Here is a 57,671-nt window from a genome sequence, read left to right as displayed (position 1 = left end):
TTTGCGTTGTTAAGCGTGGCATTTTATCCTGTTCATTATTCTTCGGATTTACCACATGGCTTTGGGCAAACTGTAGCATTGCAGCAAAGTCACCATTTAAATCATTGCGCAATAAGCGATTTCCACCCTGTGCATTAAAATCATAAAAGCCTAATACACTGCTTGAAATTTTATTTTTAACTGGTTCTGGATATTTTTCTACTATAGGTGGTGTTGTCCCTGTATTACCATTTGAACCACCCGAACCATTTTCAGGAGGCTGAGTCGTGCCACCGTTTGAACCGCCCGAACCATTCTCTGGAGGCAAAGTCGTACCGCTATTTGACCCCCCTGAACCGTTGTCTGGGGTTTCTGGTGTACCATCTCCAGGTAACTCATTTGTACCATCGCCAGGGTTTTGCGGTATATTCGATGGCTGATCATTTGTTGCATGGCTATCACTACCACCCCCACATGCGATAAGCATTGCTGAAAGCGTACAAATTGTTAAATATTTAAACCGTAATTGCATCACATATCTTCCCCATATTTATAACGACTTATCTCTATCCTTGGTTTTTGAGATTAAATTAAAATAATTATATATTTCAATAGTTTAAATATATCACACAGATTATAATCATGTGTTTTTTTATCTAAAAAATATAAAAAGGACAGATTGCCCTAAATTTTACTTTTATGGATTTATTGAGTCTTAGGTTGTTATTTATCGGCACCGTGGCGCTATCGCGTGGCGATTGGGGGTATCGCCCATTGTGTGTGGGTATGCGGGGATACAGATTGAGTAGTGCAAGATGAGGCATCACCTACACAAAGAGAGAAGGAACTTTCAAGATCAATATGATTCACTCAACATAATTATTTTTGGATTTAAAAACAACTATTGCTGAAAATCTCGTATCGACAATTCACCATGTTCGCCTCGCCAAATCCATTTTAAACGACTATCTGCAAAACGTTCACCTTCAAACCAAACAAATAGCCCTTCCATCATCTCAGGCCAATCACTTTGACTGATATAGGTACGTTTTGAAATCACCGCAATAATCGCAGCAAGAATCGTATCGTGGCTCACAGCCAAACTAATACCGTTGTTTAGCGTAGGATGTGTTTCATAGATTAATTCAAGCACATCCACCACACCCGTAATCGGATGCTTCATACCAGGTAAGGCATTATTGACAAAACTGTTGATAAAACCTAAAGCACCTTGTGCTCTAAAATAGGGAGCAGCCTGTTTAATATCCAGCACAAAGCTTCCCGGCTCAACCAATAAGCCCTTTTCTACAATTTCGATATGATGGGTATTCGGATAAGGAGAAATTCCGTCAGCGCCTTGAATCATCAAAGCCGCGGTATCGACACAACGCTGAATGGGGCTTGAAATACAATGTTGGATCACTCGATCCGTATTTTCAATCAAATAACAGCCCCAAGCTTGGGCTAGATCACGACCTTGGGAAGTTAATTGCAGATCATAACCTGCCAGCCCCTGCCCATTCACAACCTCACGAATTGAATGACGCGTGAATAAGGTTACAGGTGTTTTCGCATCGGGCAATAAATCTATTGCTTTTAGCATACTGTTCGGCAATAAATCTAAGGCCATATCAACTTAAAACTCATTTTTATACAAGCTTACTATAACATATGCAGCCAAACGCTCAATCTAATCTCAAAGTGTTAAATTATCTATAAAATGCATATGTATATCAGATTAAAAGCTCACATTGCTTAATGCTTCTAAAGCAATTTCTTTATTTTCGATGTTCCGAAATGCGATAAATCCATCATTTAAAACGGTATCACGTTGATTATAGGTAAATGGTACCGCAGCTAAACTCAGTAATCCGCCACCAATACTTTCCAATAATCCTTGTCCTGCACTGGTATCCCACTCAGAGGTAGGATGGAATCTTGGATAAATATCGATTTCACCTTCAAGCATCATACAAAACTTATAGGCACTGCCAGCCTCGCGTCTAATTACAGGTGACTCTTGCTCAATATAATCAATATATTGCTGATACTTTGGGTTTTTACTGCTATGGCTGAGCCCAATTTGAATTGCATCTTCCTCTACCGCTTTAAATTTGCAATAACGTTCCCAAGTATTATGAATAAAGCAATATTTATAAGGCAATTCTGTTAAATAACCTAAATACATCACTTGTTCAGTAGGTACAGCAATGATTGAGAATATGGTTTGGTGATTGTGAATTAGACTTAAATTAATGGTGAATTCATCACGTTCATGAATAAATTCTTTTGTTCCATCCAAAGGATCCAGCATCCAGCAAATATTCCATGTATGTCGTTGAGAATAATCACTCTCTTCTGATAGAACTGGAATTTCAGGGGTAATTTTAGCTAATTGTTCAATTAAATAGGCATTTACTTTTAAGTCAGCTTGGGTAACTGGTGACTGATCATCCTTTTTATCAATATTAAACGCATTTCCAGCACAATAATTTTGATATTCCTCGAGCAAGATCTGACTTGCAGATGCCAAAACTGGAACTAATTTTAAAATTTGTTCATCTTGTGGTGCTTGAGTGGTAATAAACATTGATCCGACCTGTAGGATGTCTGATTTTTGTCCACAAGCCTACCATTTTTTTATGTTGAGTGCATGAAAACAATAACTTTTAAGTAATAAATATCTTGAGCTTAGATGTGCTTTTCGAACACTATATAGACTTCTAAATTTTCATTTGATTTAGATTACTCCAAGTCTATTCAACCTATTTAAAATTTTATCCAATGAAATCCATTTTAATATGGATAAATTAACCAATAACATATTGTTTTTATTAATTGTATTTATATAATTCCTCACAACTTTAAAATTCAGGCTTCAGATGCGTTGAATTTTAATCGTTGTTTTGTTCATGAATATTTTTTAAATCGGATCTATGTTCATATATATTTTTTTGCAGTTCAAAAATATGACTAAGCACTTTGCCGATAAGCAAAATATTTTCCCTATTTTCCAATTCTGGTGCTTCTTGGATTTTTCCTGAAATATTATCTAATAGCATCGCTGCTTAATGTAATTCAGAATTTATAATATCTAATATGTTCATTTAATTCTCATTTATATCGTTTGGATCTAAGTGTTATAGCATTTAGATCTAATGCTTTAGATTGTAATATATGTAGTTGGCTCAAATTTTGAAACCATCGCTAGCGATTAGTGACCAATAAAGAAATTCGAAAATAGTAAGCTATCCAGTTCATCATCCCACATTTATTTTATTAAAATTTACACACTCATCATGTCTTTGCTAAACTTTAAAAAACTTAGGAGTTTCTTGAATGCAAAAACCGATCATCTTTTTTGATATGGACGGCACACTCCTTGATTTAGCTTTCGATGATCTGATCTGGAATACCAAACTCCCCGAACGTCATGCAGAAACCCATCAATGTAGTTTAGAGCACAGTCAAAATATTCTAAATGCATTTTATCAACAACATAATCATACCCTCTGCTGGTATTCTTCAAAATATTGGTCTGAAAAAGTTGGGGTTGATGTCCTCCAGTTACAATATGATTTTAAAGATAAAATCACCCCAAGAACGGGCTGTTTTGACTTATTAAAACAATTAAAAATACAAGGTTATCGTTGTTGGTTACTGACCAATGCAGATTGTGCTGGCTTAAAACTTAAACTTGAAAATGTTGATCTCAGCCCTTATTTTGAAGTAATGATCAGTAGTGAAGAAATTGGCTATTCCAAAGAGTTTATTGAGTTTTGGCAAATCCTACAGCAAAAGCATCCATTTGACCCACAAAATGCATGTTTTGTGGATGACACTATCCCAGTATTAAAAGGTGCTGAAAAGTTTGGTATAGCACACTTAATCACGATTACCCAACCTTCCAGTGGTCGTACTGCGCGTCATCAATTAGAATTGGAATATCCTGCAATCAATCATTTAACTGAGCTTTTACTTTTACTGAAAAACGTAGTGTTAGCAAATTTACAGTCAACAGATTTAGAACATAAGGATGTCGATGTCAAAACAGCCTGAGAAACAACAACTTGAAACAATGCGTGTAGACAAATGGCTTTGGGCTGCACGTTTTTTTAAAACACGCTCTATTGCCAAAGATGCAATCGAGGGTGGTAAAGTTCATCATAATAATGAACGTGTTAAAGTCTCAAAAGAGATTCGTGTTGGAATGGAGCTCACCATACAACAAGGTTTTGATCGTAAAACGGTAGTGATTAAAGCACTCTCCTTTGTTCGTGGCGGCGCACCGATCGCCCAACAACTTTATGAAGAAACTGAGGTGAGTGTGGCACGTAGAGAGTTGATTTCATCCCAAAGAAAATTGCATAATCTAGCACGCCCTGATCATCGACCAAGTAAAAAAGATCGACGACAAATTAGCAAATTTAAACAAGAAAATGATCAACAATTTGACCAATCTTGGTCCTATGATGATGACTGAATTCGTTTAGGTTGGGTACGACATCTTATGTCGTACTAATGTTTTTTAATATAGAACCATTTTTTATTTTCTGTCACTATTACTGCCGTGGACGAAAGATCAAATTTAATGACATCCACTTAAGATATTAGTGATATTACATCGTTTGAGGTTTACGAGATGGATGATAACAAAAGCAAGGCACTGAATGCGGCACTGAGCCAAATTGAGAAACAATTTGGTAAAAACACAGTGATGCGCTTAGGTGATAACACTGTTCAAGCGGTTGAAGCAGTTTCTACAGGCTCTTTAACACTTGATATTGCATTGGGTATTGGGGGCTTACCAAAAGGTCGTATCGTTGAAATTTACGGTCCTGAATCTTCTGGTAAAACGACAATGACGCTACAAGCCATTGCGCAATGCCAAAAAGCAGGTGGAACATGTGCCTTTATTGATGCGGAACATGCTTTAGATCCACAATATGCACGTAAACTTGGGGTAGATATAGACAACCTTTTAGTTTCACAACCAGATAATGGTGAACAAGCACTTGAAATCGCAGATATGTTGGTTCGTTCGGGTGCAGTCGATATGATCGTTGTCGATTCTGTAGCAGCGTTAACCCCTAAAGCCGAAATTGAAGGCGAAATGGGTGACTCTCACATGGGTCTACAAGCACGTTTGATGAGCCAAGCTTTACGTAAAATCACAGGTAATGCCAAACGTTCAAACTGTATGGTTATCTTCATTAACCAAATTCGTATGAAAATTGGGGTTATGTTTGGTAGCCCTGAAACCACAACTGGTGGTAACGCATTGAAGTTCTATGCTTCTGTTCGCTTGGATATTCGTCGTATTGGGCAAGTTAAAGAAGGCGATGAAATTGTAGGTTCTGAAACCAAAGTCAAAGTTGTAAAAAACAAAATGGCGCCTCCTTTCCGTGAAGCACTTTTCCAGATCATGTATGGTAAAGGTGTGAACCATTTAGGTGAATTGGTTGATCTGGCTGTTGCACAAGAACTCGTACAAAAAGCGGGTGCTTGGTATTCATATCAAGGTGACAAAATCGGTCAAGGTAAAAACAATGTCATTCGACATTTAGAGGAAAATCCTCAATTGGCTCAAGATCTTGATCGTATGATTCGTGAAAAACTTTTAACCACAGCCAATGCTGCACCTGCAGAAGATAAAGAAGAAGAACCTGATCTTTTAGATGTTTAAATTAAAACTTTATTTTAAGTTTATCAAGCGCCTTTCGAGGCGCTTTTTTATGCTAAAAACCAAATTAAACAACAGTCATTTTGATTTAAGATAAATTTCAGTTATAACTAAACGAAAGCCCTATAAATCAGACTTAATCATTATCATGTATAAAAAAATCAGAACAATCACTGAGTTTTTATTTTTTCGAGCCCCACAAATTCAAGAAAATATACTGGATCAACATTTCTGCAATAAAACGATTTTAATTACAGGTGCAAGTTTTGGGATTGGTGAAGCATGTGCAAGGCTGTTATCCAATACACAATGCACGCTTGTGCTGATTGCACGTAGTACAGATAAGCTTGTACAACTCAAAAGTGAATTAGAATCTAATCAATGCCATATTGAAATCATCTGTGCAGATTTATATCAATCCGATGCCGCAGAACATATTTTTCAAAGCCTAACAGCGCGCAATATTCAGATTGATGTATTGATCCATAATGCAGGAAAATCAATTCAGCGCTCTATTTGGGATAGCTTAGATCGCCCACAGGATATCGATCGAACCATTGCAATTAATTACATCAACCCTGCCCAACTTACCCGTTTATTGTTAACTGATTTAAAACTCAAGCAAGGGCAAATTATTGTGGTTTCAACCATCAACACCAAACTATTTGCCCCGCCATTTTGGTCAACCTATCAAGCCTCGAAAACAGCAATGCAACAGTGGATTCTTGCCATTCAACCAGAATTGGCGGTTTATGAAGTACACGCAGGCTTAGTCTACTTACCCTTAGTCCGTACACGAATGATTTTACCCACTAAACAATATCAGCAAATGCCAGCGATGCAAGCAAAAGACGCCGCTCAAGCAATTCTTGCGTGCCTAATTTATCGTAAACGACAATGGCAACCATGGTGGCTAGGAGTTGCACAGATTGCTTCAATATTGTTGATCACACCGATTTATTATTTCTATAAAAATTTACTCAAGCGAAAGTTATAAGATGAAATGGTTCTTTTGGTTAAGATGGTGCATAAGTTTATGCTATAGCACTATTCAACATGGTATTCATTTATATAGTATTTTAGATTCACAGACACGTATTCAAAAAGATAAAACAGCATTTATTATTGATGATCGTCAAATTAGCTTTTTAGAATTAAAATGTAGAACTGACCAACTTATTTGTGAATGGCAAAAAACACATAAGCAAAAGCAACTTCCGCAACAGATTGGTTTAATGATGCAACAAGACCTAGATAGCTTGGCGGCCTTGTTTGCACTGAGCCGTTTAGGTAAAGATATCATTATCGTTAACCCCAGCCTCGTACAGCATAAACTTCAAGCTTTAATTGACCAGAAACAACTGCATCTTATTGGCGGTTTAGATACATTCACTCAACTCAATATCCAAAATTTTACGCTTATTCCTCCACCAAGTACTCAGCAGAAATTTCGTATAAAACCGACTTATTTTAATAAAATAAGTGTCTGTTCTTCTGGTTCAACAGGAATTCCTAAAGTTGCGACAAGGCAATCTAAACCACTACAAAGTTTACCTTTGTTAGACCTCATGCTCAGGAAACTAAAATTTTTTAAAATTAAGCAAATTTTTGTGATGACACCGCTCTGCCATGCGGCAGGTTTAACTGCCAGTTTGATGGCACTGAGCTTTCATAAAACTGTGATTTTGCAAAAACGTTTTGATCCACAATCTGCCAAGCAACTGATTAAACACCATCAAATTGATTGTTTAAACTTAGTGCCCACTATTTTATACCGTTTAATTGAACTGAATGCTCCTCTGTGCTCAGTACAATACATCATTACAGGTAGCGCGCCTTTAAGCGCGAAATTGGTCAAACACGCGCTACTACACTATCCTCAGCTACAACTGTTCAATCTCTATGGCAGCTCTGAAAGTGGTATTAACCTCTTGGCAACAACAACTGATTTAAAACGAAATCCAGAAAGTATAGGAAAAGCTATTCAAGGTGTACAAATTAAAATTGCCGACTCTACGGGTCAGCCTTTAGAAAATGGCAATATCGGTATCTTATGGAGCAAATGTGCTTGGTCAATTACACCGAATCAATGGTTACAGTGCGGAGATTTAGCCGTACAAGATGCTGAAGGTTATTATTATTTAAAAGGTCGCTCTGATGATATGTTAATTTGCGGTGGAGTCAATGTTTACCCGATTGACTTGGAAAATATTTTATATACCCATAGCGCAATTAGCTATGCACGCGCTTATGCTATAGATGATACTGATCTTGGACAATGCTTGGCAGTAGACATTATTCTCTATCAGGTACTGAATATTGAAGAATTACAATTATGGATTAGTGGCCAAACGCCTCGCTACCTTCGCCCTAAATCAATTCGAATCATTGACCGAATAGAAACGGATAGTATGGGTAAGCCAGTTTAGGCGTTATTAAGCTTCGACATGAAGCGTTTTAAATAAAAATTTAAATCCTCATATCTGTTTATCTTCCCCCTCTAATACTTGCTTAGACTCTTTGATATTTAGGAGGAGTAAAATTCATCTGTATAGCATTTGCACTGTTAAAAAAATGAATTAAAGCTAAACTAGCATTTATCTCTGAAATAAATAGATTGTTATCAATAGCTATGAGCCGAGCAAAATTTCCCAAATTGTTAGATTACCAAAAACTCAAACAGCAATTTGGTGAACAGGAAGCAACAGAGTATCAGCATTCTACATCTCGACCTGCAGAACCTGAATCTAATATTGCAAATGATGAACACGCTTTTAATGCCGCACAGGATCTTGCACCCAAACCACAGGGCTTGACCGGTACTCGTTTGCGTTCTTATGCTTTTGCTGTGTTGACTCGAAAAGAATATTCTAAAGCTGATCTGATTGAAAAGCTGATGACCTATGCACAAAGCCGTGAAGAGGTTTTAACTTTGGTTGATGAGTTGTCAGCAAATAACTACCAAAGTGACCAACGCGTAGCGGAAATGACTGTACGTAGCCAAGTCCGTAGAGGTAAAGGCCCGAATCGAATCAAACTGGCTTTACGTGCCAAACAACTGGATAAAGCCTTGGTTCAAGAGGATATTGCAGAAATTGATTGGTATGAACAAGCCTATCAATTGAAAGTTAAGAAATATGGTACGGAGGTCAGCAAGGATCCAAAAATTAAAGCCAAACAAATTCGCTTTTTACAATATCGTGGGTTTGAAATGGATGCGATTATGAAAGCAATTTCAAAAAAACCAAGTGATGATTGATGATGGTCAGTCGATACAATTCCAAATAAACTTTTCATTTAAAGGTAGGTTGAAAATCTTAGGCTGAAAATCTATTGATAGAATTCCCTTCTCACTTTTGTTTTCTTATAAATTCTAAGCAGATGCAATATCTTTTAGCCCTGCACAAGCTAGCATTTCATTCATCCATAAAACTATATGCGTATTTTCAATACAAGCTCAATAAGGATGATAGATCTTTAATCACGACTAAAAAATGATGGTTGAATTAAATAAGAGGGTCTAAAGATTGAAAATATAAATTTTCAGGAATTAAATAACAGAGATAATTTTAAAATGTAGCATATAAATTGAATGGATATATTGAGTTATTATTATTGGTAAATTTAGAAATCTGGTGGCAGCCCTACTAGCAAAATCTCGGCACATCGTATTTCTGATACCGTTGCTACCTTCCGGTCCTGGCGGGGTTTTCAGAGTACAATTGCGAAACCACCAGCAGGGCTACCATTGCAAGAACAGAGTATAGAGATTTTTAATTTTCTTTCAAGCCTAACATTGTGATTTTCTCAAGTTATTCATTCGTTTGCTTATTTCATCATCAATATGGTTAATTTTTAACAGTAATTCTAACTTTCTTTTCAATAGCCCATTAAACTTATCAAGCATCCGTTAATATTTTACTGATTTTTTTCTCAGCACTACTTCATAAATTACAAGCGTTAAAATACAAAAAAGCTTCATATTGCATTAGAATTAGCTGAAGATTGTAAAAGCATCTTGCAATTCCGCCCCTAGCCGTTTTTAATGATAACAATTATTGATTTTCAAATAGCCCATATCAACCTATTTGAAAAATTTTGACTTTGATGGATTTTAAATTATGCTAAAAAAGCATGCTCTGTTTTCTATTGCTTTACTCAGTTCAGCATCTTTATATGCAATTCCTATAGAATCTCGTGGATTAAGTGATACTGCATCATCGCGAAATGATGTAGCAAATTCACCAGCACCCATTGCTGGAAATATGAATTGGGATTTAATACAAAAGAATCAACAATTAGAAAATCAAATTCGTGAATTACGTGGCAAGATTGAAGAACAAGATCATGCCATCGATCAATTAAACAAAGAACTCACCAACCGCTATACCGATTTAGACCAGCGTCTTGAACTTCTCAATCAAAAGCTTGAACCTGAGAGCAATCAACCAGAACAAGCCCCCGCTGAAAATGCGCCTGTCGATAGTTCAAACACAACTGATCAAACAACTTCGACAAACAAAGCTACGATAAATAGCCCAGTACCGACAACGGCACAAAATTCAGCAACACCAACCACCGATAGTGGCAATAATACCAGCGATCCTGTTGCACTCGAAAAAGCTGCCTATACTATCGCTTTAGATGCGTATAAAAAAGGCGGTGCAAAACAAGCCATTGCTCCTATGCAAAACTTTATTAAAAACTATCCAAACAGTATTTATACTGGAAATGCTTATTTCTGGTTAGCTGAGTTTCAATTGGCAATTGATCCGCCAAACTATAATGACGCCAAGAAAAACTATGAAATTGTGGCAGCTAAATTTCCAAACTCATCTAAAGCACCACGTGCCTTATACCAACTTTATAGTATTGCCAAAGATGTCAACAAGAATACCCAAACTGCGAATGTCTATAAAAATAAACTGTTAAGCACTTACCCTAAATCAGAAGAAGCTGGTTTTTTCAAAAAAGGCTAACAATCTTATTTATAGCTTAAACAAAAAAAATGCCTCAACTATGAGGCATTTTTTGGAATCATTAACAATTAACGCACGATACCGCGCTTAGATTCTAATACTGAATCAATCAATAACTGGACTTCTTCAACTTCTGGAAGGATCTCTTGACGAATTTTTTCAATGGCTTGCTCAGTGGTTAAACTCTCTTTATAGATCAATTTAAACGACTCTCTTAAGCCTTGAATCACATTCTTAGACCAGCCTTTACGGCGCATCCCTTCTACGTTCATACCATAGGCATGCGCAGGATTGCCTGAAACCATGACATAAGCGGGAACATCTTTAAGAATCAATGATGCGCCACCAATCATACTATAAGAATCAATCTTACAGAATTGATGGATACCTGAGTTCCCGCCCACAATGACGAAATCGCCAATGTGCACATGACCAGCGATGCCTACATTATTTGCAAAAATATTGTTATTTCCAATCAAACAATCATGTGCAATGTGTGTATTCACCATCAATAGGTTATTGTTCCCTATTTTGGTTAGACCTCGATCTTGAACAGTGCCACGATGTAAGCTGCAATGTTCACGGATTTTGTTATTGTCGCCAATTTCTAACCAAGTTTCTTCACCCTGGTATTTTAAATCTTGACAAATTTCACCTACACTTGCGAATTGGAAAATATCGTTATTTTCACCAATACGTGTATAACCTCCAATCACAACATGTGAGTGAAGTTTGGTACCAGCACCAATCGTCACTTGCGGACCAATAATACAATATGGTCCAATTTGGACATCTGGTGCTATCACTGCAGAAGAGTCAATAATAGCGGTTGGGTGGATTAAGTCGTTACTGCTCATGCCTGCTCTAATTTCTGATGAGAAATGATAATTTCAGCTGTTGCTGCTACCACGCCGTCAACACTGGCAGTACATAAATACTTGTAAATGCCACGTTTTTGCATGAGTAATTCAGATTTTAGCACGAGTTGGTCACCTGGTACGACTTGTTTTTTAAATCGTATTTTTTCAGCACCAGCGAATAAGAACAAAGAACCTGGTCTTGGCTTTTCATTATTCATGATAAAACCGAGCACACCAGAAACTTGTGCCATCGCCTCAACGATCAAAACACCCGGCATAATTGGATAGCCTGGGAAATGACCCTGCATAAATTCTTCATTAATTGAAACGTTTTTGTATCCTACAATCCCATTCTCTGTAACTTCAGTTACACGATCGACAAGCAAAAATGGATAACGATGTGGCAAATATTCGCGAATCGTTTGGGTTTGCATTGGTAATTCAGGAACCGTAAAAGGTAGAGATTTAGACTCAGTCATAATTATTTACGCGACTTTAAAGTTGATTCAATGGACTCAATTTGAGCCTGCATATGATCTATTTGTTTCACCAGTTTGGTCAATGGCACATCTGCTAATTGTCTTAAGCGAACAACCGTTCTTTTCCAATGATTTGTTTCAAACTGTCCAGTACCTGAAGAATAAGAACCCGCTTCAGAAATACTTTTTGTGACTATTGACATTCCAGTAATCGTAACATTATCCGTGATTTTTATATGCCCTACGATACCAACAGCACCCGCAAGAACACAGTTTTTGCCAATAATGGTACTTCCCGCAATACCACACTTAGCTGCGATGGCAGTATTCTCGCCAATCTGCACGTTATGGGCGATTTGCACAAGGTTATCAATAATGACACCATCATGAATGATTGTATCGTCCAAAGCACCACGATCAATACTACAATTTGAACCTATACGGACATCATTTCCAATACGTACAGAACCCAATTGAGCAATACGATTCCACTTTCCTTGATAGGGAGCAAAACCGAAGCCCTCTCCACCAATAGCGGTATTAGAATGAATTCGAACACGATCTGCGATTTTTGTTTGACCTGTGATCAGCACATGAGAGTCAATGAAACTGTCTTTGCCAATTTCAACACCATCGTCAATTTTGCTTTGCGATTGGATAATTGTATTTGCACCCACCACACAATCATTACCAATCACAACATAATGACCAATATACGCATCATCTGCAATAATTGCTGAAGGAGAGATTTGTGCAGTACTTTCGATCCCCCGTTTACTTATTTTAACTTCAAATTGATGGGTTAAAATTGCAAAAGCGAGATAGGGATTGGCAACAACAATAAAATTCTGGCAATTTGTAAGCTGTTCTTTTAACTCGGCCGTGACAATCAAAGCACCGGCTTTAGAGTTTTGAGCTTCATTCAAATATTTGTCGTTATTTACAAAAGAAATATGATTGGATTGCGCATGTTCTAAACTTGCAAGCCCATCTAAAACAAAATTGGCTTGACCAATTAGCTCACCTTGTACAAGCTGAGCTAATTCATCGAGATGAAAACGATTTGATTTCATTGATTATTTAATTGCATTAACCTTTTGGATCATTTTAGCAGTTAAATCACTCTTTGCGTCATAAGCTAGTGCTGAATTTTTATTCAAAACAAAGTCTAATCCACCTTCTTGGCGCAATTGTTCAGCAACTTGCTTTACACGAGCCTCAAAAGTCGCATTAGTATTTTGAATTGTACTTTGTACTTTAGCCTGAACACCTTGCTGAATCGTTTGGAATTCATTCACTTTTGCTTGATACTGCGCATTAATTTGCTGAACATTTGCACCTTGAGCCTGTGCTTTTTGTTTCAATGCCTCAATATCTTTGGTGATTTGTTCAAGCTTCGTGGTTTGCGGTTTAACCGATTGTTCTAAACTTGCATTCTGTTGCTTTAAGTAGCTGCTACTTTCTACAACTTTTTCTAGATCAACTACACCAAAACCAGCTGCTTGAACCAATCCAGCAAAACCTAAACCCAAGCCCATAATGGCCATTTTCATTGTTTTCATCATTGTTCCTTATATTAAGTTAAATCTCGTAAAAAGATCACACTTAGAAAGTACGACCAATCTCGAATTGAATATTTTTAGTTTCATCGCCCGGTTTGTCATTCAGTGGGAATGCATAACTCAACGAAAGCGGGCCAATCATGGTAATCCAAGTAAAGCCTACACCCACGCTATAACGCATGTTACCAAAGTCAAAATCATAGTTATCTTTACAGTACTTTTTAGCATCAACACCTTGATCAGTGTCACCACCTTGCCAATATAATTTACCTGTAGCAGTACTACAATTTGTATCAAAAACTTGCGCACCTTCAGCAAAAATCACAGGGCGAATCTGACGTGCCCAATCACCTTTAAATGGCACTGGTAAAGCCAACTCTGTACCAAATTGTACTAAAGCATTACCACCGACTTCTTCAGGATCGTAATCTTTGGTTTTTCTTTCATTATACGTTACACCAGGATATTTGGGTCCCAATGTACTATTGTCATAACCACGAACCGAGCCAAAACCACCTGCATAGAAGTTTTTATAGAAGGGTAAATCATTACCATAACCTAACTTACCATAGCCACGTAATACAAAATCACGACCTAATGGGAAATAAGTTTGCGCATCATATGTGACTTTTTGATATTCAACATCACTACCTGGTAATGCAATTTCAGCATTGATACGATGTGCTGTACCATTGGTAGGGAAAATTGGACGATTCAATGTATTATATGACCAACCTAAATTTAAATTATAAGTTAGATATTTACCTTCAAATGCATCACCATATGGAGATAACTTATCAGCAGGACAGTCTTTATAACCCGTTATTTTACTAGGATCTTTTGGGTCCTCATAAAGTGGTTCTAAATCAACTGTACAATATGTTGAAGTATGCGTTTGCTTGCCACCATTTGCTAGCAAATAATCACGTACATAAGTTGAAACATAAGCACCGGTAGTTACTTTAGTTTGGTCAATGTTTAGACCCGCACTAATATTTTGGTTCTCGTCAATTGGATAACCAAAAGTAATACCACCACCAATACTATCCGTCACATAGTTGTTAACGTTATAGTCATCATTTAACTTGGTTTTACGATAGTACATATTATAACCACGACTAACACCATCTATGGTAAAGTATGGATCTGTCACACTTAAGTTATAATAATCTTGAGTTTCTGAACGAGATAAATCGATAGCAACACGATTACCTGTTCCCATAAAGTTAGTTTGGCTTAAACCTGCTTGGAATGTGATACCACCATTCTGAGAGTAACCCACTGCCAATGTACTGGTACCAGAATGCTGTTCTTCAACATCAATATTCAAGTCCATTTGATCTGGCAAGTTCGGTACGCGAACAGGCTTAACATCAACTTTACTAAAGAAACCAGTACGTTCTAAACGAACTTTAGACAAGTCAATTTTTTCATTACTCGCTAAAGCACCTTCCATTTGACGCATTTCACGACGTAATACTTCATCCGCAGTTTTGGTATTACCAGTAAAGTTAATACGACGTACAGTTACTTGTTGACCAGGATTAATATAATAATTTAAATCAACTACATGCGTTTCATTATTAATTTCAGGAACTACATTTACTTCTGCATAATAGTAACCTGCATTACCATATTTACGTAAAAGTAACTGTTTTACAGCATTCACTTTTTCTTGAGAATAAGTTGTCCCATCTTTATAGATTTGCAACGCTTTCAAATCTTCAGTTTTATAAAGTGCATCACCTAAAAATTTAGATTCACCAAATTTAAACTGCTCGCCTTCATTCACTGAAACTTCAATAAAGATATGTTTTTTATCTTCACTAAGATTCAAATTTGAACTGTTAATATCAAAATTGATATAACCTTTATTGAGATATAACGCACGTAATGACTCTAGACTTGCTGACATTTTTTCGCGTGCATAACGATCATTTCGAGAAATTACCGATAACCAGCCACTTTCTTTTACCGCAAACGCTTGTTTAATTTCGTCTTCTTTAAATACGGTATTACCAATAATATTGATATCAAAAACTTTTGCAGGTTTCCCTTCATTAAAATTAATATTCAATTCGACGCGGTTATTTGGCTGAGCAACTTGTTCAACTTTAATATCTGCATCATAACGACCTTGTTGAGCATATTGTTGCTCTAACTCAGTTTCTAAGGTTTGTAATGCAGACTTTTTAAGCACTTCGCCTTCAGCCAAGCCCATCTTCTTTAAACCATCCGCCAAAGCTTCTTTGGGAATCAGTTTATTTCCTTTAAAATTAATTTTTGAAATTACTGGACGTTCAATCACTTTAAACACCAAGATACCGTCTTGGTTAGATGCTTGTATATCATCAAAAAGATTTGAAGCATACAAAGCACGAATTGAATCCGCAATTGCAGGATCATTGACACGGTCACCACTATTTATTGGTAAAAGTGCAAGAACATTTTGTTGCGTTAAACGAACCAAGCCATCCACACGGATATCACGTGCAATGAACTCATCTGCCGCTTGTACTTGCTGTACAGCTGCCATCGCACTAACGAGCGCTAATGGCATAAATAAATGTGAGTGCTGCATGCCTATTATTTTCCAGTAAGTTAATCCACAATTGCGTTATAAACGCATAAAATCATTAAATATTGCTAGAAGCATCATGCTACCTAGCAGTACCATACCAATTTTTAACCCAACCAATTGTATTTGTTCAGAAACAGGCTTACCACGAATTAATTCAATAATGTAATAAACCAAATGACCACCATCTAGCATTGGAATAGGTAGTAAATTCAAGATCCCCAAACTCACACTCATCAAAGCCATAAACGAAATAAATGTCTGCCATCCCATTTCAGCGCTTTGACCGGCGACTTTGGCAATTGTAATTGGACCTGATAAATTATCTAAGCCAATTAAACCACGAACCATCTTCACCATAGAATTCAAAATCATTGCAGAAAGTTGCCCGGTCTTTTCAACAGCAACAACAAATGCTTCAGCAGGATTATATTGAATTGTTTGTTTATATTCAGTAGGAATTGTCAGTTTATCAGTCTGCGCTTGTACACCCAACATACCTGTTACATTTCCCATATTGTCACGTTTACCTTGTGGCATTACTTGTAAATGTACAATCTGTCCTTGGCGCAACACATCAACTTTAAGTAACTTTTCAGGTGATTTTTGTACCACATCTACCACATCAAACCAATCTTTCATTTTCACTTGATTGATTGAAATGATTTGATCACCCTCTTTCATTCCTTGACGAAACGCAGCGCCATCGCTACTTAACTTATAAACAGTTGCAGGGATTTGCGGACGATATGGGGTAAAACCCAGTACGTCAAAAGGTGACTGACTTTGATCTTTTAAGAAATTTTTGATGGGTAGAGCAAAACTTTGAGGCTGACCATTACGCTCAACTTGAACATCGATATGACCGGTTTCACCAACACGATCAACGATTGCATAATTAAGTTTTTCCCAAGTCGTGGTATCTGTTCCATCTACAGCAACAATTTTATCACCAATCTGCATTTGAGCTGTTGCAGCAGGGGTATTGGGCAAAATAACACCAACACGAGTATTTAATTGCTCTTGCGCAGGAAGAAATAAAATCCAAAACAAGAAAATTGCAAAAATTAAATTGATCAATGGTCCTGCAGCAACAATCGCTATACGTTTCCATGGTGCTTGACGGTTAAATGCTAATGGTAAATCTTCCGCACTAACATTACCCTCACGCTCATCTAACATTTTGACATAGCCACCCAGTGGTAATGCCGAAAGTTGATATTGGATACCTGATTTTTTCGATGTCCATTTCAACAAAGTTGGACCAAAACCAATAGAATAGACCAGTACTTTTACACCAAGCTTACGCGCAACCCAATAATGCCCAAACTCATGAATCGCAATCAGTGGACCAAGTAAAAATATGGCAGCAACAATGATAAATAAAACATTCATGATCAGCTTCCCAATTGTGTAATGCGTTGTGAAGCAACTTGGCGTGCAAGTTGATCTGTCTGCAAAATCGTCTCAATCGAATCTGCTAAACCATTTTGAACTTGATTTAATGTATGTTCAACCACTTGTGAAATTTCTAAGAATGCAATTTTTTGCTGTAAAAAAGCACTAACAGCAATTTCATTTGCAGCATTGAGAATAGAGGGTGCTAATCCGCCCGCCTGCATCGCATGTCGAGCCAGCTTAAGCGATGGAAAACGAATAATATCTGGCGCTTGAAAGTCGAGTTGTGAATGGACGAATAAATCCAGAGGCGGGACATGAGTTTGAATCCGCTCAGGCCATGCAAGTGCATGCGCAATCGGCGTACACATATCAGGATTACCCATTTGTGCCAAAGTTGAACCATCCACATATTGAACCATTGAATGAATAATACTTTGTGGATGAACAACAACTGTAACAAATTGTTCTTTAATTGAAAATAAATGACATGCTTCAATCAATTCTAAACCTTTATTCATCAGGGTTGCAGAATCTACCGAAATTTTTTGACCCATAGACCAATTTGGATGCTTACAGGCTTGTGCAGGTGTTACAGTTTTTAATTGTTCTAAACTAAAATTTAAAAATGGACCGCCTGAAGCAGTCAACAATACTTGCTTCACCCCTAATTGAGGCTCACCATTGGGTTGAATCTGTAAATAGTTTTGAGGAAGGCATTGAAAAATAGCATTATGTTCAGAGTCCACTGGTAGCAATAAAGCATGATGCTCTTTAGCCGCTTGAAGCATGATGTCACCAGACATCACCAAAGCCTCTTTGTTTGCAAGTAAAACGCGCTTACCTGCTTTCACTGCGGCTAAAGTAGGCAATAAACCTGCTGCACCAACAATTGCAGCCATCACTACATCCACATCAGGATGTTCCGATACGGTGATAAGCCCTGCCTCGTCTGTCAGTATTTCGATATCAAAAATATTATGTGTATTTAGTAGTTGTTGTAACTCATCTACTTTATCTGATGGTACAACAACACATTTCGGTCGATACTGTTTGCATATTTCACTAAGTTCTTTTATTCGACTAAATCCAGTTACCGCAAAAACAGAATACTGGTCCGAATGCTGTTGTAAAATTTTTAAAGTACTGCGCCCAATAGAACCTGTAACACCTAAAATACAAACAGATTGTGACATCTATAAATCTACACCAATAAGTTTTAAAACATACATACCAGCTGCAAAGAACGGAGCCGCAGCAAGCAATGAATCGATACGATCAAGCACCCCACCATGCCCTGGAAGGATACGGCCTGAGTCTTTAATTCCTGCACGACGTTTGATCATAGATTCAAACAAGTCACCTAACACAGAACTAAACACAGTCACAATAGACAAAACCAGGAAAAGAATATGTTGTGGAAGCGTTAAATGTAGGTAAATTGATTGAACAACAATGATCACAATCGCAACAGTGAGAATCCCACCAAACAAGCCTTCAATTGATTTGTTTGGACTCACATCGGGTGCAAGTTTACGTTTACCAAATTTTCGCCCAACAAAATATGCACCACTATCTGCGCCCCAAACCAACAAGAACAGATACATTAACCACCAAGGCGAGCTTTTCCAAACTTCAAAAATAGCAGTAACTGCTGCGCTGATTAAAACCAAGCCAACAATATTTAAAGTAATATTATACCAGCCATCGTATTCAGGATAATGTTTAACCCAATACAGACTACACAACCAAGTGAGAATAGAGGCACTCCAAAGAATAAGCGCCAAATCATTAAAATATAATGCTAACCCCGAAAAAAAAGCGGTCAATAAACCAAATCCGGCAGCTTTAATTTTCTTCACATGGTCAGACTCATGTGGCATGAGTTTAAACCACTCATAACCTGCTGCCCCAGCTGCGATAATCATTAACACTAACATTGGATATTGAGATTTAGTTGCAAACATACAACTCAGCACAACGGCAACCAAGACCAATGCGGTTATAATCCGCTCTAACATTATAAATTCTCTATATGTTCTTGTTGAATTTGTTCAGAGGTTTTTCCGAAACGTCTTTCACGCCCTGAAAAAATATTGAACGCATGATCCAACTCTTGTACTGTAAATTCTGGCCATAATGTCTCAGTAAAGTATAACTCAGCATATGCAGCCTGCCACAGCAAGAAATTAGACAATCGGTAATCACCGCCTGTACGAATCAATAAATCCACGGGTGGCAAATCCCCCAAACTTATTTGTTGTGCAAATAACTCAGTATTGATTTGATTCACATCAATTTGTTGATCTTTAACCTGTTGTGCAAGTTGTCGAGCAGTATCTGCGATATCCCACATACCACCATAACTAATTGCAATCGTTAAAGTCATGTTACTGAACTTAGCAGTCCTTTGTTCAGCATGCAACATTAATTCACGTAGCTGTGGAGAAAGCCGACTACGATCACCAATAAATCTCAACGAAATTTCAAATTTTTCCATTCGTGGAATTTGTTCATTAATTGTGTCTTCCAACAACTTCATCAACAAATCAACCTCATACTGTGGTCGATTCCAGTTTTCACTTGAAAAAGCAAATACAGTAAGCGCCTGAACACCCACTTTACAGCAATGCTCTACAATCGGATCAAGGACATTTTTACCTTCACGATGTCCGTCACCTTTTTGCAGTTGTTTCTTTTTTGCAAAACGATTGTTGCCATCCATGATGATGGCAACATGTTTTGGAAGATGATTGTCTTCAGATGTGGTCATTTAAATCTTAGACCTTCATCAATTCAGCTTCTTTCGCGGCAAGACGTTTGTCTACTTCAGCAACAAATTTATCCGTAATTTTTTGAATATCATCACCTGCACGACGCTCATCATCTTCAGAAATTTCTTTATCTTTTAACAATGATTTGATATCGCCTAAAACATCACGACGAATATTACGAATCGCAACTTTGGCATTTTCTGCTTCATTACGCGCAACTTTCTGCATATCTTTACGTGTTTCTTCTGTTAAAGCCGCCATTGGCACGCGAATCGCGTCAGCCGTTACTGGATTTAAACCTAAATCCGATTCACGGATAGCTTTATCAATTGCAGACACCATTGAACGTTCAAATGGTTGTACCAATAAGGTACGCGAATCTTCAACACCCACGTTAGCTACTTGATTTAACGGCACGTCAGACCCATAGTAAGGAACCATAACCCCATTCAAAATAGATGGATGCGCACGACCTGTACGAACCTTTGCAAAACCATGTTCCAAAGACTCCAATGACTTGTTCATACGGTCTTCTGCGTCTTTTTTAAGATCGTTAATCATATGATCTTCCTTACTTATTTATCTAAATGTGTATGAGGTCTAGTGACATTTCATAAACAGACGAAGTGTCAATACACCCTAATCTAAAATTGCAGTAGTATAAAGAGCTTTACTACTCACGTACATTAGTTTGTAACGTGAGTGCCCTCTTTTTCGCCCATTACTACAGAAAGCAAAGCACCAGACTTGTTCATATCAAATACTTGAAGTGGCACATTGTGATCACGGCATAAGCAAATTGCAGTTAAATCCATTACACCAAGTTTCTCATCTAAAACTTCATCGAAACTTAAATGATCATATTTAACAGCGTCATCATATTTACTTGGGTCTTTATTATAGACACCATCAACTTTAGTGGCTTTTAAAATAAGGTTTGCTTCAATTTCAATGCCACGTAAACAAGCCGCTGTATCCGTTGTAAAGAATGGATTTCCTGTTCCAGCAACAAATACGCACACCTCACCTTGGGTTAAATGACGAATTGCATCACGACTTGAATATGCTTCAACTACTGCACCAATTGGAAGTGCTGACATTAAACGGGTTTTAATGTTACGGCGAACCAAAGCATCACGTAATGCCAAACCATTCATTACTGTAGCAAGCATACCCATTTGATCACCCGTTACACGGCCAACCAAACCATCTTTTTGTAATTGACTACCACGGTATAAGTTACCACCACCCACCACGATACCCACTTGCACACCTAAACCAACCAAGTGAGCAATAGATAAAGACATCTGATCTAAGACTTGGGCATCAATCCCCATGTCTTTATTACCCGCAAGCGCTTCACCCGAAAGTTTCAGCAAAATTCGCTCATAGCGTGGCTTTTTAGAATCTAACATCACGAAACTCCAATACTTATATCTACAATTTTATTCGTATTTAATCAAATCGAAACCGGCAACTTTTAAGCTGATTTAACGCTAATCAACTTGGCAAACAAATCGTATTCATCTGCATCTGTAATTTCGACTTCAAGTAAATCACCAGCTTTAATCACTGACTTATCAATATCTTCGACAAAAACATTACCATCAATCTCAGGTGCATCTGCATAAGAGCGTGCAACTGCGACTGGGAATTCTTCTTCAAGATCATCGACTAAAACCGTCATGGTTTGACCAATACGACTTTGCAATTTTTCAGCAGAAATCGCTTGTTGAACTTCCATAAAACGTTCATAGCGTTGTTGCTTAATTTCTTCAGGAACATGATCAGGCAAATCGTTGGCTGTTGCACCTTCTACAGGTGAGTAGGTAAAACAACCCACACGATCAAGTTTTGCCTCTTGCAACCAATCCAATAACATTTGAAAATCTTCTTCAGTTTCACCAGGGAAACCAACGACAAATGTCGAACGAATAACCAATTCAGGACATTTTTCACGCCATAATTTTAGACGTTCCAAGGTATTTTCACTATGAGCTGGTCGCTTCATCAATTTCAAGATGCGCGGACTGGCGTGTTGAAAAGGAATGTCTAAATACGGAAGAATTTTACCTTGTGCCATCAAATCGATAACTGCATCCACATGCGGATAGGGATAAACATAATGTAATCGCACCCAAATCCCTAACTGACCGAGCGCTTCGCACATGTCATAGAATTTGGTTTTAACAGGCTGACCATTCCAAAAATCAAGCTTATATTTGGTATCTACACCATAAGCAGAAGTGTCTTGAGAAATCACCAAGACCTCTTTTACACCCGCCTTCTTTAACGCCTGTGCTTCATTTAATACAGAACCAACAGGACGTGACACAAGATCACCACGCATGCTTGGAATAATGCAGAATGTGCAACGATGGTTACAGCCTTCTGATATTTTTAAATAAGCATAATGCTTAGGTGTTAAACGAATACCTTGTTCAGGCACAAGATCTACAAAAGGATTGTGTTTAGGTGGTTCTGGAACATATTGATGGACAGCTTCCATCACATCTTGATACGCCGCCGCACCTGTCACTTTTAAGACATTTGGATGCATCTGGCGAATTTTATCTTCATCTTTACCCAAACAGCCTGTGACAATCACACGACCATTGGCGCTCATGGCTTCACCAATTGCGTCTAAAGACTCTTGTACTGCAGATTCAATAAAACCACAGGTGTTCACAACAACTAAATCAGCACCTTCATAATCTGATGCAACATCATAACCTTCAGTCTTTAACTGCGTTAAAATGCGTTCAGAATCTACCAATGCCTTAGGACAACCTAAAGATACAAAACCGACTTTGGGGGACTTCATGAATCTGCGCTCCACTATAATCCGCGTATTGTATGACTTTTCAAGAGATAAAAACAGGTGGAAACTGCACTCTTTGTATAATGCACCAAAATACATCCAATCAAATAATTAAATTACTACAATGCACTATTTTGGAACAATATGATGATAGCGTAATATGAATGCTAGTTTTTACACTTGAATAAAGCGCAGTAAATGCGCAATTTTTATCATTCATGTAAGAAAACTGCGCAACATATAAAAGTTGGCGTACATCTTGCTTTATATCAGCACGATTTATACCGATTCAATCCCCTTGTTCGGGAAAATAGAAAACGAGGTGCAGATGCCATTGCGCTATTTAAAGACAGGAAAGCTCTGCTAATGGATCAATACCCAACAATTGATTATAGATTGCTTGTGGATAATTTAACCACTGCAATTCTTTTGGTCGATTGTAATTTAAATATTTTTTATCTTAATTCATCATGCGAAGCATTGTTTGATATTAGCTTGCTTCGTGCGGCAGGTCAGCCAGTGATTAATATTTTACACGCACCAAATGACAGCTTTAATACATTGGAAGCATTAAACAACTCAATAAAAACAGGTCAAGCCTATACACGCCGTGAAGCAATTATCAATGTTAACTTTAAAGACATGCATGTTGATTATTCAGTGTCGCAGTTAAATACAGGAAGACCTTATCACCCATTACTATTAATTGAGTTAAATCCAATTGATCGGATGCTTAAAATCTCTAAAGAAGAAAACTTAATTCAACAACATCAAGTTGCACGTCAACTTATTCGAGGTGTTGCACATGAGATCAAAAATCCTTTGGGCGGAATTCGTGGTGCGACTCAACTGCTTGCTCGTAGTTTAAATGATCCACAATACGCAGAATTCACCGATATTATTATCAGTGAAGTCGATCGTTTAAGAAACCTTGCTGATACTATGCTGGGTTCGCGTCAACTTCCCAGCTACGAGTTGGTCAACGTACATGAACCGCTTGAACGTGTTCGCTCTTTAATTGTAAATCAGACCAAGAAAAAAATTAAAATCACACGAGACTATGACCTTTCATTGCCTGATGTCAAAGCAGATCGCGATCAACTAATTCAAGTAATGCTTAATATTAGTGTCAATGCGGTACAGGCGATGACTGAGAATCGTGAGTTTTTTATTGATCATCAACCTGAACTGATGTTGCGTACACGCATTCAACGTTTGGTCACGATTAATGGTGTACTAAATAAATCAGCCATTCGTATTGATATTGAAGACAATGGTCCTGGTGTCCCTGAAGAAATTTTAGAATCCGTGTTTTATCCGCTTGTGACTGGCCGTGCCAAAGGAACAGGTCTTGGCTTAAGCATCGCTCAAAATATCATGCATCAACACAATGGAATGATTGAATGCCAATCCATTCCTGGAAAAACAGTATTTAGCTTATATCTACCTTGGGAGTCTAACAATGTCGCATAATAAAATTTGGGTGATCGATGACGACCGTGCTATGCGTTGGGTCTTAGAAAAAACCTTTAAAGAGGAAGGCTTCGATGTTACCAGTTTTGAAGAGGCACAATCGGCTTTGGATCAACTTCCAAGCAATGCCCCAGACGTCATTCTCACTGATATTCGTATGCCCGGCATTGATGGTTTAACCTTCCTAGGAAAAGTCAAAGGAAGTTATCCTGATCTGCCTGTGATCATTATGACAGCACACTCAGATTTAGAATCTGCGGTATCGAGCTATCAAACGGGTGCTTTTGAATATCTTCCAAAACCATTTGATATTGACGAAGCACTTGCACTGGTGAATCGTGCCATTTTGCACATCAACAAACTGCAACAACAAGAATCGGCCAAAGTCACCCCCATTCAATCTACGGAAATTATTGGTGAATCCCCTGCAATGCAGGAAGTTTTTCGTGCCATTGGACGTTTATCTCAATCGCACATTACCGTATTGATCAACGGTGAATCTGGAACAGGTAAAGAGTTAGTTGCACATGCTTTACATCGACACTCACCAAGAAGCAGCAAACCATTTATTGCTTTAAACATGGCTGCTATTCCAAAAGATTTAATTGAAACTGAATTATTTGGCCATGAAAAAGGTGCATTTACCGGTGCCAATACTCAACGCCAAGGTCGTTTTGAACAAGCCAATGGCGGTACCTTATTCTTAGATGAAATTGGTGATATGCCTTTTGAAACCCAAACACGTCTACTCCGTGTTTTGGCTGATGGTGAGTTCTACCGTGTGGGTGGGCATATTCCAGTTCGTGTTGATGTTCGTATCGTGGCAGCAACACATCAAGATTTAGAAAAATTAGTCAATGATGGGCGTTTCCGTGAAGACTTATATCATCGACTAAATGTCATTCGTATTCATATTCCTAAACTTGCTCATCGTTCTGAAGACATTCCGATGTTGGCGCAACACTTCTTGGCACGTGCGGGTAAAGAACTCGGGGTTAGTCCGAAAATTTTACGCCCAGAAACGCAAGAATATATTCAAAAACTGCCTTGGCCCGGCAATGTACGTCAGCTAGAGAATACCTGCCGCTGGTTAACTGTAATGATCACAGGCCGTGAAGTTTATCCTGAAGACTTGCCGTCTGAATTAAAACAAATTCCAATCAATAAATCTGATGATCAGGGACAAGCGCAAGCTGGTATTGACCGCATTGCGTTACATCATTGGGATGAGTTACTGGCACAATGGGCAATTCAAAAGCTTAAAAATGGTGAAATGAAAATTTTAGACATTGCCACACCAATGTTTGAACGCACTTTGATCATAGCAGCGCTTCAACAAACCCGTGGCCGTAAACGTCATGCTGCTGAACTTTTAGGCTGGGGGCGTAATACTTTAACCCGCAAACTCAAAGAATTAGGTATGGATTCTGCTGAAGATGATGAAGAGGAAGATAAAACCGTCTTAGCAGAATAATAAGCGACTCATAAATATAAAGTTTACTCCAACCATATTTCGTAAGAATATGGTTGTTTTTTATTGGCTCATAGTGAAAAATAGCCTCGTGAAATTTAAACTTTATCGTCTAGGGTAAAAATGAAGAAAACTGTTGTTGCAATTGGCTTACTTTCTATTTTTAGTGTTGCTTGCTCTAAAAATAAACCGCATGACAGTTCTGAACATCAAGCAGAAGCACCAGCGATTAAAAAAGCACATAAAGTAGCTAATTCAGATGATTGTTTTAAATTAGAACCCAACAAACAGTTTACTCTGAACAACAATGAAGAAACAGAAATACAAATTGTTCCCACAACCTTCAACAATCAAAATGTGATAGCAATCGTTAGACAAGGTGCAGGTGTGCGTACAGATTATATCTACGATTTAACTGGGCGTACCATGCTTGCAAACTTGGATTATGGTATTGCCGCACTCGGATCAAATCCAAATGATGTGCTGGTAAAAACCACTTACCAAGCCCCGCTCCCAACATTCCCATCTAATCTTAAACCACAGCAAAAATTCCAGATGACTTATAACGCGGTTATTGAATCGCAAATGGATAACAATGATAAGTCTGTAAACAATAAGACGATTGACTTAGTATTTGTAGGATTTGAAGATCTGACTTTAATTGACAATGATAACAATACATTAAAGTTTGATAATGCCTGTCATTTCATTTCTCAAATTGGAGATGAAACATTGGATGAATGGTATGGACAAATTAAATACGTTAAAAAGAAACAGAATGGTGACGTAAAAAGTAGCGAAGCAATTGGTGATGACCCACAACCTTAATTTAAATCAGCCAGTCAACATTTATTGACTGGCTTTGAACATTTTTATGTTCGATTTTACTTTAAAAAACCTGATACCAAATTCATAACATTTTGAATATCACCATTGGCTTCAGTGTGATCTGTTGCATCACCTTGTGGTGTCAGTGAATCAATAATTTGCGGTAATACAGTAGATATTGCGCCATACACTTCATTGGTCGGAACATTGGCTTGTTGGGCAACTTGTTCAACTTGCTGACCACCAAATAAACTCTGGATTTGCTCTACATTTACCGCTCCATTACCTTGTGACGGATCGACCCAGCTTTGAACCTGCCCACCTAAACCTGCGCCTTGCAATTTAGCTAAAGCACCTTGTAGGCCACCATTTTGTTGAATCCAACCTAAGACCAATGGCACAACTGCAATCAATAAAGAAGAGGCATTAAAGCCACCCGCTTGTGGTGCTTGTTGTTGTCCACCTGTCAAACCACCTAAAACTGAACCAAGTACGCCACCCAATCCACCTTGTGATTGTTGTTGCTGTCCCCCCAAGCCACCGAGTACTGAACCAAGTACCCCGCCCAATCCACCACCTAGCCCGCCTTGTGATTGTTGTTGTCCGCCAAGTGCTTGCTTTGCCAGAATTTCCACAATATTGGTTAAATCTGTCATGAGTTTTCCTTTTTTAAGTTTTATGAGACAAGTACAGCATACTTGGCTTTATCAGATTCACCAAAATTGGAATTGTTAAATTTTGCAATAGCTTAAGGCTAGTTTTATAGGCAAAATAAACCCACTACCAACGAAATTTATTCCAGTTTTCTGGATTGGCCCAAAACTTAGCATTAAACCAATCTGGTACATGTTTATAGGTCAAAATATTAAATTGCCAAAGTGCAAAATCATTTTGATGTAATGTTTTATCAATCAGTTGGGTAAAACCAAGCGATCTGAGCAACCGTTCATCTTTTAGCTGACATGCGACAACAATTCGTTTTGCCAGTAAATCACGTAACTTGACCAATAACTGGGATTTCTGTAAATCGGTGATCCCAGACATTTCATCTGTATCTAAAAGTACAAATCCTAAATCATATCGTTGCGTAAAAGGCAGACTTAAAAACTCAGATACGTTAAAATAGGACCATTGAATCGAATAATTTGTTGGGTATTGCGCCAAATTTTGCCCAATACATAATGCAGTTTGAATTGGCTGTTCTTGCGATAAATCGTCTAGCATTGAAGTGATGACATTTTGCTCAGCCATAACTGCACCTTTTTTGAAGCGAGTAATTAAACATGGAACTACAAGGCATTTGTCATAAAATGCATGCAGGTCTTAAAGACCTTAGTGTAACTGATCAACAAACACATAAGGCAAATGTTGAATATAAATTTATATTAGATCGCTCAGAAACCGAGCTACCATTTAGTTTAGGCCAGGAAATCGAGATTGAAGCGACAGGAAATATTTATTGCGTTTCTTGTGGAGCTAAAACACCAAAGTCTTACTCTCAAGGCCACTGCTTTAAATGCATGAAAACCAAGGCATCTTGCGACATGTGTATCATGAAGCCTGAAACTTGTCATTATCATTTAGGTACTTGCCGTGAAGATGATTTTGCTCATGAAGTTTGCTTTCAACCGCATATTGTATATCTAGCAAATTCAAGCGCTTTAAAAGTCGGAATAACTCGTTTAGGTCAAATGCCAACACGCTGGTTAGATCAAGGTGCGACCCAAGCATTACCTATTTTAAAAGTCGGTTCGCGGCGTCTTTCTGGTCAGCTTGAAGTCATGTTTGGAACGCAGGTTGCGGACAAAACAGATTGGCGTAAACTGCTTAAAGGTGAAGCTGAACCGATTGATCTAATTGAAATTCGTAATGAATTGATTCAAGAGTTTTCCCCAAAGATTCAAAGTATTCGCAATGAGTTTGCGCAAAATCTTGAGTTTAATGAAACGGTCGAATTGTTAGAAAATGAATTACCCCGTGAATTCATCTACCCTGTCGACATTTATCCTGAAAAAGTTAAATCACACAATTTAGATAAAACCCCAATCATTCGGGGCAAGCTACAAGGAATTAAAGGCCAATACTTGATTATGGATACCGGTGTCATCAATATTCGTAAATATACAGGTTATGAACTTAAAGTTCGGGCGGAATAATTTTTCACACCCAAACCCAGAAATTGATTTATACATACTCCTCTTTATCCTAGATTTAGAGGAGTTTTTATTGGTTAAAGGTTTTCTATATCCAATCTGTCAAAAAACTTAGACAAAAGAATATAATTTCTCCTAATTAATATTTTTAATTAAATCAATTAGATGAAATAGAAAAATTGTTTGATTAAAAAAACTGCAATGCCACACCTTTCATTCAAGGTTTAAATACCTTTGCGTAGGCGATCCCCCACTAACTTGATGGAAATCACTGGTTTGAATAATTAGATGCTTTGACAATAGGGCGATTAATAAAAATTTCCAGCAGCTCGATAAGCAAACGGATATTTGCTTAATCAGTTGTTAGCATTAAAAATCAAGCTGTTAAAATTGCTAAAATCGCCTGAGCCGGATCTTCACTATTTCCAGCCAAAAGTTGTTTGTGCATGGTGATTAATTGCATTACCTGAATTTGTGCAGTTTCAATATTCATTAATTTTTCAATTTGATTGGCCAAATTTTCTGATGTGGCATCTTGTTGAATAAGCTCTTGAATCACTTTTTTGCCCGCAATAATATTCGGCAATGAATAATACGGAATTTTCACTAAAAATTTAGCAATTACATAAGTTAACCAATTCAACTTATAAAAAGTCACCATTGGACGATGTAACAATAATGCTTCAAGTGTCGCTGTCCCCGATGCCAAAGCCACAATATTGGCAGCATTCATGACCTGACGACCAATTTTTGATTCTTTATCGGTATTTTCCAGTAAATGAATTTTTGCGACTAAGTCACTTGGATAATGCTTTAATAATTCCTGAATTTGCTGTTTGCGTAACTCATTAATTGCAGGAATTAAAAACTGATAATCTGGATATTTTTGATAAAGAATTTTTGCGGCATCCAAAACCAACGGCCCAAGTCGTTCAATCTCACCACGCCGACTTCCTGGTAACAAGGCAATATGCTTTTGACTGATATCTAAACCAAGCTCTTGCTTTGCATCCAAAATTGGATTTTGTAATGGTAATTGACCTGCCAGTGGATGTCCAACAAAGGCTGCGGGTACGTCATATCGTTGATAAAAGCCTTTTTCAAAAGGAAATAGACAAAGCACCAAATCTATACTGGCCTTGATGCCATGTACCCGTCCTTGTCGCCAAGCCCATACAGATGGACTGACATATTGCACCGTTTTAATCGGCAAATTTTTCTGTTTTATGCTTTTTGAAAGGCGTAAGTTAAAGTCTGGTGCATCAATACCGACAAAAACATCTACGGGATTGGCAGACCATTTCTCGACCAGACCATCACGTACAGCAAATAATTTTTTTAAATCCTTAAGTACTTCAACAATCCCCATCACAGATAAAATATCCATTGAATAAAAACTGTTAAATCCTTCTGCAATCATTTGAGGACCACCAATCCCTTCAAATTCAGCATCAATACCCTGTTCACGAAAACTGCGAATAAGTTTTGCGCCTAAAGTATCCCCTGATACCTCACCTACGACAATTCCAATTTTAAGCTTTCGATTTTGCAAGATATTCTTCCTGATCAGCACTATAAGCGCATCATAGCATATTCATAGGATTTAATCGTGAATACTCAAACTGGATGCTGGCTTGGAAAATGGGGAAATTTATATAACAATTCATCTAATTTTCTATCGTTATTTTATTTTCTATTTATATTTTCAATTGCACGACTATTGTAAGCCCACCTCACTAACAATAAACTAAGCAATAATTATTATCATTTAAGATAAGCAATGCTAAATCCTCTCCCACACAGTTTTAAGTTCTCTATTCTTAGTTTAGCGGTACTCATTGCCCAGCAGAGTTTTGCTGAAGATATTGAAAATCTACCCACAATTTCAGTTCAAGCCACAGCTGATCAAACTGAATTAAGCTCCGAACAATCAAAATCTTATATCGTTAAAAAATCTGCAAGTGCTGCCAAGCTGAATATTCCTGTCAAAGAAACACCACAAACAGTGAATGTTGTTACACGTCAGCAATTAAATGATTTTGCACTCAATAGTGCACGTGAAGCTTTAAGTAATACCCCAGGTATTACTGTCAGCAGTCAAGAAACCGAACGTTCAACCTACACTGCCCGTGGCTTTGAAATATCAAATATTTTAACAGATGGCGTTGGCTTCCCTTCTAGCAGCTACAATTATAATAATACCAATCCTGATACATATTTTTATGATCGTATTGACGTGATTAAAGGTGCAGATGCCTTAACCAATGCTTTTGGTGATCCAAGCGCAACAATCGATTATATCCGTAAGCGTCCTACTCAAGAATTTCAAGCCAATGCTGGGCTAAGTTATGGCTCTTGGAATACCCAACGCTATGAAGCAGATGTTTCAGGTGCATTAAATAAAGAAGGCAGCATCCGCGGACGTTTGATAGGTTATGAGCAAACTGGAGATTCTTATCTAGACCGTTATTCATCTGAGAAAAATGGATTTTCTGGCATCATTGATGCGGATTTAAGTGATAGCACGTTATTAACTGTCGGTTATAGCCAACAACAGAATAAACCTAATGCAAATAATTGGGGTGCTTTACCACTTCTCGGTGCAGATGGGAAACAACTTTCCTATGAGCGTAATTATAATCCCAATCCAGATTGGACATATTGGGATAATAAGTCACAAAATGCTTTTGCTGAGTTAAAGCAAAAAATTAATGACAAGTGGACAGCTAAGCTGAGTTATAACTACACCCAAACCGACCATAACAGTAACTTACTCTATTATTTCGGTTATCCTGATCAAAATGGAGCAGGTGTAGCCCTCACCGCTTGGGGCGGAAAAGAAAGTCTAAAAAGTCATTTTGCCGACTTAAATCTACAAGGCTCATATTCATTATTTGGCCGTGAACACGAAGCGACACTGGGTTATAGTTATCTACAAAATAAACAGTATGATCAACAGACGTCAGGCACAATTAATGACAGCAATATCAATAATAATCAAACCACAGACTGGGCAAGCTGGACACCTCAATCAGTCACTTGGTCAGCATTTAGTGATGCGGCAAACTATACCCAAAAGCTCAATTCTGTATATGCGGCAACACGACTACACTTAAACGATGATTTGAAACTTTTACTCGGTTTAAATTATGTTCAAGCTAAAAGTGAAGGTGAAAGTTACGGTTCATCAATGGCCTATGATGAAAACAAAGTATCTCCTTATGCTGGCATTACCTATAACTTTAGCCCTGAATACACAGGATATCTAAGCTATACCTCTATTTTCCGCCCACAATCTGGAGTGGGTACTGATAATAAAGCACTCAAACCAGTTGAAGGTGAAAGCTATGAGGCAGGTATTAAAAGTTCATGGCTAGATGACAAACTCACTGGAACTTTGGCGGTGTTTCGAACAGAACAAAGTAATTACCCTTTGCGCAATTCAGATGGAAATATTCTCAATCGAAAAGTTGAAACCAGTGATTTACGCTCTCAAGGGGTAGAAGTTGGTTTGGCTGGGCAATTAACAGATCACTTAAATATTGCATTTGGTTATAGCCAATTTAGCTTAAAAGATTTAAAAAATGGTGGAGAGGCTCGTACTTACAACCCGAACCAAACCATTAATCTTTTAACGACTTATACTATTCCTGCTATACCTAAACTGAAAATTGGTGCAGCTTTACAATGGCAAGATGCGACTAAGCAGTATGATTCTTCGGTAAAGAGTACAATTACCCAAGATGCTTATGCTTTAGTGAATATGATGAGTAGCTATGACTTGAATAAGCATATTTCGCTACAGGCAAATGTAAACAACGTGACAGACAAAAAATATTTATATAGCTTTCCAGATGGTCAGGCTTTTTATGGCCCATCTACAAACTATAGTGTTGCTGTAAAATTTAAATACTAATCTGAACTCGCCTTAATCTTTTTATGATTAAGGCGTTTTCAATTGCAAGAAAGTGATCGTTATGCAGATTGTGCTCTACCCTTTATCAGTGCTCTTTCGTTTTATACTGGCTTTTGGTATGGGCTATCTGTGCAGTTATTTAGTATCCTTAACTTTAATTGACGTGTTTTATCCTTATTTTGCCAAGGCTGAATCTATTTATTTGGCAGCATTTAGCGCACTTATTTTTTACATTTTTTTTGTGATTCTAAGCTTTTGTATTCATTCTTTAAAGAAGCTTACGCTGATCAGCCTAGCTCTGGTCGCTACTTTTTTCCTATTTTCCAAGTTTATAGGTTAACTCATGCATAAATCTGTTCGTCAATCTATGGCATGGTTACACTCTTGGATCGGGCTTACCTTCGGCTGGCTGTTATTTGCAATTTTTTTGACAGGTTCTGCAACATATTATCGCCATGAAATTAGTATGTGGATGCAACCACAATTCGCAAGTATGCAAATCAAACAGGAATCCGCTATACAGTCTGCGTTTGCTTATTTGCAAAAAAATGCCCCAGATGCAAAAAGTTGGTATATCGGCGTTGCAAATCAGAATACCCCTGCAAATAAAATTTATTGGCAAAAAGCCGATGGTGGTTATGAAAGTAAAACTTTAGATGCCAATACAGGTAAAGAATTGAGTCTTTCTGCCACACAAGGCGGTGATTTCTTCTATGGGTTTCATTATCAGCTTTATGGAATGCCTTACTCGATTGGTCGTTTGATTGTCACCTTTGCAGCGTTAATTATGTTTATAGCCTTGATTTCAGGCTTTATTACCCATAAAAAGATATTTACAGATTTCTTTACCTTAAGAGTATTTAAAGGTCAGCGTTCATATTTAGATTTTCATAATGTAAGTTCGGTAATAGCATTGCCCTTTTTCTTAACCATTACATTTACCGGCTTAGCGATCTTTTTCTATCTGCTTTTCCCCGCAGGGATGAAAAAAGCCTATCCAGATAATCCATATCAGTATTTTGATGAAATTCGTCATGTTTCAACTGCAAACAAGGCTCAACACGCACAGCCGAAGAATATGTTATCTATTCAACATTTCCTGCAACAAACCCAACAGCAATGGGGAAAAACTAATATTGATAACATTACCGTAGATCAACCCAATACACAGCTTGCTAAGCTCACGATTACTGCCTTAGAAGATCATTCGATTACTCGTAATCAAGCACAACTTAGCTTTAATGGCGCTACAGGTGGTTTAATTGGGAATACCCGTAATAACAGTGCAATTGCAACATTAAATGCCAGTATGTACGGACTGCATATGGCGAATTTTGCCCAACCTTTATTGCGTTTAGGCTTATTTTTCTCTGGCCTCTTAGGTTGTGCAATGATTGCTTCTGGCTTATTGCTCTGGAGTTTAAAGCGACAATTACAAAAGAAAAATGATCATTTTCACGTTGGGCATTATCTGGTAAACCGACTCAATACCACGATGATTATTGGTTTACCCATTGCGATGTTGGGTTATTTGTATGCCAATCGTTTTGTACAACTTCAATCAGATACACCGAATTATGAAGTCTATACATTTTTTACTTTGTGGTTATTCAGTTTTATTATTGCGCTCTGCACAAAACAACAATATCTCTGGAAAACTCAGCTCAAGCTGCTAATTGCCATGACATTAGCCTTGCCTATTTTAAATGTCTATTATCTGATTTCTAATCAATATATTCATTCATTACAGGACTATTGGTTATTTTTACGTGTGGACTTAATGATCTGGTTATTTGCCATTTTAGCGATTTTTTTACATCAAAGAATCACACCGATTCAAAACAAAGCTGTGGCGAAGATCAAGAAAAAGCTAGAACAAAAACAATCACAGGAATCTGTATCATGATATTGGCATTTGCATTTCTCCTGATCCTGATTGCCAGTTATAGCTTATATTTGATCAGTTCAAAGCAGATCACCAAGACTCAGAAAAGTAAATTGTCTGTTTTAGCGCAACATGTGAAACTGGTAAAAGTTATCGCGTTTGCGTTGATCATCTCGGCTTTATTTTTATTCAGTGTAAATTATGGCAATAGCATCTCTTTTGTGGCCTTATGTATACTGAGTAGCCCAATACTGTTTGGATTGATACTCTTTGTAAATGACTTAAAACCCAAAATTAAAAAGTAGACATCTGGCGTTTTAATACTGCTAGCTAAGTTTGATTAGTTTTTTAGGATGCTCAATGGCTAAGCTATAATTCATTGGGCAATCCTGATTGAACCGATAAATTTTTTTAACAAGGTTTAGGCGCAATATAAATCGTTTTTATTCGATATAAATAACTGGTGTATTTCCACGAAAAATACACAATCTACATTACACCGCTATTCTCCCAATTTCTGCAGAATTTGTCTTAAAATAATTTAAGCTGTTCAGGTTGTAACTGCATTTCAATATTTTACAATTTAATCAATCTATAAAATTTCCCCGAGGATTTTATGTTGCTGCAATGGTTTGATTCAATTTTAATTTACAATCAATGATTTAAAAAATTTAAACAAATCTTAGTGCAATAAATAGCGTAAAATTATTTTTATTTATTTCAATTTTTTGATGATATTGAAAATAATTATATTTTAACAATGAATGAAGCCGTGAGTGTACTCAAACTATGAAATTCCCTTTCTTAGAAATTCTGCACTCAGCTTAAATCGAAGTAGATTTTTAAAAATTAAAATAGACAGAATCAATTGATTTAAGAGCTTTTCATCATCTGTCTGTGCCTCCTTACTAACCCTAAAAGTATCTTTCTCTCAAGTATTTCATCTTCAGTAAATGACAATGAATCAACCAATAACTCTATAGGCAATGAACTATTTTCAATTAAAAAACAGTCTTGATCTGTAGACCATTCAGGAAGTATTGTAACTTTTTTACGCTTGCGCCTTTGATGCATATAAACACCTTACTTTAAAAACTATGAATTTACTTGCTCATCAACCCAAGATAAGAATTTGTATTTATTACTTATTTCAGGTGCACTCATTATTAAAATATTTTTTTTATTTCCAAACTTACCGGATACTTTATTAGAATTATTAAATTTAAAGTCAGTTTCATCTCCTTCATTTAAAGCTTTGAAATATGCAACAATTTTCTCGGACTTGGTCTTACTCTTGAAGTCCGGTGTCAAAAGTAAAAAATTATAGATCTGCTCTAAAACACACATATAGTTACTACTTTTCATAAAAACCTTAATTATAGATTATTAATGAGATAATTTACTGTAAAGAAATTAGCCAACTATAGAACAAATATATTCGATAGTTGGCTATATAAAATACTATGATTTTCCACGAGATATAAAACCAATAATTGCTAAAATAACAGCTACAACTAGTAGAATTACAGCAAAATCTTTCGATAGACCAGCAACTCCACCAAAACCTAATAAACTAGCAATTAATGCTATAACTGCAAAAATTATCGCCCAACGAAACATACATTATTACTCCTAAAATATTTAATTTTTTTGATTTAAATAAAATTTATCTAAATCAATCTATATAAAAACCTATTCTTTATATAGCTTATCAGAAATAAAAAACCTATTTATTTCTTGATTCTTTAGTTTTGGCATAACAATCTTAATTAAAAAAAGAACTGAACAGGAAATAAGAAGCATTCCTATAACTTCAATTGAATAACTAATCATGAATAATAGACTATAAAAGCCAAAGAAAAATAAAAGACTTAAAAATACTTTTTTTAGATATAAGGTCATAATAAGACCATATAACATTGCCGAAAAGAATACATTAAACTTTTTATGTATTCCTAACTTGTCAAAAATTATGATTATTAAACATATAATTAAAACTGAGATAATAAATATAAAAAAATTTTTTAAAATTAACATTTCATTTCCTCTACTTTAGATTTAATAAAATGCTTCCCCCTTAGTAGAGCAACTAAGGGGGAAGACTACCCCAATACACCATCTATTATTATGCTCATTAATTTTATAACTTCTTATTCTAATTTAAGTGTAAGCGACCACATCTTAAACTAATATTCAGTTGTATATTAATAATAATGAACACGTATGGTGTATGAACGCAGTATATATAAATCAAAAATTCAGGCTGTAATCTCTGGCTTACATGATTGTGAGAAATTTCGTACATTTGTTTATTTTTTAACCTATTAATATTTAAAAAATTAGAATTATTTCATTTATTTTCATAAAGTTAATTTTAATAAACTATTACTTCAACACAATATATTAACAATTAGCTTAAGTAAAAGTAAAAAAAGTTTACATTACATTTTTTTTGATCGTTTTTATTTTAAATTGGCTTCAATCCTAACTATGTTGTAAACTTTTAAAGTTACTATTCTTTCTATGTGGAAACATAAAGTTTACTAATAAAATTAAATAGTTATCACACACCATCAGTAACAAATCAAACTGGATGAATTCATAATGGAATTTGTAAGGGTTTTATACGCTAGTAAAGCGACACAAGCGCACCCTGAACTTAAATCTGATCTAATTGATATTCTTAACACTGCTGTTGATTTTAATTCTCGTCATGAGATTACAGGAGTTCTTTACTATGGACATGGATATTTTGTCCAATGTCTTGAAGGTAGCAAGAGTAAAGTTAATGATCTTTTTTATAACCGCATTTTAAAAGATCCACGTCATCAAAATTGTGAAATTCTCTATCATGAGAAATGCGATGTTGGATTATTCAAACATTGGAATATGAAATTTGCACCTGTTAACAAAAGATTAGGTGACTTTTTTCAAGAACACCATCTTGATGATTTTAACCCATTTCTTCTTTCAAGTAACACTATTCCTTCATTCATAGACCTTTTAGCTTCGGAGTATGCTCATGAACCATATAATTTTGAAATCGATGAGTAATTCATTAGTCTATTTTGAAAACGTTAATTTAGATGATAAATCATGATTCGTTTGTGCTACGCAAGTACAAGAAATGAATCAACTAATGACCTCATAGAAGATTTAAATGATATTTTGAATACTGCTCGAGATTTTAATTCGAAAAACAATGTTTTTGGTGTGCTTTACTATGCTAATAACTTTTTTTTCCAGTGTCTTGAAGGTGAAAGATCAACTGTACTAGAGCTATTCCATAACATTAGAAATGACGCTAGGCATAAAGATATTATTGAATTCAAAAATGTAGAAATTGACCAAATTAGTTTTAAAAACTGGTCAATGAAATATGTTCAAAAGTGCTCAAAAGCAGAGGTCTTCTTTAATCGTTTAGGTTACGACTCGTTCACTCCTACTGCTTTAACCGAAGACAATTTAGATGCCTTCTTAAATGAACTCTTAAATGAAAAGCAGACTCGGCTTCGAAAGCGAGTTGGTTTAAACCAACGTGGAATATCTAATTTTCTTTAATAAAAAAAGACGAACGTAAGTTCGTCTTTTTTACAAAAATTTATAGCTTAACAGAATGACTTGTTCCAAGCTGCTCTGTTTCACGTGATATTGACGCTTTTGCTACTTTGAAAAGAGTTACAAATTTTCCTGCACCTTTCCAGTATTGTGCACCATTACATATTACACGTACTAATTGAATATTTGGATCCGACTTTCCTTGTTCAAAAAAAGTTCCATACGAAGCGGACCACAATTGATCAAGCACCTCTTAATCTTGGACACATTCTGCAATTCCATTAATTGAGACATAATCATTTTTTAAATTTTCCAATTTTAACATTCTCATGTAAATTGAAATACCAATATCTCCTCAATATAAAAATTTAAATAGTTTCTTAGTGTTAATTAAATATTTTAATTATATGATAAAAAATTATTATTCATGAATAATTTATTTTTTTGTTATCATTGATGCTTACAACTTTGAACTGGTAATCTTTATGAGTAATATTTTGATTTACCACAGCACGGTCTAATTGATCCCACAATTCAAAGTGAAAAAAATCAGAAGTTTCAGAGTAAATCCAAAACCATAAAATAGACCTATCCTTTTTTATAGGGTCATAAGTGGTATCTTTAACTTTTACCAATTTATGTAAATGAAAATTTTCATCTTGAAGTACTATTTCTTGAATATCCAATAGAAGATTTCCGTCGATCTTAATTGATTAGGAATATAACCTATTTTTAATTTTTTTTTAAATATGGTTTCAGATAAAATATGTAAACTAATTTTTCTTAATTTTGTTCAATGTACTGATATTAAATATCAATTAACTCTTATGAAATTATTTTATCCAGTTAATTTTTATATATTAAATAACTAACCAATAAATTATTGTAATACAATTAAAAACGAAATTTAAAATTTATAATAAATTGATTAACTCATGTGCTCAAACTATCAAACTCCAAAAATAACAGCATTTGTTCAATTAGGAATCGAACTCAATGCAATGGATTATCCTTTAAAGTCACACGTTTATCCGTTATACCCTGCTCCAATTATTATGAAAGAGTTTAACCTAGATTTATGAAGATTTGCACTAATTCCAAAATGGGCTGAGGATACAAAGTTAGGGACACACCTATAATACTTGAACTGAAACTATAGTTGAGAAGCCTAACTTTCGACATGCTTGACTTATAGCAAGTTTTACTTTGTGCCGGTTCAAGAATTTGATGATCTCAAGTGCATCGATGGTAAAAGCCATTTGTACAGAATTCACCGTAAGAACGACTACCATTCGCTGTTGCAGAAACTCACGATGATTAGTTAATTAAAAAATAATAATATTTTTTCAATGATTACAATCAATTCTGACAATCATCCTTTCATGAAGCAATTTTATGCGCCTACCGATGAAAAAAGATCAATCATAGTCATATCAAGAGAATATCGAAAAGACTGCTTGAATATTGATAAAGAAAATGCACACGAAAATTTCTTTGAAATGCGTGATGATTTTCCGCTTTCCCTCGTGAACACTCATCTGAAGTAGCCAAACAAAGTGACCTTTTTTAAATTAAGACTGTTTATCCACATAGTTTAAATTTGAAATTAAAAACTATTACATTTAATATCTTGAATACGTAACTTATTCAAGTGGTATTTTTTATGAATATTGAATTAAATTCAAAATTATCGAAAGCTAAACTTCAAAAGCTTAAAGATGCAAGTCTAGATCACTTGAAAAGCTCTAAAGTTATTGATATCAGAGCACATTCATCTAAATTAAAATGTCCATCTGACCTATCTAGAATATCGTCATTTCAGGCAATCACTAAGTATTCTATTCCATTAGTTTTAAATAAAATTACTGCAGATTCCTCCTCAGTATTTGAGAATTATATAGACAAAACTGTTGACATGGATGATCTGCTTATTTCAAATAAGGAAGCTACATTCATTGTTCAAGTTGAGTCGTATTCGATGAAAGACATTGGAATTGATATCACTGACTATTTGATTGTCGATAGAAGTATTCGATCACAGCACCGAGATATTGTTATCGCATTCATTGACAATGATTTCACTGTGAAAAGAATGATGATTACACAACGGATGTCACATGATGAATTGTTTAATATTTTTCATAATGAAAATGATCTTAGAAATTTGCCTGCAGTGTGGCTCAAACCTGAGAATATTGAGTACAAACCAATCCTCCCCCGCAATGAACAAGAATTAGTAATTTGGGGTGTTGTCACCAAAATTATTAAGAACTTTAAATGATACATGAAGAAAAGATATTTGTTCTTATTGATATCAATAATTGCTATGTCTGGTGTGAGCGTTTCTTTAACCCGAAGCTAAATAATGTCTTGGTGATAGTTTTATTAAATAACAATGGTTGCGCAGTAGCTCGAAGTAACTAAGTCAAGGCTATGGGGATTAAAATGAGCCTCCATTTTTTCAAATCAAAGATGCTGTCCAGAAAAATTGTTTTCAAGTTCCTTCAAGTAACTATGCGATATATGCTGAGATGTCACGTCGATTTTATTCATTTTTTGCCAGTTATTTCGCACCACCCGAACTCGAGATTTATTGAATTGATGAGTGTTTTCTAGATCTATCAAGTTTTAAGCATAATTATAATCTTGGTGATTGATTATCGCCAAGGAATGCACGAACGTATTCAACAATGAAGCGGATTGCCTGTCTCAGTATGAATTGGTTCCAACAAAACAGAAGCAAATATCGCTAATCAGAAAGCAAAAAAGGGAAAGCGATTTAATGGAGATTATGATTTAGCAAGCATGGCACAGAAACATCCTGATTACTTGTGTTTGTTTATAGAAGTAGGTGAAAATATGAAATGTTGCTAGAAAACAAATGCTTGACAAAAATAGCCCTTACATTGAAGGACTACTTTTTCGAGCATCTGTTAACGTGTTACTCTTTCCCAAGCATCTTTAACTGCATGTTTTGCTTCTTCCCATTTTAAACGAGACTCTCTTTTAGTCTTTTCCCATTGAAGCTTAAGATCAGCTTCAACTTCTTCAAATTTTGTTTCATAAGGATAATTGCTTCTAGAAGTGTACCCTAGTTGATAGGCATCACGATAATCACGATCGTAATCTACATTATCATATAAGTTAACCGTGTCTTTAAAGTAAGGCCGCGTATTATAAGTCTCACGCCAATAAACATCCTCATCTGTTGGATTTACAGCTTCAGAAATACTTTTCCCTGCTAATCCTCCAACAACTGCTCCTACTACTCCCCCGACTGCAGCACCTACAGGTCCGCCAACGGCTCCAATAGCTACACCACTTGCTGCGCCACCTGCTGCACCAACACCTGTGCCAATTGGGTGAGCTCCTGGCTCACCTGAAATAGGGTCAGCATTTAGTTGCTTACGTTGTTCTTTACTCATATTTTGAACAACTTCATTATCTATATTAGAATTTGACATATTTAATCCTCTATTTGATAAAAATTATTAATCCAGATACTCAGTCAACGATAATCATCCTAGATTAATTATTTTCATTCAATATTACTATTTGTTATAGTTTGAAGAACAGTTTGTATAAAACAGAATTAAGTAAATTAAAATAAAACATGTTCAAAACCACAGCACTGTTGAATATTATCGCTTTTAAAACTTCTTAAATAAAAAACATTAAATTACAATATAAAACACTAAAACCTCACTTTGATAAATTAAAAATAAATAATTATAAAACATAAAGTTAAAATAAAATATCTCAACAACATCATTAAAATCAAAGCGAATAATTATATACTTCTCAATAAAATTTTTAAATTATAATTGCATCACAAAAAATAAAGGAACCAAACATAATATATCAAAGCAAGTGAGAAAAAAATCACATTACCATTAGTTTTATATCTGTTTACAAATATAATTTTTTAAATTAAATAACTCTTTAAACCTTACATTCTTAACTCAATAAAACTTAAAGCTTAAAAATACTTACATCATTATCTTTTTTTAAGTTTTAGACTGGTATCTCAACTTGAACAATAAATAGGCAAACATTATGAGTAACGTTAATGCTAACGATATTAAAGAACATGCTTCAGTAATTGCTTCATGTGGTACACAGATCGGTAAAGTCGATCATCTTGAGGGAAAAGATTCCATTAAATTGACACGAAGTGATGATGAACATAATGAACATCACCTGATTCCATTAAGTTGGGTGAGTGAAATTAAAGATGGAAATGTAATTTTGAATAAAAATTCAGAAGAAGTAAGAAATCAGTGGCAAACATTGTAGGCTTTACCTAAATTAATTTGCTATTTCAAAAATGCCAATCAATTTGATTGGCATTTTTATCATCAATATATTACCGATTCCCACATAATCATTGCATGAGTCAGATTTCCCCTTATTAGTATTAGTTCATTTTGAATTGTACTTCAAGCAACAGTTATCAAATGTATTCGACATTACCATTTTTTCGCAAATTAACATGGTTTGATATATCAATTGATCTTAAGTTTGAAATAGTTAACTTAGCAATTGCAAATTTCTGTATCTGCTTCAAAGTATTTATTTTTGAGATAATATATACACCTTTTACTTCTTCTAAATATTTTTATAACATTTCCTAAACTCATTTTTATCAGATCAGAATGACCATTTAATATATTAGGATTAAGGTTAATCGCTTTTTTACGATCTTCAATCCATTTTTCTGCTATTCTACGAGGGTTAAATGTTTTGCTTTCAATGAAAACTAGATAGACTTTTCTGTTAGTTCTAATTCCAGCTCGATAACGAATAGTGCCATCGGTAAGACTTCTTTGTCTAATTGAACCCATAATTATTTACGCCATTCCTACTTTATTAATTATGGCGTAAATATTGGCGTAATAAACTTATTATTCACATAGGTTTTCACATGTTCAAAACTAAACTTGCATCTCATGTAAGATCTTGTTTAGAAAGTAAATTTTTGCAAACTCATAATTGTTAAAGTAATTCACATAAAGTTAGGTAAACTATGCTGCAATGGTTTGAAAAGTTAGTAGATCCATATCCGTCGAAAGGTTTAAACGAACCATTACCCACTAAGTTCTTTCCATTTGTTTGGCAAGCTGCGACTGGTGTTAAGCGTTATTTATTGATTTTAATATTATTCACTGCTGCAACAGCATCTTTTGAAGCCTTATTCTTTTCACAAATCGGACATTTAGTCGATTGGTTGACTCAGTCAAAACCTCAAGACTTTTTAGTGAATCATCGTGAAAATTTGATCTTTTTAAGCTGTATTTTATTGGCAAATATCTTTTTTGCCAGTATGCAATCTATTATCAGACATCAGATTTTATACAGTAGTTTTCCAATGCGTTTGCGTTGGAGATTTCATAATCTTATGTTACGCCAAGGCTTAGACTTCTTTCATAATGACTTTGCAGGTCGTTTATCTGCAAAAGTTATGCAGACAGCGCTAGCAGTACGTGAGTTTTGGGTGATTTTAGGCGATATGGTGACTTATGTTGTCATCTACTTCATCACCATCAGTATAGTATTGGGCTCAATTTCCCCTATTCTATTGATTCCACTTTTATTGTGGTTGGCACTGTTTGTGAGTGCAGCATTATTTTACATTCCCAGATTAGGACGAATATCTAAAGAACAAGCCGATGCGCGTGCGGTGATGACCGGACGAGTAACAGATGCCTACACGAATATTCAGACAGTGAAACTTTTTGCCCATGCTGGCCGTGAAAGTCAATATGCAAAAGAATCAATGAAAGAATTTATGCGTACTGTGTTCAAACAAATGCGTTTAGGCACTGCATACGAACTTTGCATCAATTTGCTGACCGCCGTTTTATTCTTTGGAGTTCTAGGTACTGCTGTTTGGTTATGGTTACAGGGGCAAGCCGCGATTGGTGTCATTGCGGCAACAACAGCCATGATTCTTAAACTCAATAGTATGGCTGAATTTATGATGTGGCAAACCTCTGCCCTGTTTGAAAATGTCGGAACAATTCAAGATGGTATGCAAACCTTAGGCCGTCAGATCAATATCCAAGACAAAGAAGATGCCAAACCACTTGTTGTGACTGAAGGCAATATTAAATTTAGTGATGTCACATTTGCCTATAATAGCAAAAAAGTAATTGATCACTTCAACTTAAACATTCAACCTGGCGAGAAAATTGGTATTGTTGGACGTTCTGGTGCGGGAAAATCCACCTTAATTCAATTACTTCTACATTTTTATACCATTAATGAGGGAAAAATTACCATTGATAGTCAAAATATTGAGGAAGTCACTCAAGACAGTTTAAGAAAAAATATCGCGCTTGTTACCCAAGATACCTCGTTGCTACATCGTACAGTTGCGGAAAATATCAAATATGGTCGTCCTGATGCGACTGATGAAGAAATGTATGAAGCAGTAAGAAAAGCCAAAGCAGATGAGTTTATTCCACAACTTTCAGATTTAAGAGGTCGTACTGGCTATGATGCTTATGTTGGTGAGCGTGGAGTAAAACTGTCGGGTGGTCAACGTCAGCGTATTGCCATTGCACGTGTATTTTTAAAAGATGCGCCAATTTTAATCTTAGATGAAGCAACTAGTGCCTTAGACTCCGAAGTTGAAGCTGCAATTCAATCAAGCTTAGATGAGTTAATGCAAAAGAAAACCGTGATCGCAATTGCCCATCGTCTTTCAACCATTGCACAAATGGATCGTTTGATTGTGCTAGATCAAGGTCAAATTGCAGAACAAGGCACCCATGAAGAGCTTATTGCACAAAATGGTATTTATGCGCATTTATGGCATAGGCAGACGGGTGGTTTTTTAGTTGAACCTGAACAGAAAACCACTGAAGATGAAGACTCAACAGTCAGCGCTTCATAAATAAAGCGTTTAAATAGCCAAATTATAAAAACCACGTTAAAAATAGCGTGGTTTTTTATTGCGTCTATTCTATTGATTAAGCATACATCATAGCCTTATTTGGATATATTTTAGCTACAACATGCAGTTCAATGATTATATTTTTAGAATCAAGAATTAATCGGCTTGACGAGGCAACAGAATTGATTATTTTGATATGATTAAGTACCCTCCATCATTTGTACTCAAATTATTACTTATGTTATTGCAATATTTAAACTAGTATATAAAAACAGTACTCTTGAGCTTTCCGCTTACTTATCCAGATAAAACAACAACTTTTCCGTATAAATCAAAAACAAAAAAGCTGCCTTATATAAAGACAGCTTCTTATTTAAATCTAGCCAATCAACGCTATTTTAAATGATTAATACCAGTTCATTAATGAAACACCTAGTCCAACATAGGTCGCACGGTGATTATAATCAATCAAACTTTCGCCATATCCATCAAACAATTGAAAATGACCACGTAACTTCCCTTTAATAGGGAACGCCCAATCAAACTGCACTGCACCATGTGAATCATCCCCACCTTTTAAAGAATGACGTAGCATCAAAGAAAAATCATTGTCATTCCAACGATAGAATGCGGTTAAATCACCACGACCAATATAATTTTTAATATCAGGATTATTGTCATCCTGAAAATCTTCTTCAATGCGATACCACGGACGCACCATCAAAGCAAAATTATCTTTTTCAAATCCAAGATTTAAAATTACTCGATTCCAGCTACGTGAAAGTGGATCAGAACGTCCATTTGACTGATGATTCAACGTCAAACCTAATAAACGTCCATTTAAACCCAATAAATTATAATTGGTTCGAAAAATTAAACTTGCTTCAGGCTCGTAATTTGTTTCACGAAATGGACGGGACTCTTCACTGTTGTAAACTTGCCAACGAGAAGATTGTGTATATCCTACCCAAACATCACCATTATTTCCAAACACGTTTTCAGCAGCTTTGGTTTTTAAAGAAATCTGGAATTTTGCTTCCATAGACTTTAAATTTTGATCTTCTTCCACTGTATTTTGGGGGTTTGGGCTCTGTGGAAATTCATTTTTCTTACTGGTCCAAAATGCAGGAAGTAAATATACAGGTTGATTCGCCCGAATATTCCATGTACCTAACTTACTATCTTCTGAAAGCTCCCAACGTCGATCAAGTAATGAGGTGTTGGGATCAATTTTATCACCATGAATTGCAAATAAATTTTCAGCTGTCTGGGTAATTTTGTCTTTTAGTGTTTCAGGTTCAACATTGGCTTTTTGAATATCTAAGGCAGCACGTTGCTCTGACACCAAAACTTGCGGAGCAACCGCAGGCGTTTTAAATATTTTATCGTAACAAGCCAAACGGTCAGCGTTAGATTCGAGTGCAACACAGGCTTGTGTACTTGCAGGATTTACTTGTGCAGTATCATCTGCGTGTACAATGGTCACCAAACCAAAACTGAGCATCATTAAGATGCTCAGATTTAATGGTGTACGTTCAAAATTTTTGAACGACATAGAATTCTCCAGAAAGAATTTATAGGGTTAATTTACTTTCTTAATTTCAAAACCTAATTGTTCCAACACGTCTTTTTTTACAACTGGAGCGACTACAGCTCTTACAGGCTTTTGCTCAAGTAAATAAGTTTGTGTGACACGCTTAAGGTCATCAATAGTAACGTTTAATAAGCGTTCGCGTAATTGCTTTCTAAACGCAGGTGTCCGTCCATGAAGCAATGCATAACATGCAGTAATGGCCTCACCTGCTGGTGATCCAGGTTTATCCATACTCGAAACTAGACCAAGAATTGCTTCTTCAAGTTGATAATCATGCTGCTCTTTATGTAATAACCAATCTAGACTTGCCTCAAAGTCTTGGAATGTTTCTGCAAGGCGCGGATCTCGATAACTATAGAATCTGAACGAGCAAGCATTGCCGTCATAGCTTGCACCACCACCATATGCTCCGCCTTTTTCTCTAATGGCACTATGTAGGAAACCATTCCGTAAATAGCCTGCAAGTACCATTAACGGCGCAGCATCTGGATGTGCAACATCTACAGCTTGGTAAGCAGAAGCACAAAATTGAACATTGGCTTGAATTAACCATGCTTGATCTGCATCGCTCTCATCCATAGCCACTTGAGTTAAATAAACAGGAGATTGATCAACCGTAAGCTTATCCCAAACAGTTTGAACCTCTTCAACTAAACGCTCTGAATGATGCTCTTCACACACCAATAAAAATTGTTTTGGTGCAAGCATTAAACCTTTATGAATTGATTTTAACTCATCTATAAACGCATCATATGCCGCATCATCTTTTTCAATTTTTGCAATCAAATCACCTAGCCAATTCAATGCGCCTAGGCCTGTATTGTCATAATCGCGTTTTGCTAACGCACTCATATGACGTGAGGCAATTTGCATCGCATAACTATGGCCAGAACCAGATAAACGAGAAGCCCAACGGGTTTTACGTTGTTGTAAAAGTTCGATAATGCGATCTTTTTCATCAAAACGTAACTGCTCAAAAGCCAGTTTAAGCAACTGAATGGCATCAAATTTATCAGTTAAAGATTTAGTTGTTAAAGTCAACCATGCACTGATTTGACCTTTGTCATCGGTTTTAGAACGAAGCGAAGCGCCCATTCCCAAGCCGCCACTGACAGCAGTCTGTAACTGTTGAAGTTCAAGATAATCATATTCGCCCGCCCCCACTTCTCCCATGAGAACAGACAGTAAGTTGAAATAAGGCGATTTTACAATTTGATCTGGAATTTGAATCAATACTTGTTGGTAGTAAATTCCGTTTGTACCTGCATGGTACAGATGTAATGGTGTATCTACCCCATTGCAAATCACTTCACGCAATTGACCTTGAACAATGGCCAATTCAGCAGGAATATCCTCCAAACCGACTTTAGGCAATAAGCTCAAATCATCTGGTGTTTCTTGACGGATTTTTAAAGCTTCTGTCTGAGCAATAATTTCAGCTTTATCTGCTTCAGACAAAGCCTCACCAATTTTCGCTAAACGTGATTTTTCATCTTCTGCTTCTTGAGCAGATTTATTTGCATCTGGAACTAAAGTCATTTGTACACGATGTGGATTATCCAATAAATGAACTTGAATCAAATTAGATAACCACATCGGATCTTTGAGTTCTTCTTTTACTTCTGCAATGGCAGTATCTACATCCCAGGCATGGATTGGATCATTATGATGAATTGCATTACCCAAACCATTGAGGATCAGCGTTAAACCATACGGTGTACCATCACCACTGATTTCACGTTGATGTAATTCAATTTGGTGCAAAATTGCATCAACCATTTCTTTATCAATAGGCTTTGAAGCAACATCTTGAAGAATATTGAGTACACCATTTTTAAATTCTTCAGTATGCTCAGGGTTTGAACCTTGAACACCACAATAGAACGTCATTTCATAGTTTGAATCATCTACACCCATGATTGGACCCGTAGACTGCGCATAACCACATGTTTCTAAATAATGGCGCAATGGCGAAGCTGAATTTTCTAAAAGAATCCCTTCAACTAAACGCATACCCAAGCGAAGTTTAACATCACTGGTCTTCGGCAATAACCAAGACAAAATATGGTACGTCTTGTCTTTTAAATCTTCTGCATCAACAGCATAGGTTTCTTGTACTTCAATTGGTGCTGTGAGGCGCTGCTCTTCTTTAGAGTAAATCGTTTCACCTTTACTGAATTTGGACAGCGCCAACTTTTCAAATTGTTCTTGCAATTTATAAGCAGGCTCATCACCAAAGGTCATAAATACAGCATTACTTGGGTGATAATGTGATTTATAAAACGCTACTAACTCTTCATAAGTTAAGTCTGGAATATCCTTTGGATCACCACCAGAATTATAATGATAAGTTGTTTTCGGGAACAAATGATGTGCAAGCTGATGATAAAGCTGGTCTGAAGGCGAACTCATCGCTCCCTTCATTTCATTAAATACCACGCCTTTATAAACAGGTTCACCATTTTCAAGCTCAATACGAATACCTTCTTGAGCAAAGTCCAATGGATTTAAATTGGCAGCAAAAGCAGCATCTAAATAGACTTCCAATAAGTTCTGGAAATCCTTTTTATTTTGTGTTGCAAATGGATAAGCCGTCCAATCTGCTGCCGTAAATGCGTTCATAAATGTGTTTAATGAACGACGAATCATCAAAAAGAATGGATCACGTACAGGAAATTTCTCTGAACCACATAACGCTGTATGTTCAAGAATATGCGCCTCACCTTTGGAATCCATCGGTTGAGTACGAAAAGCAACTAGAAACACATTTTCGTCATGATCTGTTGCTAAATGGTAGTGCATTGCACCAGTCACTTTATGTTTATATTCAGACACTAAAATGTCTAAAGCTTCTACATGGTGTTGACGTACCAGCTGAAACGCAGGATGAACAGTTTGAGATAAGGTTTCAGTGACATCTACAGTCATGCGATCTCCAATATTAAATATTTATCTATACGTTTAAGTATAACCGAAACTTAAATAAATGCGATTCATTCCTAAAACTAATTCTTAGTAAATCAATCAGAATTAATCGCGACTTACTGTCAAAATATCAAGAATGAGCAATGGGATAAATAAAAAAAGTGATGATCAAAAGATTCGATCATCACTGTAAAACTTCACTTTTTTTACTCAATATTTTTAAATTAGTGATGCTTATGTTTTTTCTGTATCCCAACGCTGAGCAATAAAAATACAGATCAAAATTACACTCAACAATACAGCTGATGCTATGAAGTGACTCAGGGCTAATCCACCATGATCAATTGGTTTATCTAGAAAATCACCAACCACAGCACCTAATGGTCGAGTAAGCACAAATGCGCTCCAGAACAAAATAACTCTGGATATTTTTGTAAATAAATACAAAGTGATGACGATTAAAATCAATACCACATATAACACAATCCCACCGCTATAACCCAGTCCTGCTGTATCTGATGACCAATCTCCCAATGCTGTACCTAAAGTTTGCGAAAAGGTAATGGTTAACCAATAGAACAGTTCTGCTCGGGGCTGATTAATATGTGGTGAAATTGTTCCTTCAACCTTATACCAAGCAGATAAAGTCAACAATACCAAACTGAGTAATAACGTACTTCCACCGAAATAGCCAATACCCAGTGAGCGATCGACAAAGTCTGCTAATGTGGTCCCCACTGTCGTACTTGCAATAATGGTAAACCAATATAAATAGGGGTGAAAAGCCTTAGCCCGAATTTGAAAATAGACAAAAGCGATAAAGATAAAAGCAAAGATAAAGGTTCCTAGCAAATACCCTAAATTAAGCGACATTGACACAGCATCACCGGCCGTTTCACCAAAAGTGGTTGCAAAGATTTTGGTGATCCAAAATAGTAATGTGACTTGCGGAACTTTTGCAATCAGCACATCTAAATCATTTTGCTTCATTTCACATATTCAGCAATTATGCGTTAAAAGCTATAGTCTATACTTCGACTTAAAATAGAATTAAAATGTGAAAAAAGTCACTTAACCCTCTTAAAGACTCAGTAAGATTTGTATTTAGTACTTATCATGACTTTACAAAAACTGATTAAATATGGCTTATCTATGTTTAGGTTTTTGTAGAAAAGAATTACTTAGGCTATTTTTAGTATGTTTACCAAGAAAACTATTTTTGGAGATCAATACAAATTCGTCTCCAAAAATAAAGATGACCTTAAAGCCTATCTTTGTAATCCAGCAGCATTTTCAAATTATGTTGTTGCGTAACATTACAGATTAGAGACCAAAGGATTTCCAAATTCACTAAATTAAATATTTAAAGTAATTATAATTTGGGTGATTTGAGACAAAAACATAATTTTGCTTTTGGTAAAATGGCGCTGCATCTTTTTCACTATTTAAGCACAATGCAGAAAAATTGGGTTTTGCTCTTTTTTCAAGTTCAAGCAATAAACTTTTACCTAATCCATTTTTGCGGTATTCAGGCAATACATAAAAACGACGTACCCGACCAATTTTATGCTGAGTTTCAGGGTTATGCTTTGTATCACCATCTTCACTGATTTGAATATTTAAACCACCGCATGCAACCAGTTTATCTCCATCAAACGCAACCAATAAAAATTCACCATGTCGATTAAATTTATTGGTTCCTTTCTGAAATTCATCAACCAACCGTTGAATAAAATGAAACCCTTCTTTCTCAGCAACTATAGCTAAATCTTGAATTTGCGCAGGCAATTGATCTACCTGTTGAATTAAAATATTCACTCAACCTCCAATATGTTTAGGGTCTGTAGACAGTTTTAACTTTATGCCTATGTTTATTTCCAAACAAAACCTAACCTAGCAATCTAATTTAATCACGCACATTGATAAAAACAATGGCTTAAATGAAGCAAAAATCATCTCAAAAACAGTTTTGTTCAGCACACAAGCAGATTATAAAACTCCAACAAACCATATTTGACAAATGTAATTGAATTTTTTTCAACAAACTACTGTAAAGCTGAGCATTCGTGTAAACTTTATGTTTTTAACATTGATGTGATGAAGAACATGGCTACAGTTGACCTTTTTGCAATTGGTAACGCGCTCATTGACCAAGAATTTAAAGTATCAGATCACTTTTTAGCTGAACAAAATTTGCAAAAAGGCACCATGCAACTCGCAGATGGTGAGTCCCAAACTCAGCTATACAATAATTTAAAAGCTAGCCAAAATTATAAAGGTCAAGCATCTGGTGGTTCAGCTGCCAATACAACAGTGGCATTTAGTGCATTAGGTTCTTCAGCATTTTATGCCTGTCGTGTTGGAAATGATGATCTAGGCACAATTTATCTCGATGGTTTAAATGAAGCAGGCATCAAAACTTCTAAAAAATCCATCAGTGAAGGCGTTACGGGCACCTGTATGGTTTTAGTCAGTGGGGACTCAGAACGCACGATGCAGACTTATCTCGGTATTACTGCTGAGCTTTCAGATCTACAAATGGATTTTGAACCTTTAAAGACAGCACAATGGTTATATATCGAAGGTTATTTGTCTACAAGTGATTCAGCACGAGCTGCAGTAAATCAAGCACGTCAAATTGCACGTGATCACAAGGTTAAAATCGCATTAACTCTATCAGACCCAGCTATGGTGCAATATGCACGTCAAGGTTTAAATGAATTAATCGATGATGGTGTAGATCTAATTTTCTGTAATGAACAAGAAGCTATGATGTATACAGAAACTGACTCTGTAGAAGCTGCGCTCAATAAGTTAAAAATGCTAAGTACTGATGTGGTCATCACCTTGAGTGAAAAAGGTGCATTGGTCGCAGATCAAAAACAACATTTTTATGTTCAAGGTCGTAAAGTAAATGCAGTCGATGCAAATGGCGCTGGTGATGCATTCTCAGGTGCTTTCTTATATGCTTTAAATAATGGTGAAAATTTACAAACTGCGGCACAACTTGCTATTCTTATTTCTAGTGAAGTGGTGTCTAAATTTGGGCCACGTCTAGACGTTGCAGAATACGCAAATCTACTCGAAACGTTCAAAAAGGAATGTGCATAAATGTCTGAAAAAATTGCAATGACCGATGAAATTGAAGAGCGTAAGGCACGTGCGTTTGACACAATGACAGGTGATACAATTTTTATCACTCAACGTGATGGTGCATTTTATGCCTATCAAAACGTCTGTCCACACCTACAAACTGAGTTAGAATTTCTTGAAAATCAGTTTTTAGACCAAGATGGCGAATATATTCAATGCTCTACACATGGTGCTTTGTTTGAAGTTGAAACAGGTGAATGTATTTCAGGACCATGTCTGGGTGATAAACTTGAAAAAGTAAATATTTCAGTCCATTCAGATGGTGGTATTTACATCGAGGACGAATAAGATTGGAAACTGCCATGCTTGGATTTTTATTTGAACATGAATTAATGCCCTTTCACCTCAGTGTCTTGGCTTTAATTCTGCTGAGTATGGCAGAAACTTTTGGCTACTATATCGGCTTACGGCCAAGTACCTTTCTGAAAAAAATTTCACCAGATTGGCTCATCGAATCCCCCTTACTACAAGTTAAATTTTCCAAAGTTCTTATTTTCGTTTTTTTATTATTGAATTTTAGTTTTGCAGGCTATTTTTTACAGCTATCTATCTTTGCCAGCAAACAAGTTTTTGCCGCTTGGTATTATGTGGTTTTACCCGCATTGGTGATTGCAATCTTCTTTACCGTGTTTATGATTCATTGTTTGGATCAGGTGATAAAACCTAAAGTTGCATTGAATCAAGTTGACTTGCTTGGACGATTAGCTACTGTTTCTAGTGGTAATGCACGCCCAGGTTTTTCAGCTCAAGCACGAGTACGTGATGAAAATGGACAGCTTCACTATATCCAAGTCGAACCAGAATTTGGTGAATTAGAATTTCAATCTCAAATTATCTTAATACGTTTTAGAAAATCCCATTATATTGCGAAGAAGATTTCAATTTCAAATCATCTATTTAGTTCAGACCAATATTAATTCATAATTTGTTCATTTAAGTCAACATTCTTTTGTGCGACGTATTCGTACAATTACTCACTATATTTTTATATCTTGTTCTCCCCCATAAACTTTAATAAAATAATAACTTTACATCAAGAAATGAAGCAGAATTTAATGCAATAGTCTAAGCGAAAACTAAACTTAATCAGCAATAATTTCAGAGATCTATAGCTAAATTTAAACATGTTCTACGAGATGAAAACCACCCTTCACACTGATAGCTCCACTTTATAACCCACTAAATATTGCATAACATCCCCCCTAATTTACGACATCGCAAAAATTAGAATTTACTCTTTAGAATAAACATGAAACCACAATCCGATATTTTACTCTTTCATCTTTTACATGAGCCAATGGGGCTCTTACTTTAAGTAAAATTCTAGTAAAAGGTCTATTATTTACTAAAACATAAAATCGTACTTGTGTAAGAATTCAAGTGGTTGATTTATTTTACAGCACAATTATAAAAATTTAAAACCAACTCTTTTAATCAGATTAATTTTTAAAGAAAAAACTAAATCAAACTAATTTAGTTGGTTTAATAAAATCTAAACAATACCATTCTAGTTGGTTTTATTTTTATTAATTCTAAGTGTTTTGATCAACTTTAAAATCAATAAAATTTAGTATATTTTTTAACAAAGTAAATTTTTAACTACTTGTTTAATATAAATTTAATAATATATTTTTATTTTAACTGTTTTATCTATTTATTTCTTGTTGCGTTTTGTTTAATAATATAAGCATATTTAAATAATAGGCTTAACGCATGAGCTTAAAACCTAACGATTTAAACCGTCGGCTTGTCAGAGAAATTGCAGTCATATTAATAATTAAGATTGCTCTTCTAATGACGATCAAACATATCTGGTTTGATGCTCCGACTATTCCTAAAGATTTTGATAACCAAGTTGCTGAGCGTATTGCTGGCAGTCCTTCCCAAATCAAGGAGACACGTTGATGATTTCTGAAAGCGTGGTCGATCTTTCGCGGTTCCAATTTGCAATGACCGCGATGTATCACTTTATATTTGTACCACTTACTCTAGGTCTGGCTTTTATTCTTGCCATTATGGAAACCACTTATGTGATTTCTGGTAAAGAAATTTATAAAGACATGACCAAATTCTGGGGCAAACTTTTTGGTATTAACTTTGCTTTAGGTGTAACCACTGGTCTGACGATGGAATTCCAGTTTGGTACAAACTGGGCGTACTACTCTCACTATGTGGGTGATATTTTTGGTGCGCCACTTGCCATTGAAGGATTGATGGCATTCTTTCTAGAATCAACTTTTATTGGTTTATTCTTCTTTGGCTGGGATCGCCTTTCAAAAGTTCAACATTTAAGTGTGACATGGCTAGTTGCGCTGGGTTCGAATTTATCCGCATTATGGATTTTAGTTGCCAATGGTTGGATGCAAAATCCTGTCGGTTCAGAATTTAATTTTGAAACCATGCGTATGGAACTTGTCGATTTTGGTGCTTTGATTTTTAACCCAGTTGCTCAAGTGAAATTTGTTCATACGGTGTCTGCAGGTTATGTGACTGGTGCAATCTTTGTTCTTGCCATTTCGAGTTATTACTTATTGAAAAAACGTGATTTACCATTTGCGCGTCGCTCTTTCGCCATCGCTGCAATCTTTGGTTTAGCATCTACACTTTCAGTAATCTTACTAGGTGACGAATCTGGTTATGAGCTTGGTGACGTTCAAAAAACTAAGTTGGCAGCAATTGAGTCTGAGTGGGAAACACATCCTGCGCCTGCGCCATTTACTTTATTTGGTATTCCAAATCAGGAAGAACAACGTACTGACTACGCTATAAAAATCCCGTATGCAATGGGTATTATTGCCACACGTTCACTCGATAAAGAAGTCACAGGTCTTAAAGATTTGATGGTTCAGCATGAGGCCCGTATCCGTAATGGTATGGTCGCATATAGCGAACTCGAAAAACTTCGTGCTGGTGACCGTTCGCCTGAACTTATGGCATCGTTCAAAGAAAACCAAAAAGATTTAGGTTATGGCTTACTTCTCAAAAAGTATACTGAAAATGTAACGGATGCTTCTGAAGCACATATTCAAGCAGCAACAAAAGATACGATTCCAAATGTAACTGCATTGTTCTTCTCTTTCCGTGCAATGGTCGCTTCTGGTTTCTTGATGCTACTCCTGTTTATTCTTGCAACATTTGCTGTGGCAAAACGTAATGCAGAAAATAAACCGTGGTTACTTAAATTTGCATTGTTTGCACTGCCATTACCTTGGATTGCAGCACAAACAGGTTGGTATGTGGCTGAAGGTGGTCGTCAACCATGGACCATTGGTGAAGTGTTGCCTACACATCTGTCTGCATCAAGTTTAAGCACTGGCGATGTATGGGGATCAATCATTGCATTAGCCGCGTTCTATACGGTGTTATTGATTATTGAAATGTATTTAATGATCAAATTCTCACGTTTAGGACCAAGTTCTTTACATACAGGCAAATATCACTTCGAGAAACTTGAAGCTCAGCAAGCTCAAACTGGGGAGAATCAATCATGATCGAATATGAACTTCTCAAAATTATCTGGTGGGTTTTAGTCGGTGTTCTACTGATTGGCTTTGCCCTGACAGATGGTTTCGATATGGGCTCAATGGCACTCATGCCATTTGTAGGTAAAACTGATGATGAACGCCGTGCAGCAATCAATACCATTGCACCGCATTGGGAAGGCAACCAAGTTTGGTTCGTGACTGCGGGTGGTGCACTATTTGCTGCTTGGCCTATGGTTTATGCAACGGCCTTCTCAGGTATGTACTGGGCGCTCTTGCTGGTCTTATTTGCACTCTTCCTTAGACCTGTTGGCTTTGACTATCGCTCTAAACTTCAAAATACTCAATGGCGTAATTCTTGGGATTGGGGCTTATGTATCGGTGGAGCTGTACCTGCGCTGGTTTTCGGTGTTGCATTTGGTAATATGTTCTTAGGCGTACCGTTTACTTTAGATGAGACTGTACGTTCAACTTATACAGGTAGCTTCTTTGCCCTACTCAATCCATTTGCCTTGGTTTGCGGTATAGTAAGCTTGTCGATGCTGTGTGCACATGGTGGCGCATGGTTAATGCTGCGTACAGATGGTGTATTACGTCAACGTTCTGCTAAAGCCACACAATTGATGGGCATTCTCTTCTTAGTTACCTTCTTGGGCGTTGGTGCTTGGTTATATTTTGGTGGCATCGAAGGATATACTTTGGTACAACCATTTAATACCAATGCTGTTGCTAATCCGCTTGCGAAAGAAGTATTAACAACGGGTAACCATGGTTGGATGAATAACTATTCAATTTACCCGATCACCATGCTTGCACCTATTTCTGCAATCCTTGGTGCAATCCTGATTATCTTTGGTGCTGGTAAAAACAAAGCTGGCGTGAGCTTTACAGGTTCTACCTTAGCAGTGACTGGTTCAATTTTAACTGCTGGTTTTGCACTATTCCCATTCTTAATGCCATCGAGTATCAACCCAACTGTAAGTTTAACCATGTGGGATGCGGTTTCGAGTAAGAATACATTAACAGTAATGACTGTGGTTGCTTCTATATTTGTGCCAATTATTTTAATCTATACCACATGGTGTTATTACAAAATGTGGGGCGTTATCACCAACAAACATGTTCAAGATAACTCACACAGCCTGTACTAAGGCTGTGTCTAAGCAAATAGGAGAATATTTATGTGGTATTTCGCTTGGATTCTTGGGATCTTGATGGCGTG

Annotated in this window: 56 protein-coding genes, 1 other RNA gene and 2 pseudogenes (2 of these 59 cut by a window edge); 29 read left to right on the top strand and 30 right to left on the bottom strand. The window is 36.3% G+C overall.

Annotation, left to right across the window (positions count from 1 at the left end; genetic code table 11):
• The 4 genes from ACG916_RS11495 to ACG916_RS11480 all read right to left on the bottom strand — a co-directional run.
• Window positions 1–511, bottom strand: the start of a protein-coding gene (locus ACG916_RS11495) for a M66 family metalloprotease (protein WP_419327320.1). It extends 2,366 nt beyond the left edge of the window; only the first 511 of its 2,877 coding nucleotides appear in the window; it begins with the start codon at window positions 509–511; its stop codon lies beyond the left edge, outside the window.
• A gap of 369 nt (window positions 512–880) precedes the next feature.
• Entirely contained in the window at window positions 881–1,609 is a 729-nt protein-coding gene (locus ACG916_RS11490) for a histidine phosphatase family protein (protein ID WP_419327321.1), read from the bottom strand.
• A gap of 108 nt (window positions 1,610–1,717) precedes the next feature.
• Complete coding sequence (locus ACG916_RS11485) at window positions 1,718–2,569, bottom strand: 3'(2'),5'-bisphosphate nucleotidase CysQ family protein (protein WP_336950883.1); 852 nt, start codon at window positions 2,567–2,569, stop codon at window positions 1,718–1,720.
• A 304-nt stretch (window positions 2,570–2,873) separates the two neighbouring features.
• The gene (locus ACG916_RS11480; RefSeq protein WP_419327322.1) at window positions 2,874–3,041 is read right to left on the bottom strand and encodes a hypothetical protein; all 168 of its coding nucleotides are present in this window, start codon (window positions 3,039–3,041) and stop codon (window positions 2,874–2,876) included.
• A gap of 277 nt (window positions 3,042–3,318) precedes the next feature.
• On the opposite strand from ACG916_RS11480, the gene ACG916_RS11475 reads away from it, so the two are divergent.
• The 6 genes from ACG916_RS11475 to ACG916_RS11450 all read left to right on the top strand — a co-directional run bounded on the left by ACG916_RS11475 (window position 3,319) and on the right by ACG916_RS11450 (window position 8,921).
• On the top strand, window positions 3,319–4,038 hold the full coding sequence (locus tag ACG916_RS11475) for an HAD-IA family hydrolase (RefSeq protein WP_419327323.1): 720 nt from the start codon (window positions 3,319–3,321) through the stop codon (window positions 4,036–4,038).
• Entirely contained in the window at window positions 4,022–4,462 is a 441-nt protein-coding gene (locus tag ACG916_RS11470) for an Hsp15 family ribosome-associated heat shock protein (RefSeq protein WP_336950812.1), read from the top strand. The genes ACG916_RS11475 and ACG916_RS11470 overlap by 17 nt, the downstream gene beginning before the upstream one ends.
• Before the next feature lie 159 nt (window positions 4,463–4,621).
• Window positions 4,622–5,665 (top strand): recombinase RecA, encoded by a 1,044-nt coding sequence (gene recA / locus ACG916_RS11465; RefSeq protein ID WP_336950811.1) that lies wholly within the window; start codon window positions 4,622–4,624, stop codon window positions 5,663–5,665.
• Window positions 5,666–5,810: 145 nt separating this feature from the next.
• Entirely contained in the window at window positions 5,811–6,659 is an 849-nt protein-coding gene (locus ACG916_RS11460) for an SDR family NAD(P)-dependent oxidoreductase (RefSeq protein WP_419327324.1), read from the top strand.
• 1 nt (window position 6,660) lies between these two features.
• Window positions 6,661–8,091, top strand: coding sequence for a class I adenylate-forming enzyme family protein (locus ACG916_RS11455; protein ID WP_419327325.1), 1,431 nt, complete (start codon window positions 6,661–6,663; stop codon window positions 8,089–8,091).
• A 203-nt stretch (window positions 8,092–8,294) separates the two neighbouring features.
• Window positions 8,295–8,921 carry a regulatory protein RecX gene (locus tag ACG916_RS11450; RefSeq protein ID WP_336950808.1) on the top strand — a complete coding sequence of 209 codons (627 nt, stop codon included), beginning with the start codon at window positions 8,295–8,297 and terminating at the stop codon, window positions 8,919–8,921.
• 383 nt (window positions 8,922–9,304) lie between these two features.
• Here ACG916_RS11450 and ffs read toward each other — a convergent pair.
• An RNA gene (ffs, locus tag ACG916_RS11445) (signal recognition particle sRNA small type) lies at window positions 9,305–9,401 on the bottom strand.
• A gap of 382 nt (window positions 9,402–9,783) precedes the next feature.
• On the opposite strand from ffs, the gene ACG916_RS11440 reads away from it, so the two are divergent.
• Entirely contained in the window at window positions 9,784–10,641 is an 858-nt protein-coding gene (locus ACG916_RS11440) for a YbgF trimerization domain-containing protein (RefSeq protein ID WP_419327326.1), read from the top strand.
• 68 nt (window positions 10,642–10,709) lie between these two features.
• Here ACG916_RS11440 and lpxA read toward each other — a convergent pair whose 3' ends face one another.
• The 12 genes from lpxA to rimO all read right to left on the bottom strand — a co-directional run bounded on the left by lpxA (window position 10,710) and on the right by rimO (window position 23,116).
• Entirely contained in the window at window positions 10,710–11,498 is a 789-nt protein-coding gene (gene lpxA / locus ACG916_RS11435) for an acyl-ACP--UDP-N-acetylglucosamine O-acyltransferase (RefSeq protein ID WP_336950806.1), read from the bottom strand.
• A complete protein-coding gene (fabZ, locus tag ACG916_RS11430) occupies window positions 11,495–11,980 on the bottom strand; it encodes a 3-hydroxyacyl-ACP dehydratase FabZ (protein ID WP_004719745.1) in 486 nt (161 codons plus the stop codon). The genes lpxA and fabZ overlap by 4 nt, the downstream gene beginning before the upstream one ends.
• Before the next feature lie 2 nt (window positions 11,981–11,982).
• On the bottom strand, window positions 11,983–13,053 hold the full coding sequence (gene lpxD / locus ACG916_RS11425; protein ID WP_419327327.1) for a UDP-3-O-(3-hydroxymyristoyl)glucosamine N-acyltransferase: 1,071 nt from the start codon (window positions 13,051–13,053) through the stop codon (window positions 11,983–11,985).
• 3 nt (window positions 13,054–13,056) lie between these two features.
• Entirely contained in the window at window positions 13,057–13,542 is a 486-nt protein-coding gene (locus ACG916_RS11420) for an OmpH/Skp family outer membrane protein (protein ID WP_336950804.1), read from the bottom strand.
• Between the two features lie 43 nt (window positions 13,543–13,585).
• On the bottom strand, window positions 13,586–16,123 hold the full coding sequence (gene bamA, locus ACG916_RS11415) for an outer membrane protein assembly factor BamA (RefSeq protein WP_336950803.1): 2,538 nt from the start codon (window positions 16,121–16,123) through the stop codon (window positions 13,586–13,588).
• 36 nt (window positions 16,124–16,159) lie between these two features.
• Window positions 16,160–17,515 carry an RIP metalloprotease RseP gene (rseP, locus tag ACG916_RS11410; protein ID WP_419327329.1) on the bottom strand — a complete coding sequence of 452 codons (1,356 nt, stop codon included), beginning with the start codon at window positions 17,513–17,515 and terminating at the stop codon, window positions 16,160–16,162.
• A 2-nt stretch (window positions 17,516–17,517) separates the two neighbouring features.
• On the bottom strand, window positions 17,518–18,714 hold the full coding sequence (gene ispC, locus ACG916_RS11405) for a 1-deoxy-D-xylulose-5-phosphate reductoisomerase (RefSeq protein WP_336950801.1): 1,197 nt from the start codon (window positions 18,712–18,714) through the stop codon (window positions 17,518–17,520).
• Complete coding sequence (locus tag ACG916_RS11400) at window positions 18,715–19,539, bottom strand: phosphatidate cytidylyltransferase (protein ID WP_419327330.1); 825 nt, start codon at window positions 19,537–19,539, stop codon at window positions 18,715–18,717. It lies immediately after the preceding gene.
• The gene (gene uppS / locus ACG916_RS11395; protein ID WP_419327331.1) at window positions 19,539–20,291 is read right to left on the bottom strand and encodes a polyprenyl diphosphate synthase; all 753 of its coding nucleotides are present in this window, start codon (window positions 20,289–20,291) and stop codon (window positions 19,539–19,541) included. Before uppS ends, ACG916_RS11400 begins: the two co-directional genes overlap by 1 nt.
• A 7-nt stretch (window positions 20,292–20,298) precedes the next feature.
• The gene (gene frr / locus ACG916_RS11390; protein WP_004719727.1) at window positions 20,299–20,853 is read right to left on the bottom strand and encodes a ribosome recycling factor; all 555 of its coding nucleotides are present in this window, start codon (window positions 20,851–20,853) and stop codon (window positions 20,299–20,301) included.
• Between the two features lie 125 nt (window positions 20,854–20,978).
• Window positions 20,979–21,707 (bottom strand): UMP kinase, encoded by a 729-nt coding sequence (pyrH, locus tag ACG916_RS11385; RefSeq protein WP_004719725.1) that lies wholly within the window; start codon window positions 21,705–21,707, stop codon window positions 20,979–20,981.
• A 65-nt stretch (window positions 21,708–21,772) separates the two neighbouring features.
• Window positions 21,773–23,116 (bottom strand): 30S ribosomal protein S12 methylthiotransferase RimO, encoded by a 1,344-nt coding sequence (rimO, locus tag ACG916_RS11380; protein WP_336950798.1) that lies wholly within the window; start codon window positions 23,114–23,116, stop codon window positions 21,773–21,775.
• Window positions 23,117–23,479: 363 nt separating this feature from the next.
• Between rimO and glnL the strand changes: the two genes are divergently transcribed.
• The 3 genes from glnL (at window position 23,480) to ACG916_RS11365 (ending at window position 26,885) form a co-directional block, all read left to right on the top strand.
• On the top strand, window positions 23,480–24,586 hold the full coding sequence (gene glnL / locus ACG916_RS11375) for a nitrogen regulation protein NR(II) (protein WP_336951463.1): 1,107 nt from the start codon (window positions 23,480–23,482) through the stop codon (window positions 24,584–24,586).
• A complete protein-coding gene (gene glnG / locus ACG916_RS11370; protein ID WP_004822147.1) occupies window positions 24,576–26,060 on the top strand; it encodes a nitrogen regulation protein NR(I) in 1,485 nt (494 codons plus the stop codon). The genes glnL and glnG overlap by 11 nt, the downstream gene beginning before the upstream one ends.
• A gap of 120 nt (window positions 26,061–26,180) precedes the next feature.
• Window positions 26,181–26,885, top strand: coding sequence for a hypothetical protein (locus ACG916_RS11365; protein ID WP_419330499.1), 705 nt, complete (start codon window positions 26,181–26,183; stop codon window positions 26,883–26,885).
• Between the two features lie 56 nt (window positions 26,886–26,941).
• Here ACG916_RS11365 and ACG916_RS11360 read toward each other — a convergent pair whose 3' ends face one another.
• Window positions 26,942–27,541 (bottom strand): YidB family protein, encoded by a 600-nt coding sequence (locus tag ACG916_RS11360; RefSeq protein ID WP_096734314.1) that lies wholly within the window; start codon window positions 27,539–27,541, stop codon window positions 26,942–26,944.
• 124 nt (window positions 27,542–27,665) lie between these two features.
• Window positions 27,666–28,136, bottom strand: a complete 471-nt coding sequence (locus ACG916_RS11355) for a DUF6231 family protein (RefSeq protein WP_336950796.1) — start codon at window positions 28,134–28,136, stop codon at window positions 27,666–27,668.
• Between the two features lie 32 nt (window positions 28,137–28,168).
• Here ACG916_RS11355 and ACG916_RS11350 point away from each other — a divergent pair, with 32 nt between their 5' ends.
• Entirely contained in the window at window positions 28,169–29,041 is an 873-nt protein-coding gene (locus tag ACG916_RS11350) for a DUF2797 domain-containing protein (protein ID WP_336950795.1), read from the top strand.
• A gap of 373 nt (window positions 29,042–29,414) precedes the next feature.
• Here the strand turns inward: ACG916_RS11350 and lpxB are convergent, their stop codons facing one another.
• Window positions 29,415–30,590 (bottom strand): lipid-A-disaccharide synthase, encoded by a 1,176-nt coding sequence (gene lpxB / locus ACG916_RS11345; RefSeq protein WP_336950794.1) that lies wholly within the window; start codon window positions 30,588–30,590, stop codon window positions 29,415–29,417.
• A 228-nt stretch (window positions 30,591–30,818) separates the two neighbouring features.
• Between lpxB and ACG916_RS11340 the strand changes: the two genes are divergently transcribed.
• The 4 genes from ACG916_RS11340 (at window position 30,819) to ACG916_RS11325 (ending at window position 35,144) form a co-directional block, all read left to right on the top strand.
• Complete coding sequence (locus tag ACG916_RS11340; protein WP_419327332.1) at window positions 30,819–32,954, top strand: TonB-dependent siderophore receptor; 2,136 nt, start codon at window positions 30,819–30,821, stop codon at window positions 32,952–32,954.
• Window positions 32,955–33,015: 61 nt separating this feature from the next.
• Window positions 33,016–33,294, top strand: coding sequence for a hypothetical protein (locus ACG916_RS11335; RefSeq protein ID WP_419327333.1), 279 nt, complete (start codon window positions 33,016–33,018; stop codon window positions 33,292–33,294).
• A gap of 3 nt (window positions 33,295–33,297) precedes the next feature.
• On the top strand, window positions 33,298–34,860 hold the full coding sequence (locus ACG916_RS11330) for a PepSY-associated TM helix domain-containing protein (protein ID WP_419330497.1): 1,563 nt from the start codon (window positions 33,298–33,300) through the stop codon (window positions 34,858–34,860).
• Window positions 34,857–35,144 (top strand): hypothetical protein, encoded by a 288-nt coding sequence (locus ACG916_RS11325; protein ID WP_336950790.1) that lies wholly within the window; start codon window positions 34,857–34,859, stop codon window positions 35,142–35,144. The genes ACG916_RS11330 and ACG916_RS11325 overlap by 4 nt, the downstream gene beginning before the upstream one ends.
• A gap of 790 nt (window positions 35,145–35,934) precedes the next feature.
• Here ACG916_RS11325 and ACG916_RS11320 read toward each other — a convergent pair.
• Both ACG916_RS11320 and ACG916_RS11315 read right to left on the bottom strand, forming a co-directional pair.
• Entirely contained in the window at window positions 35,935–36,204 is a 270-nt protein-coding gene (locus ACG916_RS11320; RefSeq protein WP_336950788.1) for a hypothetical protein, read from the bottom strand.
• A gap of 96 nt (window positions 36,205–36,300) precedes the next feature.
• The gene (locus ACG916_RS11315) at window positions 36,301–36,459 is read right to left on the bottom strand and encodes a DUF1328 domain-containing protein (RefSeq protein WP_336950787.1); all 159 of its coding nucleotides are present in this window, start codon (window positions 36,457–36,459) and stop codon (window positions 36,301–36,303) included.
• A gap of 984 nt (window positions 36,460–37,443) precedes the next feature.
• Here ACG916_RS11315 and ACG916_RS11310 point away from each other — a divergent pair.
• A complete protein-coding gene (locus ACG916_RS11310) occupies window positions 37,444–37,893 on the top strand; it encodes a BLUF domain-containing protein (RefSeq protein WP_336950785.1) in 450 nt (149 codons plus the stop codon).
• A gap of 39 nt (window positions 37,894–37,932) precedes the next feature.
• The gene (locus tag ACG916_RS11305; protein WP_336951462.1) at window positions 37,933–38,400 is read left to right on the top strand and encodes a BLUF domain-containing protein; all 468 of its coding nucleotides are present in this window, start codon (window positions 37,933–37,935) and stop codon (window positions 38,398–38,400) included.
• Window positions 38,401–38,440: 40 nt separating this feature from the next.
• Here ACG916_RS11305 and ACG916_RS11300 read toward each other — a convergent pair whose 3' ends face one another.
• Both ACG916_RS11300 and ACG916_RS11295 read right to left on the bottom strand, forming a co-directional pair.
• Window positions 38,441–38,647 carry a pyridoxamine 5'-phosphate oxidase family protein gene (locus ACG916_RS11300; protein WP_419327334.1) on the bottom strand — a complete coding sequence of 69 codons (207 nt, stop codon included), beginning with the start codon at window positions 38,645–38,647 and terminating at the stop codon, window positions 38,441–38,443.
• A 175-nt stretch (window positions 38,648–38,822) separates the two neighbouring features.
• Window positions 38,823–39,083, bottom strand: a complete 261-nt coding sequence (locus ACG916_RS11295) for a hypothetical protein (protein ID WP_336950783.1) — start codon at window positions 39,081–39,083, stop codon at window positions 38,823–38,825.
• A 249-nt stretch (window positions 39,084–39,332) separates the two neighbouring features.
• On the opposite strand from ACG916_RS11295, the pseudogene ACG916_RS11290 reads away from it, so the two are divergent.
• The 3 genes and pseudogenes from ACG916_RS11290 to ACG916_RS21775 form a co-directional block, all read left to right on the top strand.
• Window positions 39,333–39,967, top strand: a pseudogene (locus ACG916_RS11290) (SOS response-associated peptidase family protein).
• 93 nt (window positions 39,968–40,060) lie between these two features.
• Window positions 40,061–40,678: a LexA family protein gene (locus ACG916_RS11285; RefSeq protein ID WP_419327335.1), complete on the top strand. Its 618-nt coding sequence runs from the start codon at window positions 40,061–40,063 to the stop codon at window positions 40,676–40,678.
• Window positions 40,675–41,253, top strand: a pseudogene (locus tag ACG916_RS21775) (Y-family DNA polymerase); the annotation flags it as partial. The gene ACG916_RS11285 and the pseudogene ACG916_RS21775, both read left to right, overlap by 4 nt.
• Window positions 41,254–41,330: 77 nt before the next feature.
• Here ACG916_RS21775 and ACG916_RS11280 read toward each other — a convergent pair.
• Entirely contained in the window at window positions 41,331–41,861 is a 531-nt protein-coding gene (locus ACG916_RS11280) for a hypothetical protein (RefSeq protein WP_336950781.1), read from the bottom strand.
• Between the two features lie 592 nt (window positions 41,862–42,453).
• On the opposite strand from ACG916_RS11280, the gene ACG916_RS11275 reads away from it, so the two are divergent.
• Window positions 42,454–42,693, top strand: coding sequence for a DUF2171 domain-containing protein (locus ACG916_RS11275; protein ID WP_336950780.1), 240 nt, complete (start codon window positions 42,454–42,456; stop codon window positions 42,691–42,693).
• 239 nt (window positions 42,694–42,932) lie between these two features.
• Here the strand turns inward: ACG916_RS11275 and ACG916_RS11270 are convergent, their stop codons facing one another.
• Entirely contained in the window at window positions 42,933–43,241 is a 309-nt protein-coding gene (locus ACG916_RS11270) for a hypothetical protein (RefSeq protein WP_336950779.1), read from the bottom strand.
• Window positions 43,242–43,423: 182 nt separating this feature from the next.
• Here ACG916_RS11270 and ACG916_RS11265 point away from each other — a divergent pair, with 182 nt between their 5' ends.
• Window positions 43,424–45,295 (top strand): ABC transporter ATP-binding protein, encoded by a 1,872-nt coding sequence (locus ACG916_RS11265; RefSeq protein ID WP_419327336.1) that lies wholly within the window; start codon window positions 43,424–43,426, stop codon window positions 45,293–45,295.
• Window positions 45,296–45,701: 406 nt separating this feature from the next.
• On the opposite strand, the gene ACG916_RS11260 is transcribed toward ACG916_RS11265, so the two are convergent.
• The 4 genes from ACG916_RS11260 to ACG916_RS11245 all read right to left on the bottom strand — a co-directional run bounded on the left by ACG916_RS11260 (window position 45,702) and on the right by ACG916_RS11245 (window position 51,632).
• Window positions 45,702–46,850, bottom strand: a complete 1,149-nt coding sequence (locus ACG916_RS11260) for a phospholipase A (protein WP_336950775.1) — start codon at window positions 46,848–46,850, stop codon at window positions 45,702–45,704.
• 27 nt (window positions 46,851–46,877) lie between these two features.
• Window positions 46,878–49,817, bottom strand: coding sequence for an insulinase family protein (locus tag ACG916_RS11255; protein ID WP_419327337.1), 2,940 nt, complete (start codon window positions 49,815–49,817; stop codon window positions 46,878–46,880).
• A 231-nt stretch (window positions 49,818–50,048) separates the two neighbouring features.
• Window positions 50,049–50,804, bottom strand: a complete 756-nt coding sequence (locus ACG916_RS11250) for a COG4705 family protein (protein ID WP_419327338.1) — start codon at window positions 50,802–50,804, stop codon at window positions 50,049–50,051.
• A gap of 360 nt (window positions 50,805–51,164) precedes the next feature.
• Window positions 51,165–51,632: a GNAT family N-acetyltransferase gene (locus ACG916_RS11245; RefSeq protein WP_336950771.1), complete on the bottom strand. Its 468-nt coding sequence runs from the start codon at window positions 51,630–51,632 to the stop codon at window positions 51,165–51,167.
• A 288-nt stretch (window positions 51,633–51,920) separates the two neighbouring features.
• On the opposite strand from ACG916_RS11245, the gene ACG916_RS11240 reads away from it, so the two are divergent.
• From ACG916_RS11240 to cydX, 7 genes are all read left to right on the top strand, one after another.
• Window positions 51,921–52,925: an adenosine kinase gene (locus tag ACG916_RS11240; RefSeq protein ID WP_336950770.1), complete on the top strand. Its 1,005-nt coding sequence runs from the start codon at window positions 51,921–51,923 to the stop codon at window positions 52,923–52,925.
• Window positions 52,926–52,943: 18 nt separating this feature from the next.
• Window positions 52,944–53,255: a Rieske (2Fe-2S) protein gene (locus tag ACG916_RS11235; protein ID WP_162242519.1), complete on the top strand. Its 312-nt coding sequence runs from the start codon at window positions 52,944–52,946 to the stop codon at window positions 53,253–53,255.
• 14 nt (window positions 53,256–53,269) lie between these two features.
• Window positions 53,270–53,884 (top strand): OB-fold-containig protein, encoded by a 615-nt coding sequence (locus ACG916_RS11230; RefSeq protein ID WP_336950769.1) that lies wholly within the window; start codon window positions 53,270–53,272, stop codon window positions 53,882–53,884.
• A 796-nt stretch (window positions 53,885–54,680) separates the two neighbouring features.
• Window positions 54,681–54,872: a cytochrome oxidase putative small subunit CydP gene (cydP, locus tag ACG916_RS11225; protein WP_004719678.1), complete on the top strand. Its 192-nt coding sequence runs from the start codon at window positions 54,681–54,683 to the stop codon at window positions 54,870–54,872.
• The gene (locus ACG916_RS11220; RefSeq protein WP_004719676.1) at window positions 54,872–56,458 is read left to right on the top strand and encodes a cytochrome ubiquinol oxidase subunit I; all 1,587 of its coding nucleotides are present in this window, start codon (window positions 54,872–54,874) and stop codon (window positions 56,456–56,458) included. Before cydP ends, ACG916_RS11220 begins: the two co-directional genes overlap by 1 nt.
• Window positions 56,455–57,600 carry a cytochrome d ubiquinol oxidase subunit II gene (cydB, locus tag ACG916_RS11215; protein ID WP_004719675.1) on the top strand — a complete coding sequence of 382 codons (1,146 nt, stop codon included), beginning with the start codon at window positions 56,455–56,457 and terminating at the stop codon, window positions 57,598–57,600. Before ACG916_RS11220 ends, cydB begins: the two co-directional genes overlap by 4 nt.
• A gap of 30 nt (window positions 57,601–57,630) precedes the next feature.
• A protein-coding gene (gene cydX / locus ACG916_RS11210; protein ID WP_002120988.1) for a cytochrome bd-I oxidase subunit CydX crosses the window boundary here: on the top strand, window positions 57,631–57,671 show its 5' portion. It continues 61 nt past the right edge of the window; the window shows 41 of its 102 coding nt (coding positions 1–41); the start codon lies at window positions 57,631–57,633; its stop codon lies off the right edge, out of view.

This window comes from Acinetobacter legionensis (assembly GCF_048552295.1).
GTDB lineage: Bacteria > Pseudomonadota > Gammaproteobacteria > Pseudomonadales > Moraxellaceae > Acinetobacter.
Note: the sequence above shows the minus strand (reverse complement) of the source record. Positions and strands in the feature narration are given on the sequence as shown.

What these genes read in the sequence shown, in the direction of transcription:
- ACG916_RS11490 (WP_419327321.1), bottom strand. Translation starts at nt 1,609, where the DNA reads ATGGCCTTAGATTTATTGCCGAACAGTATGCTAAAAGCAATAGATTTA.
- ACG916_RS11485 (WP_336950883.1), bottom strand. Translation starts at nt 2,569, where the DNA reads ATGTTTATTACCACTCAAGCACCACAAGATGAACAAATTTTAAAATTA.
- ACG916_RS11480 (WP_419327322.1), bottom strand. Translation starts at nt 3,041, where the DNA reads ATGCTATTAGATAATATTTCAGGAAAAATCCAAGAAGCACCAGAATTG.
- ACG916_RS11475 (WP_419327323.1), top strand. Translation starts at nt 3,319, where the DNA reads ATGCAAAAACCGATCATCTTTTTTGATATGGACGGCACACTCCTTGAT.
- ACG916_RS11470 (WP_336950812.1), top strand. Translation starts at nt 4,022, where the DNA reads ATGTCAAAACAGCCTGAGAAACAACAACTTGAAACAATGCGTGTAGAC.
- recA (WP_336950811.1), top strand. Translation starts at nt 4,622, where the DNA reads ATGGATGATAACAAAAGCAAGGCACTGAATGCGGCACTGAGCCAAATT.
- ACG916_RS11460 (WP_419327324.1), top strand. Translation starts at nt 5,811, where the DNA reads ATGTATAAAAAAATCAGAACAATCACTGAGTTTTTATTTTTTCGAGCC.
- ACG916_RS11455 (WP_419327325.1), top strand. Translation starts at nt 6,661, where the DNA reads ATGAAATGGTTCTTTTGGTTAAGATGGTGCATAAGTTTATGCTATAGC.
- ACG916_RS11450 (WP_336950808.1), top strand. Translation starts at nt 8,295, where the DNA reads ATGAGCCGAGCAAAATTTCCCAAATTGTTAGATTACCAAAAACTCAAA.
- ACG916_RS11440 (WP_419327326.1), top strand. Translation starts at nt 9,784, where the DNA reads ATGCTAAAAAAGCATGCTCTGTTTTCTATTGCTTTACTCAGTTCAGCA.
- lpxA (WP_336950806.1), bottom strand. Translation starts at nt 11,498, where the DNA reads ATGAGCAGTAACGACTTAATCCACCCAACCGCTATTATTGACTCTTCT.
- fabZ (WP_004719745.1), bottom strand. Translation starts at nt 11,980, where the DNA reads ATGACTGAGTCTAAATCTCTACCTTTTACGGTTCCTGAATTACCAATG.
- lpxD (WP_419327327.1), bottom strand. Translation starts at nt 13,053, where the DNA reads ATGAAATCAAATCGTTTTCATCTCGATGAATTAGCTCAGCTTGTACAA.
- ACG916_RS11420 (WP_336950804.1), bottom strand. Translation starts at nt 13,542, where the DNA reads ATGAAAACAATGAAAATGGCCATTATGGGCTTGGGTTTAGGTTTTGCT.
- bamA (WP_336950803.1), bottom strand. Translation starts at nt 16,123, where the DNA reads ATGCAGCACTCACATTTATTTATGCCATTAGCGCTCGTTAGTGCGATG.
- rseP (WP_419327329.1), bottom strand. Translation starts at nt 17,515, where the DNA reads ATGAATGTTTTATTTATCATTGTTGCTGCCATATTTTTACTTGGTCCA.
- ispC (WP_336950801.1), bottom strand. Translation starts at nt 18,714, where the DNA reads ATGTCACAATCTGTTTGTATTTTAGGTGTTACAGGTTCTATTGGGCGC.
- ACG916_RS11400 (WP_419327330.1), bottom strand. Translation starts at nt 19,539, where the DNA reads ATGTTAGAGCGGATTATAACCGCATTGGTCTTGGTTGCCGTTGTGCTG.
- uppS (WP_419327331.1), bottom strand. Translation starts at nt 20,291, where the DNA reads ATGACCACATCTGAAGACAATCATCTTCCAAAACATGTTGCCATCATC.
- frr (WP_004719727.1), bottom strand. Translation starts at nt 20,853, where the DNA reads ATGATTAACGATCTTAAAAAAGACGCAGAAGACCGTATGAACAAGTCA.
- pyrH (WP_004719725.1), bottom strand. Translation starts at nt 21,707, where the DNA reads ATGTTAGATTCTAAAAAGCCACGCTATGAGCGAATTTTGCTGAAACTT.
- rimO (WP_336950798.1), bottom strand. Translation starts at nt 23,116, where the DNA reads ATGAAGTCCCCCAAAGTCGGTTTTGTATCTTTAGGTTGTCCTAAGGCA.
- glnL (WP_336951463.1), top strand. Translation starts at nt 23,480, where the DNA reads ATGGATCAATACCCAACAATTGATTATAGATTGCTTGTGGATAATTTA.
- glnG (WP_004822147.1), top strand. Translation starts at nt 24,576, where the DNA reads ATGTCGCATAATAAAATTTGGGTGATCGATGACGACCGTGCTATGCGT.
- ACG916_RS11365 (WP_419330499.1), top strand. Translation starts at nt 26,181, where the DNA reads ATGAAGAAAACTGTTGTTGCAATTGGCTTACTTTCTATTTTTAGTGTT.
- ACG916_RS11360 (WP_096734314.1), bottom strand. Translation starts at nt 27,541, where the DNA reads ATGACAGATTTAACCAATATTGTGGAAATTCTGGCAAAGCAAGCACTT.
- ACG916_RS11355 (WP_336950796.1), bottom strand. Translation starts at nt 28,136, where the DNA reads ATGGCTGAGCAAAATGTCATCACTTCAATGCTAGACGATTTATCGCAA.
- ACG916_RS11350 (WP_336950795.1), top strand. Translation starts at nt 28,169, where the DNA reads ATGGAACTACAAGGCATTTGTCATAAAATGCATGCAGGTCTTAAAGAC.
- ACG916_RS11340 (WP_419327332.1), top strand. Translation starts at nt 30,819, where the DNA reads ATGCTAAATCCTCTCCCACACAGTTTTAAGTTCTCTATTCTTAGTTTA.
- ACG916_RS11335 (WP_419327333.1), top strand. Translation starts at nt 33,016, where the DNA reads ATGCAGATTGTGCTCTACCCTTTATCAGTGCTCTTTCGTTTTATACTG.
- ACG916_RS11330 (WP_419330497.1), top strand. Translation starts at nt 33,298, where the DNA reads ATGCATAAATCTGTTCGTCAATCTATGGCATGGTTACACTCTTGGATC.
- ACG916_RS11325 (WP_336950790.1), top strand. Translation starts at nt 34,857, where the DNA reads ATGATATTGGCATTTGCATTTCTCCTGATCCTGATTGCCAGTTATAGC.
- ACG916_RS11320 (WP_336950788.1), bottom strand. Translation starts at nt 36,204, where the DNA reads ATGAAAAGTAGTAACTATATGTGTGTTTTAGAGCAGATCTATAATTTT.
- ACG916_RS11315 (WP_336950787.1), bottom strand. Translation starts at nt 36,459, where the DNA reads ATGTTTCGTTGGGCGATAATTTTTGCAGTTATAGCATTAATTGCTAGT.
- ACG916_RS11310 (WP_336950785.1), top strand. Translation starts at nt 37,444, where the DNA reads ATGGAATTTGTAAGGGTTTTATACGCTAGTAAAGCGACACAAGCGCAC.
- ACG916_RS11285 (WP_419327335.1), top strand. Translation starts at nt 40,061, where the DNA reads ATGAATATTGAATTAAATTCAAAATTATCGAAAGCTAAACTTCAAAAG.
- ACG916_RS11280 (WP_336950781.1), bottom strand. Translation starts at nt 41,861, where the DNA reads ATGTCAAATTCTAATATAGATAATGAAGTTGTTCAAAATATGAGTAAA.
- ACG916_RS11275 (WP_336950780.1), top strand. Translation starts at nt 42,454, where the DNA reads ATGAGTAACGTTAATGCTAACGATATTAAAGAACATGCTTCAGTAATT.
- ACG916_RS11270 (WP_336950779.1), bottom strand. Translation starts at nt 43,241, where the DNA reads ATGGGTTCAATTAGACAAAGAAGTCTTACCGATGGCACTATTCGTTAT.
- ACG916_RS11265 (WP_419327336.1), top strand. Translation starts at nt 43,424, where the DNA reads ATGCTGCAATGGTTTGAAAAGTTAGTAGATCCATATCCGTCGAAAGGT.
- ACG916_RS11260 (WP_336950775.1), bottom strand. Translation starts at nt 46,850, where the DNA reads ATGTCGTTCAAAAATTTTGAACGTACACCATTAAATCTGAGCATCTTA.
- ACG916_RS11255 (WP_419327337.1), bottom strand. Translation starts at nt 49,817, where the DNA reads ATGACTGTAGATGTCACTGAAACCTTATCTCAAACTGTTCATCCTGCG.
- ACG916_RS11250 (WP_419327338.1), bottom strand. Translation starts at nt 50,804, where the DNA reads ATGAAGCAAAATGATTTAGATGTGCTGATTGCAAAAGTTCCGCAAGTC.
- ACG916_RS11240 (WP_336950770.1), top strand. Translation starts at nt 51,921, where the DNA reads ATGGCTACAGTTGACCTTTTTGCAATTGGTAACGCGCTCATTGACCAA.
- ACG916_RS11235 (WP_162242519.1), top strand. Translation starts at nt 52,944, where the DNA reads ATGACCGATGAAATTGAAGAGCGTAAGGCACGTGCGTTTGACACAATG.
- ACG916_RS11230 (WP_336950769.1), top strand. Translation starts at nt 53,270, where the DNA reads ATGCTTGGATTTTTATTTGAACATGAATTAATGCCCTTTCACCTCAGT.
- cydP (WP_004719678.1), top strand. Translation starts at nt 54,681, where the DNA reads ATGAGCTTAAAACCTAACGATTTAAACCGTCGGCTTGTCAGAGAAATT.
- ACG916_RS11220 (WP_004719676.1), top strand. Translation starts at nt 54,872, where the DNA reads ATGATTTCTGAAAGCGTGGTCGATCTTTCGCGGTTCCAATTTGCAATG.
- cydB (WP_004719675.1), top strand. Translation starts at nt 56,455, where the DNA reads ATGATCGAATATGAACTTCTCAAAATTATCTGGTGGGTTTTAGTCGGT.